This is a genomic window from Pseudomonas sp. 8_5_2 (assembly GCF_059295255.1).
Window position 1 is genome coordinate 5701027 of sequence record NZ_CM181238.1, and the last position, 55961, is coordinate 5756987.

A 55961-nucleotide genomic window follows, 5' to 3' on the forward strand; every position below is an offset into this window, starting at 1 on the left:
ATGAAGGCGGCGACGTTGTCTTCGCCGACTTCGAGGATTTTCTTCTCCAGCTGCTCGGCAGCCCAGACGCCGAACTCATCCGGCGTCATGTCGCCGCCTTCGCCGAACCAGTACGGCTGAGGGATATGCACGATGCCCGGAATCGGCAGGCCGCCCTGCTCGTGCATGCCACTCATGCCGCCCAGGCTGGCGCCGGCCACGGTGGAGCCGTGGTAGCCGTTGACCCGACCGATGATGGTCTGCTTGTGCGGCTTGCCCTTCAGCGCCCAGTAGTGGCGAACCATGCGCAGCACGGTGTCGTTGCCTTCGGAGCCGGAGCCGGTGAAGAACACATGGGTCATGCCCTCGGGCGCCACGTCGGTGATCGCCTTGGCCAGCTCCAGCGCTGGCGGGTGAGCGGTCTGGAAGAACAGGTTGTAGTACGGCAGCTCGCGCATCTGCTTCTCTGCCGCCTGTACCAGCTCCTCGCGGCCGTAGCCCACCGCCACGCACCACAGGCCCGCCATGCCGTCGAGGATCTTGTGCCCCTCGCTGTCCCACAAATGCACACCCTGGGCCTTGGTGATGATGCGCGGCCCCTTCTCCTTCAGCTGCTTGTAGTCACTGAAAGGTGCAAGGTGATGCTCCCCGCTGAGGGTTTGCCATTCACGGGTTTGCGGGTTGTTGACGCTCATGTGCTTCTCCGTTGTTCGACAGCCGCGCTCCTGCGGCACCAGGGTTGATCAGACAGCAAACAGCAGGAACTCACGCTCCCAGGAACTGATGACGCGTTTGAAGTTTTCGTGCTCGGCGCGCTTGGTGGCGACATATCCGGTAATGAATTTTTTGCCCAGGTACTGCACCAGCGCACGGCTGTTTTCCATGCGTTCCAGGGCGTCCTCGATGGTCAGCGGCAGGCGCAGGTTGCGGCGTTCGTAGCCGCGGCCCTGCACCGGGGCGCTGGCCTCGATGCCTTCGACCATGCCGATGTAGCCACACAGCAGGCTGGCGGCGATGGCCAGGTAAGGGTTGGCGTCGGCGCCCGGCAGGCGGTTCTCGACCCGTCGGTTTTGCGGCCCGGCATCCGGCACGCGCAGGCCGACGGTGCGGTTTTCCTCGCCCCACTCCACGTTCACCGGTGCCGAGGTGTCTGGCAGGAAACGGCGGAACGAGTTGACGTTGGGGGCGAACAGCGGAAGCGCTTCGGGGATGAACTTCTGCAGGCCACCAATGTGGTTGAGGAACAGCTCGCTCATGCTGCCGTCGTCGTTGCTGAAGATGTTCTTGCCGGTGGCAACATCGACCACGCTCTGGTGCAGGTGCATGGCACTGCCAGGCTCGCCGGTCATGGGCTTGGCCATGAAGGTGGCGGCCACATTGTGCTTGAGCGCCGCCTCGCGCATGGTGCGCTTGAACACCAGTATCTGGTCGGCCAGGTGCAGGGCATTGCCGTGACGGAAGTTGATTTCCATCTGCGCCGTGCCGTCTTCGTGGATAAGCGTGTCGAGGTCCAGCTGCTGCAGTTCGCACCAGTCGTAGACGTCTTCGAACAGCGGGTCGAATTCGTTGGCGGCTTCGATCGAGAACGACTGACGGCCGGTTTCCGGGCGGCCCGATCGGCCTACCGGTGGCTGCAGCGGGAAGTCCGGGTCTTCGCTGCGCTTGGTCAGGTAGAACTCCATCTCGGGCGCGACGATAGGCTGCCAGCCCTTGTCGGCGTAGAGCTGCAGCACCTTTTTAAGCACGTTGCGCGGCGACAGCTCGACCGGGTTGCCCTTCTTGTCGTAGGTGTCGTGGATGACCTGGGCGGTCGGCTCTATGGCCCATGGCACCAGGAACACAGCGTTCTCGTCGGGGCGGCAGATCATGTCGATGTCTGCCGGATCGAGCAGTTCGTAATAGATGTCGTCGTCGACGTAGTCGCCGGTCACGGTCTGCAGCAGCACGCTCTCGGGCAGGCGCATGCCTTTTTCCGCGATGAATTTGTTGGTGGGCGAAATCTTGCCGCGCGTGATGCCGGTCAGGTCACTGATCATGCATTCGACTTCGGTGATCTTGTGCTCTTTCAACCAATCGGTGAGCTGGTCGAGGTTGTTACTCATAAATACCTCAGGAGGTAAGGTGGTCCGCGCATTGATTCTGGATGGAGTACATTGCTAAAGCAAAACACGCGCGCACGGCCGCAGTGGATACACTGAAAACAGATGTGTCCAAAATGAGTTCGAAGGGCAGAAAGACAAAACGAAGGGCAGCAAACCGCTACGCGGGCGGGCATGGAAGCGCCAAGCGTCAATTATTGCGGCCAGGGCGACCACGCCATTGACGAAGCTTGCAAAAACGACGGAGGTACCCGATGGCACTGCGCAGGCAGTGCTTTCAGGTCGCGGCAAGCGGACCATGTGACCCTCGTATTATTGTGTTTTGGGTTGAGACCGAGCTTAGCCTTGTTCATTTTTTTACACAACACCTCCGTAAAAAATAAAACACGGCACGTCGGAGATACCCCTTTGTGAAAGAAATAGCGGATAATGGCACGCCCCGATTTGCAGCAAATCTGCCGTCGATGTGCCATTTCAGGGCATCATGGGGTTGGCTTGACATCAGTTTGTCTTTTCGATTGACTGGACCTGCAAGCCCCCCTTGATTGATATTTTTAACAACAAAGGTGTTGCATCATGTCGGTACCCCCGCGTGCCGTTCAGCTTAACGAAGCGAACGCGTTCCTTAAGGAACATCCTGAGGTTCTCTACGTTGACCTTCTGATTGCAGATATGAATGGTGTGGTGCGCGGCAAGCGCATAGAGCGCACCAGCCTCCACAAGGTTTACGAAAAAGGCATCAACCTGCCTGCCTCCCTCTTTGCCCTGGATATCAACGGTTCCACCGTCGAAAGCACCGGGCTTGGCCTGGACATCGGCGATGCTGACCGCATCTGCTACCCGATTCCCGACACGCTCTGTAACGAGCCGTGGCAAAAACGCCCCACCGCCCAGCTGCTGATGACCATGCACGAGATCGAAGGCGAGCCGTTCTTCGCCGACCCTCGTGAGGTACTGCGCCAGGTCGTCAGCAAGTTCGACGAAATGGGCCTGACCATCTGCGCCGCCTTCGAGCTCGAGTTCTACCTGATCGACCAGGAGAACGTGAACGGTCGCCCGCAGCCGCCGCGCTCGCCAATCTCGGGCAAGCGCCCGCAGTCGACCCAGGTCTACCTGATCGACGACCTCGACGAATATGCCGACTGCCTGCAGGACATCCTCGAAGGCGCGAAGGAACAAGGCATTCCAGCTGACGCCATCGTCAAGGAAAGCGCCCCGGCGCAGTTCGAAGTCAACCTGCACCACGTGGCCGACCCGCTCAAGGCGTGCGACTACGCGGTACTGCTCAAGCGGCTGATCAAGAACATCGCCTACGACCATGAAATGGACACCACGTTCATGGCCAAGCCCTACCCGGGCCAGGCAGGTAACGGCCTGCATGTACACATTTCCGTGCTGGACAAAGATGGCAACAACATCTTCACCAGCGAGGATCCCGAGCAGAACGCCGCGCTTCGTCACGCAATCGGCGGTGTGCTCGAGACCCTGCCTGCATCGATGGCGTTCCTCTGCCCGAACGTCAACTCGTACCGCCGCTTTGGCGCACAGTTCTACGTGCCGAACGCGCCCAGCTGGGGCCTGGACAACCGCACCGTGGCCTTGCGTGTACCAACAGGCTCGGCGGATGCCGTGCGCATCGAACACCGCGTGGCCGGTGCCGACGCCAACCCGTACCTGATGATGGCGGCTGTGCTGGCTGGCGTGCACCACGGCCTGACCAACAAGATCGAGCCAGGGGCGCCAGTCGAGGGCAACTCGTACGAGCAGCACGAGCAGAGCCTGCCGAACAACCTGCGCGATGCCCTGCGCGAGCTGGACGACAGCGAGATCCTGAACAAGTACATCGATCCGAAGTACATCGACATCTTTGTCGCGTGCAAGGAAAGCGAGCTGGAGGAGTTCGAACACTCGATCTCCGACCTCGAGTACAACTGGTATCTGCATACCGTGTAAATGAAAACGCCGCCCACAAGGGCGGCGTTTTTCATTCTGGGGAATGCACCGGCTGTACCGCCCCTATCGCCGGCAAGCCAGCTCCCACAGGTAGAGGCCAGCTTTGAAGGCTGTGCAGTACCTGTGGGAGCTGGCTTGCCGGCGATAGGGCCAGTAAAGGTTTACAAAGACTTCTCGAAAATCTTTGAATTGCGCTGGTAGTTGTACAGCGAAGCCCGCGCCGCCGGCAGCCGCTCCACACCACTGGGCGCAAACCCGCGTTCGCGGAACCAGTGCGCCGTGCGCGTCGTCAGCACGAACAGGGTATTCAAGCCCATCTGCCGCGCCCGGCTTTCGATACGCTCCAGCAGTTCATCCCCACGCCCACCATGGCGGTATTCCGGGTTCACCGCCAGGCACGCCAGCTCACCGGCCTCGGAATCGGCAATCGGGTACAACGCCGCACAGGCGATGATCATGCCTTCGCGCTCGACCACGCTGAACTGTTCGATCTCGCGCTCCAGCACCTCGCGCGAGCGGCGCACCAGGATGCCCTGCTCTTCCAGCGGGCTGATCAGGTCCAGCAAGCCGCCGACATCCTCGATGGTCGCCTCGCGCACCACTTCGAACTGCTCCTGCGACACCAGTGTGCCGCCACCGCCACGGGTGAACAGCTCGGTCAACAAGGCACCGTCCTCGGCATAGCTGACGATATGGCTGCGCGCCACGCCGCCTTTGCAGGCCTCGGCGGCGGCATCCAGCAATTCGCCCTGGTAGTCGCTGCCCAGACGCTTCAAGTGCGGCGCAACCTGCTGCGGGCGCAGCTCGCGCACCAGCTTGCCGTCGGCGTCCAACAGGCCCGGTTCGGCGCCGAACAGCAGCAGCTTGTCGGCGCCCAGTTCGATGGCGGCACGGGTGGCCACGTCTTCGCAGGCCAGGTTGAAGATTTCTCCGGTGGGCGAATAGCCCAGCGGCGACAGCAGCACGATGGAGCGCTCGTCGAGCAGGCGGCTGATGCCCTTGCGGTCGACCCGGCGCACTTCGCCGGTGTGGTGGTAGTCCACCCCTTCGAGCACGCCGATCGGCCGCGCCGTGACCAGGTTGCCAGACGCCACGCGCAGCCGCGAGCCCTGCATCGGCGAGGCAGCGATGTCCATCGACAGGCGCGCCTCGATGGCCAGGCGCAGGGCGCCGACGGCATCGATCACGCAGTCCAGGGTGGCGGCATCGGTGATGCGCAGGCCATGGTGGTAGTGCGGCGTGAGGCCGCGATCAGCCAGACGGCTTTCGATCTGCGGGCGCGAGCCGTGCACCAGCACCAGCCGCACGCCAAGGCTGTGCAGCAGCACCAGGTCGTGAACGATATTGCCGAAATTAGGGTGTTCCACCCCATCGCCAGGGAGCATGACCACGAAGGTGCAGTCGCGATGGGCATTGATGTACGGGGAGGCATGACGCAGCCAGTTGACGTAGTCGGGCATGACAGGGCCTGTGGATAAGTGGACGGAGAACGGCGATACAGGGGGCGTTCAGGATCATCGTCGGAACAGGCTTGCGGTCACGCGCGGTCTCCTCTAGGCAGGAACGAATCAACTTGATTGACGTTTAGTGCAGGCAATAGTGCCGGATCAGGTCACGCAATAGACGCACGGTAGGCTCGATTCGTGACATTTCCAGGTATTCGCCGGGCTGGTGGGCACAGGCGATGTCGCCAGGGCCCAGCACGATGGTCTGGCAGCCCAGCTGCTGAAGATAAGGCGCTTCGGTGCCGAACGCTACCGCTTCGGCGCGATGGCCGGTCAGGCGTTCTGCCACCTGCACCAGCTCGGCGTCGGCGGCTTGCTCGAACGCGGGCACCTCCGGGAACAGCGGCGCGTAGTCGATACGCACTTCATGGCGCTCGGCTACGGGCCGCAGTTTTTCGCGGATGGCCGCGCGCAATTGCTCCACATCCATGCCTGGCAGCGGGCGCAGGTCGAATTCCAGGGCGCACTGGCCACAGATGCGGTTGGGGTTGTCACCGCCGTGGATGCAGCCGAAGTTCAGGGTAGGGGTTGGCACGCTGAACTGCGGGTTGCTGTAGTTTTCCTGCCATTGCTGGCGCAGGCCCATCAGCTCGGCCATCACCGCGTGCATGGCCTCCATCGCGCTGCGGCCCAGGCTTGGGTCCGACGAATGGCCGCTGCGCCCGAGGATATCGATGCGGTCCATGAGGATGCCCTTGTGCATGCGGATCGGCCGCAACCCGGTAGGCTCGCCAATCACCGCCGCGCGGCCCAGCGGCTGGCCGGCCTCCGCCAGGGCACGGGCGCCGGACATGGAACTTTCTTCATCGCAGGTGGCGAGGATCAGCAGCGGCTGCTTGAAATCGTGCTCCAGCAACGGAATGACCGCTTCGATGACCAGCGCGAAGAAGCCCTTCATGTCGCAGCTGCCCAGGCCGATCCAGCGGCCATCGGCCTCGGTCAGCTTCAGTGGGTCGCTGGCCCACAGCTGGTCGTCATAGGGCACGGTGTCACTGTGCCCGGCCAGCACCAGGCCACCCGGGCCGCTGCCACGGCTGGCCAGCAGGTTGAACTTGCCGGGGCTGACCTGCTGGATATCGCAGGCGAACCCCAGGTCGCCCAGCCAGCCGGCCAGCAGGTCGATGACCTGGCGGTTGGACTGGTCGAGCGCGGGCTGGGTGCAACTGACCGAAGGCGCGGCGATCAAGGCGGCAAACTGGTCTTTCAGCGTCGGCAACGGCATGCGCGTACTCCTCGGAAGCGTTACCCATCATAACAATGCCGTCCATTCGCAGGGCAACCCCGCGAACAATCGACCACGATCCAACAGTCGACAGCCGACTGCTGTAAACTCCTTGGCAACCACGCCCCCTCCTTCGAGTCTGTGATGCACAAAGAAACCGAACTCAAGCTCCGCGCCAGTCGCGAGACCCTTGCCGCCTTGCGCGAGCACCCTCTGCTGAAAAAGCGCAACAAGTCCGGCTGGCAGACCCGCGAACTGACCAACCAGTACTTCGACACCCCCGAGCGCGAGCTTTCTGCAGCCCGCGTCGCCCTGCGCCTGCGCCGCGATGGCGAAGTCATCATCCAGACCTTGAAGTGCCGTGGCCAGAGCGTGGCCGGTCTGTCCGTACGCCAGGAACATGAATGGCAGCTGGACAAGGCCAAGCTCGACCTGAAGAAACTCGACGCCACCTGCTGGCCCGAGCAGCTGGCCGACCTGGACAAGAAAACCATCAAGCCGCTGTTCAGCACCGATTTCACCCGTGAATTCGCCGAAATCGCCTGGGGCCGTGGCAAGAGCAAAGTGGTGATCGAAGCTGCGCTGGACCAAGGCTTCGTCATCGCCGGCAAGCGCAAGGAAGAGATTTGCGAGCTGGAGCTGGAACTGCGCGAAGGTGAGCCGCAAGCCCTGCTGGAGCTGGCCGCCGAGCTGGCCGCCAGCCTGCCGCTGATGCCCTGCGACATCAGCAAGGCCGAGCGTGGCTACCGCCTGCTGCAGCCGGACAGCTACGAGCTGGGCCTGCCCAGCACCGAGCTGGACGCCGAAATGGCCTTGGACGACGCCTACGCTGCGGTGGCCTGGCAACTGTTGGCCAGCAGCCAGCGCCTGGCCGAGCAATACCGCCACAACGGCCACTGGCGTCTGCTGCAAGACTGGGTCGATTGCCTGAGCGAGCTGCGGGCGCTCACCGCCAGCCTGGGCCAGGCCGCGCCACGTGCCACCACCCGCGACCTGCGCAGCAGCCTCGACGCCTTGCTCGAAGACTGGCGCCCGCTGGTGCAGGCCGGTAACGATGACGAAGACATCCGCCGCGCCGCCCCCGAGCAGTTTGCCGAAGAGCTGGAAGATGTGCGCTGGGGCCAGTTCTCGCTGGAAACCTCGCGCTGGCTGCTGGCCCGAGCCTGGACCGTGGACCGCAAGGGCCGCGGCGAACGTCAGGGCAAGGCGCAGCTGGCCAACTGGCTGGCGCACCTGCTGGGCGAAGAAGGCCGTGCATTGAAGCTGCCGTTGTACACCCAGCGCCCGGAAGACCTGGCCGAGCAGCTGCCACGTATCGAGCAGTTGCTGGCCTGGCTGCACCATGCCCGCCAAGTGCTCGAAGCACCACAGATGGACCGCCTGTATGGCGACCTGAAAAAACTCCACGAGCTGGCGGAATCGCCGCTGGGTGAAGAGCCCAACGAGCTGCTTGAGGCGCGCATCGACCAGGCGCGTGCAGTCGATCAGAGCCGCGGCTGGAAGCACCTGCTCAAGGGCTGATCCCTGTAGGAGATTGCCCAGCTCATTGGGCTGCGCTGTCGCCCAGAGAACTGATGCTGGGCGCTCCGCGTAACCTCTGGGAGCCGGCGCGCCCGCGAACACCGGCGCAGCCGGTGCCATGCACCGCGTTGGATTCTTCGCGGGCGCGCCCGCTCCCACAGGGTCCCTGCTAAATCAGTAAGTTATGTGCACTTCTATGAGGACGGGCTTGCCCGCGAAGAGGCCGGCACAGGCACAGCAAGATTTCGAAACTTAACTTTCGCGGTAACCCTCCCCGGTCCGGGCTAGCCTTGCTCAGCACTTCCATCAGGCACGGACGCCAATCATGCATACCCCCGACAACCCGGCACTCGACCTCAAGCGCGTCCTCGAAGCGCTGCTGGCTGATCAGCACCTGCACGCCAACGACACCCTGCACGTGCTCGAACACGCCGCAGCCAAGCCAGCCTGCCACCCCCTCGAGCAAATTGCCGCCTGCCACCTTGAAAACCGCCAGGACCCTGGCCACCCCCTGGACCTGGAGTACCTCTGCCAATGGTTGGCCGGCAAGGTCGGCCAGCCCTACCTGCGCATCGACCCCCTGCAACTCGACCTGCCCCAGGTCGCGGGTCTGATCTCCCCGGCGTTCGCCCAGCGCCATGGCATCCTCATCGTCGCTGCCGACCCATCCAGCGTTACGGTCGCCAGTGCCCAGCCCTACCAGCAGGACTGGCAGGCCGACCTGGCCCGCAGCCTGGGGCGGCCGATCCGTCGTGTCCTGGCCAGCCCACTGCAACTGCGCCAGTCAGCGCAGTCGTTCTCCCGTCTGGCCCAGTCGGTAAAAGGTGCGCAACACCAGCAATCGGCCAGCCTTGGCGAACTCGAACAGCTGCTGGAGCTGGGCAAGCGCCAGGCCGAAGCCAGCGCGGACGACGCGCACATCGTGCATATCGTCGACTGGCTGCTGCAGTACGCCATCGAGCAGCGCGCCAGCGATATCCACCTGGAACCGCGCCGCGAGCAGGGCCAGCTGCGCTACCGCATCGACGGCGTGCTGCATAACGTGTACGCCTTCCCCGCCGGGGTGACCCTGGCATTGGTCAGCCGCCTGAAACACCTTGGCCGGATGGATGTAGCGGAAAAGCGCCGGCCACAAGACGGCCGGCTGCAAAGCCGGCTGCAAGATGGCGGCGAAGTGGAGCTGCGGCTATCGACCCTGCCAACCCCGTTTGGTGAAAAGCTGGTGCTGCGCCTGTTCGACCCGCAACAACTGCAGGTGGGCTTTGACCGGCTCGGCCTGCAAGGGCAACAACTGGCCCGGTGGCACGACCTGCTGCGCCAGCGCCAGGGCATCATCCTGGTGACCGGGCCCACCGGCTCCGGCAAGACCAGCACGCTGTATGCCAGCCTCAAGCTGCTGGCCACGCCGCAGGTCAACCTGTGCACCATAGAGGACCCGATCGAGCGCCTGGAGCCCGCCTTCAACCAGCTGCAGGTCCAGCCCACCCTGGACCTTACGTTTGCCAGCGGTGTGCGGGCGATGCTGCGCCAGGACCCGGATATCATCATGATCGGCGAAATTCGCGACCGCGAAACCGCTCTGGTGGCGGTACAGGCAGCGCTGACCGGTCACCTGGTACTGTCGACCCTGCATACCAACGACGCCTGCGCGGCGATTACCCGCCTGCAAGAGCTGGGTGTTGCCGACTACCTGCTCAAGGCAACGCTGGTCGGGGTCATGGCCCAGCGACTGGTGCGCACGCTGTGTGCCGACTGCCGGGGCGATGCGGCGGCAACCAGCGGCCAGCCATGCCGTACTTGCCGCGGCACCGGGTTTCATGGCCGCACGGGGCTGTTCGAACTATTGGTGCCCAGCGACAGCCTGCGTGCGCAGATAGGCCCGGGCAGCGACCTGGCCACCCTACGACGCCAGGCCGTGGCCGATGGGCTGCTCGATTTGCGCAGCTGTGGGGAGGCCAAAGTGGCCTGCGGGCAGACCCGGCTGGAGGAAGTACTGCGGGCCTGTTCCTGAGCAAAAAACCCTTGTAATCAAGGAACTTGCCCTCTGAAGCAAGATCAAACCGCGCATCTTCAACCCTCACCCTTCGAGGTGTTTCAACATGCGTCTCAAAACCGCCATCGCCGCCGCTGCCTTGCTTTCGCTGCCTCTTGGCTCGGCCATGGCCGATACCTTTTGGCGTAACGTGATTTCTTCCGGTGCCACTACCGCATCCAGCTACCTGACCTCGCGGGATCACAAGCTGGTGATGGCGGCGCAGGATGACGCCGGCAGCTTCGTGGCCAGCGAGGGCGCCATTCGCGGGCCGTTCCTGGAGTCGGCGCTGAACCAGGTGCGCGCGGAGAACCCGGGCATGCAGGCATCCGACATGGAGCTGGCCAATGCCATCCTGGCCAAGAACGCGGTAGCCGAATAACCGCGCTGGATTCTTCGCGGGCAAGCCCGCGAAGAATCCACACCATCCTCAGCGATAAGCCTCCACCGGCACACACGCACAGAACAGATTCCTGTCCCCATACACATTGTCGACCCGGTTCACCGCCGGCCAGTACTTGTGCTGACGCACATGAGCACTGGGCGCCACCGCCTGCTCCAGGCTATACGGCCTTTCCCACGCCCCCAGCACATCGGCCAAGGTATGCGGCGCATGCTTGAGCGGGTTGTTCTCCGCTGGCCAGTTGCCCTCCTGCACCTCAGCAATTTCCGCCCGAATCGCCAGCATCGCCTCGACGAACCGGTCCAGCTCGGCCTTCGATTCACTCTCGGTCGGCTCCACCATCAGCGTGCCCGGTACCGGGAATGACATGGTCGGCGCGTGGAAACCATAGTCCATCAGGCGCTTGGCCACGTCCTCCTCGCTGATGCCGGTCAAGGCCTTCAACGGCCGCAGGTCGAGGATGCACTCATGCGCCACCCGCTGGTTGCGCCCGCGATAGAGCACCGGGAAGGCGCCACCCAGCTGGCTGGCCAGGTAGTTGGCCGAGAGAATCGCCACTTCGCTGGCATCGGCCAGCTGTGGCCCCATCATGGCAATGTACATCCAGCTGATCGGCAGAATGCTGGCGCTGCCCCAGGGTGCGGCGCTGACCGCGCTGTTGTTGGGGTCCAGGCCCGGCACCGGTACCACCGGGTGGCTGGCGACAAATGGCGTTAGGTGCGCACGGATGCCGATTGGCCCCATGCCCGGGCCGCCACCGCCGTGGGGGATGCAGAAGGTCTTGTGCAGGTTCATGTGCGAAACGTCGGCGCCGATGTCTGCCGGCCGCGCCAGGCCCACCTGGGCATTGAGGTTGGCGCCGTCCATGTACACCTGCCCGCCGTGCTGATGCACCACCTCGCAGATTTCGCGAATGCCCTCTTCGTACACGCCGTGGGTCGACGGATAGGTGATCATCAGGCATGACAAGCGCTCGCCAGCCGCATGGGCCTTGGCCTTCAGGTCGGCCAGGTCGACGTTGCCATCGTTGTCGCAATCGACGATCACCACCTCCATACCGGCCATTTGCGCCGAAGCCGGGTTGGTACCGTGGGCCGAGGACGGGATCAGGCACAGGGTTCGTTGCGGCTGGTGGCGGCTGCGGTGGTAGCGGGTGATGGCCATCAGGCCGGCGTACTCACCCTGGGCGCCCGAGTTGGGCTGCATGCAGATGGCGTCGAAACCGGTGATCGTACACAGCCAGCTTTCCAGCTCGTCGATCATCGCCTTGTAACCCGTAGCCTGGGCCGCCGGGGCAAACGGGTGCAGTTGGGCGAAACCCGGCCAGGTAATGGGGATCATCTCGCTGGTGGCGTTGAGTTTCATGGTGCACGACCCCAGCGGGATCATCGACTGGTTCAGGGCCAGGTCCTTGTTTTCCAGCTGCTTGAGGTAGCGCAGCATCTCGGTTTCGCTGTGATGCAGGTTGAACACCGGGTGGGCGAGCAATGGCGTGCGCCGCACCAGGTTGGCCGGGATGCCCTCGGGCAGTGCCAGCTGGTCGAGTGCCGCAATGTCCAGGCCGTGGTCGACACCCAGGAAGATGTCCAGCAGGCGCAGCACCGTCTGCTCGTTGCACGTTTCGTCCAGGCTGACACCCAGGTGCCCGCGACCAAGGATGCGCAGGTTGATGTGCGCCGCTTCGGCGCTTTCGATGATGGCGGCCTGCGCGCCACCCACATCCACGGTAAGGGTGTCGAAGAAGTGCTGGTTGAGGCGCTGGATGCCCTTGGCCTCAAGGCCTGCGGCCAGGATGAAGGTCAGCCGATGCACCCGCTGGGCAATACGCTGCAGGCCTTGCGGCCCGTGGTACACCGCATAGAAACCGGCGATATTGGCCAGCAGCACCTGGGCCGTGCAGATATTGGAGTTGGCCTTCTCGCGGCGGATATGCTGCTCACGCGTTTGCAAAGCCATGCGCAGCGCGGTGTTGCCCCGCGCATCGCGGGACACGCCGATGATGCGCCCGGGCATGGCCCTCTTGTAGTCGTCGCGGCAGGCGAAATAGGCAGCATGGGGGCCGCCGTAGCCCATCGGCACGCCGAAGCGCTGGGTCGACCCCAGTACCACATCCGCGCCCAGCTCCCCAGGCGGCGCCAGTACCACCAGGCTGAGCAGGTCGGCAGCGACGCAGGCCAGGGCCTGCTGGCCGTGCAACCGGTCGATCAGCGGGCGCAGGTCGCGCACTTCGCCGTGGGTATCGGGATACTGCAGCAAAGCGCCGAATACCGCGTGTTTGCCAAGGTTATCCACAGAATCGACGATCAGCTCGAAGCCAAAACCCTCGGCACGGGTCTTCAGTACCGACAAGGTCTGTGGATGGCAGTGCTGGTCGGCGAAGAAGGCATTGCTCTTGTTGCGCGCCACCCGTTTGGCCAGGGCCATGGCTTCGGCGGCGGCGGTGGCTTCGTCGAGCAGAGAGGCATTGGCCAGGGCCAGCCCGGTGAGGTCGATGACCATTTGCTGGAAGTTCAGCAGCGCCTCCAGCCGGCCTTGGGCGATCTCGGGTTGATAGGGGGTGTAGGCGGTGTACCAGCCCGGGTTCTCCAGCACGTTGCGCAGGATCACGGTTGGGGTGATGGTGCCGTGGTAGCCCATGCCGATCAGGCTGGTCCAGACCTGGTTCTGCTCTGCGTAACCGGCGAGTTTGGCCAGGGCGGCTTGCTCGTCCAGCGCCGGCGGCAGGTCGAGAGGGCGATTGAGGCGAATATCGGGCGGTACGGTCTGCTCGATCAGCTCACTGCGACTGGTAATGCCCAGCGCATCGAGCATGGCCTGCTGCTCCGCGGCATCGGGGCCCAGGTGGCGACGCAGGAAAGGGTTGAGTTCTTGCAGTTGACGCAGGGACGGCGACTGGGACATGACGACGCTCTCTTCCTGGACCAGGTCTCATGGAGACTTACAAGTCTAGGAAGGGATTGCCGATTCTGCGGGGAAACTTGTTTACAGGCCCGGCCTCTTCGCGGCTAAAGCCGCTCCTACAGGGGGCTGCACCGGTTTCGGGTGCAGCGCTGTATCTGTGTAGGAGCGGCTTTAGCCGCGAAGCAGGCGACGCGGTCTTACTCGCCGATGGCCGCCTTGTAGCCCGCAGCATCCAGCAGTTTGTCCAGCTCGGCCTTGTCAGTAGGCTTCAGCTTGAAGATCCACGCGCCGTAAGGTTCTTCGTTCAGCTGCTCCGGGCTATCGGCCAGCTCTTCGTTCACCGCAATCACTTCGCCACCGATCGGCGCGTAGATATCCGAAGCGGCCTTCACCGACTCGACCACACCGGCAGCGTCGCCAGCGTCAAACACCTTGCCGACTTCGGCCAGTTCGACAAACACCACATCACCCAGGGCTTGCTGGGCGTGGTCGCTGATGCCCACGGTCACCGTGCCGTCGGCTTCCAGGCGGGCCCATTCATGGCTTTCGGCAAAACGCAGGTCGGCGGGGATATTGCTCATGTCTTGAATTCCTCGATTGGCTCAGCGGTAGGCCCGCCGTTAAAAATTGTTCAGATCAGGATCTTGCCGTGGCGCACGAAGGTTGGTTTCACCACCCGCACCGGGTACCACTTGCCGCGGATTTCCACCTCGGCCCGGTCACCGGTAGCCATGGGTACGCGCGCAAGGGCAATGGACTTGCTCAGCGTAGGTGAGAAACTACCACTGGTGATCTCCCCTTCGCCAATGCCGGCTACTCGTACCACCTGGTGGGCACGTAATACACCACGCTCTTCAAGCACTAGGCCAACCAGTTTTTCCTGCACGCCGTGCTCGATTTCCGCCAACAGGCCGGTGCGGCCGATGAAGTCGCGGTCGGCTGGCTCCCAGGCGATCGACCAGCCCAGGTTGGAGGTGAGCGGGGTGTGGGCTTCGTCGATATCCTGGCCGTACAGGTTCATGCCGGCTTCCAGGCGCAGGGTATCGCGGGCGCCTAGCCCGCTTGGAGCAATGCCGGCACCGACCAGATCGTTGAAGAAAGCCACGGCCTGATCACCCGGGAAGATGATCTCAAGGCCGTCTTCACCGGTGTACCCGGTGCGGGCAATGAACCAGTCACCTTCCGCTACGCCTTCGAACGGGCGCAGCTCACGCACCAGAGCGGCGCGCGAGGCACTGAGCAAAGCTGCGACTTTTTCGCGGGCGTGCGGCCCCTGGATGGCGAGAATGGCCAGGTCGGGGCGTGCCTTGAAGCTCACGGAATGGTCGGCCTGCTGAAGCTCAAGCCAATCGAGCACCTTGGCCCGGGTGGCGGCGTTGGTAACCAGGCGATAGCCGTTTGCCGTGCGGTAGACGATCAGATCATCGATGACGCAGCCCTGCTCGTTAAGCAGCGGGCTGTACATCGCCTTGCCAACCCCTTCGAGCCGGGCGACATCGTTGGCCAGCAGATGCTGCAGCCAGACAGTGGCGTCAGCGCCATCGACATCGATCACCGTCATGTGGGAAACATCGAAAACCCCACAGTCGCTACGCACCTGATGGTGCTCTTCCACCTGCGAGCCATAGTGCAGGGGCATGTCCCAGCCACCGAAATCGACCGTCTTGGCACCTAGCGCCAGGTGCAGGTCATACAAAAGCGTGCGCTGTCCCATGGGTTTCTCCTTCCGGGCGTGGCGAAGCGGCGGCGGTCGATGACGTTTGGTCGTCAGCTCTTCTTGTAGGACCCGCCGCGCGAATGCCGCGCATTGTAGCCGCAAGGTCGCGAACTGGCATCCTCACTGACTGTGACCGGGTCGTCGTGCCGAACGGCGGATCAGGCCGATAACCGGCAGCAAGCCCACAACTATCAGGGTCAGCGCCGGCAACGAGGCCCGCGCCCACTCGCCTTCGCTGGTCATCTCGAACACGCGCACCGCGAGGGTATCCCAGCCGAACGGACGCATCAGCAAGGTGGCCGGCATTTCCTTGAGCACATCGACGAACACCAGCAGGGCCGCGCTCAGCGCACCCGGTACCAGCAACGGCAGATACACCTTGAAAAACAATCTTGCGCCACCTACGCCCAGGCTGCGCGAGGCCTCGGGCAATGACGGGCGAATGCGCTCCAGACTGCTTTCCAGCGGCCCGTAGGCCACCGCGATGAAGCGCACCAGATAAGCCAGCAGCAACGCCGACAGGCTGCCGAGCAGCAGCGGCTTGCCCGCCCCGCCCAGCCAGGTCGACAGCGGGATGACCAGGTGGTTGTCGAGGTAACTGAAGGCCAGCATGATCGCCACCGCCAGCACCGAACCTGGCAAGGCATAGCCCAGGTTGGCCAGCCCGACCCCGGCGCGGATACCGCCTGTCGGCGCCTGGCGCCGGGCAAACGCCAGCAGCAATGCCACGCACACCGTCACCAGCGCCGCCATGCCGCCCAGGTACAGGGTGTGCAGTACCAGGCCGACATAGCGCTCGTCCAGGTCATGCCTGCCGCGCTGCCAGAACCACGCCAGCAGCTGCAGCAGCGGGATGACGAAGGCGCAGGCAAACACCAGCAGGCACCAGCCGCTGGCCAGCAACGCCTTGACCCCACGCAGGTGATACAGCGCCTGCGCCCGCGGGCGTTCGTTGCCGCTGCGGCTGGCGCCCCGTGCCCGGCGCTCGCCGTACAGCACCAGCATCACCGCCAGCAACAGCAGGCTGGCCAGCTGCGCCGCGCTGGAAAGGCTGAAGAAGCCGTACCAGGTCTTGTAGATGGCGGTGGTGAAAGTGTCGAAGTTGAACACCGCCACCGCACCGAAGTCAGCCAGGGTTTCCATCAGGGCCAAGGCAATACCGGCACCGATTGCCGGCCGCGCCATGGGCAGGGCCACGCGCCAGAACGCCTGCAGGGGGGACAAGCCGAGTACGCGGGCCGCTTCCATCAGGCCCTTGCCCTGGGCCAGGAACGCCGTGCGTGCCAGCAGGTAGACATAGGGGTAGAACACCAGCACCAGCACGATGATCACCCCGCCGGTGGAGCGCACGCGTGGCAGGCGCATCGGCCCGAATACCTCGCGCAGGGCGGTTTGCACCGGGCCGGCGAAGTCCAGCAGGCCGACGAAGACGAATGCCAGCACGTAGGCCGGGATGGCGAATGGCAGCATCAGTGCCCAGTCCAGCCAGCGCCTGCCGGGGAACTCGCAGAGGCTGGTGAGCCATGCCAGGCTCACGCCCAGCACGGTGACGCCGATGCCGACCCCCACCACCAGGGTCAGGGTATTGCCGAGCAGGCGGCTCATCTGGGTGTCGAGCAGGTGCGACCAGATCTGCAGGTCGATCGATTGCCAGGACAGCAGCAGGACGCTGAGGGGCAGGAGTACCAGGGCCGCGATCAGTGAGACCGGGAGGTACCAGCGGCGTTGGGGGGTGTGAGGCAAGGCTTGGTTCTCGATTGCGATGGCGACCGCTGCGCGGTCGTTCGCGGCGGTTCGGCGTTCCGATGAACCGCCGCGAAAGGGCCCTTGCAGGCCCCGGAAGGATAAGCCTTGGCGCTTAGTTGTAGCCAGCCCGATCCATCAGGCGGATGGCCTCAGCCTGGCGCTTGCCGGCAATTTCCACAGGAATGCTGTCAGCCTTGAAGCTGCCCCACGCCGCGACTTCCTCCGAAGGCTTGACCTTAGGGTTGGCCGGGAACTCCTGGTTGATGTCGGCAAACAGCTTCTGCGCCTCCTCGCCAGTCATCCATTCCACCAGTTTTTTCGCCGCTTCCGGGTGTGGTGCGTGCTTGGTCAGGCCGATGCCCGACAGGTTCACGTGCACGCCACGGTCACCCTGGTTGGGCCAGAAGATCTTCACCGGCAGCTGCGGGTTCTGCTTGTGCAGGCGGCCGTAGTAATAGGTGTTGACCACGCCCACGTCGCATTGGCCAGCCGCGACCGCCTGGATCACGGCGTTGTCGTCGGAGAACACATCGGTGGACAGGTTGTTGACCCAGCCTTTGACGATCTGCTCGGTCTTGGCCTCGCCATGGGTTTCGATCAGGGTGCCGGTCAGCGACTGGTTGTACACCTTCTTCGCTGTACGCAGGCACAGGCGGCCTTCCCATTGCTTGTCGGCCAGGGCCTCGTAAGTGCTCAGCTCCTGCGGCTTGACCCGCTCGGTGGCGTAGATGATGGTGCGCGCCCGCAGGCTAAGGCCGGTCCATTCATGGGACGAGGCGCGGTACTGGGGCGGGATGTTCTGGTCGATGATGTCGGACTTGATCGGCTGCAGGATGCCCATCTGCTCGGCTTGCCAGAGGTTGCCGGCATCCACGGTCAGCAGCAGGTCGGCCACGCCGTTATCGCCCTCGGCCTTGATGCGCTGCATCAACGGTGCTTCCTTGTCGGTGATGAACTTGATCTTCACCCCGGTCTTGGCGGTATAGGCATCGAAGACCGGCTTGATCAGCTCGTCGATGCGCGAGGAGTACACCACCACTTCGTCTGCTGCCTGGGCAGTGCCGCCGAACAGGGTCAGGGCCAGGGCGGCCAGTAGGGGCTTGCGTGGCAACATGGAAAGCACTCCTCGGATCGTATGAGAGGCGCAAATGGTAGTGAATCCCATTTTCCAGCTCACCCTCCGCGCAGTTACCGGATGTTGCAGAAGCCGCACATTGCCTTTGTAGGAGCCGCCTTGTGCTGCGAAAGGGCCAGCAGCCTGATCCAGATGTTCGGCTAGGCTACCGAGCCTCTTGGCAGCACAAGGCTGCTCCAACAAGGCATTGTCGGCGGCCTTCAGGCCTTTGCCAGATCTGGCAGGTCACCACTGAGCCCCAACGCCTGACGCACAAACAGTGCCTTGGCCTCCGGCATCTGCTCTACCAGTTTCAACCCGCTGTTACGCAACCAGCGCAGCGGCAACGGATTGGCCTGGAACAACCGCTCGAAGCCCTCCATCGCCGCCATCAACGCCAGGTTGTGCGGCATGCGCCGGCGCTCGTAGCGGCTCAGCACCTTCACATCCGCCAACCGCTCGCCACGCTCGCAGGCATTGACCAGTACCTCGGCCAGCACCGCCGCATCCAGAAAGCCCAGGTTCACGCCCTGCCCCGCCAGCGGGTGAATGGTGTGCGCAGCATCACCGATCAAGGCCAGACCTTCTTGCACATAGCGCTTGGCGTGACGCTGTCGCAGCGGCACGCACACCCGTGGGTCGGCCTGCAGTACATCGCCCAGTCGGCCCTCGAAGGCCCGCTCCAGCGCCTGCAGGAACGCCGTTTCATCCAGCGCCATCAGTCGCTCGGCGTGCTCCGGGGTGGTCGACCAGACAATCGAGCACCAGTCCTGCTGGCCATCGCGGGTCAATGGCAGGAAGGCCAGGGGCCCTTCATCGGTGAAGCGCTGCCAGGCGGTAGCCTGGTGCCCGGCGCTGCAACGCACACTGGTGACGATGGCATGGTGCAGGTAATCCCACTCGCGGGTTTCGCAACCGGCCAGGCGCCGTACCGCCGAGTTGGCGCCGTCGGCCGCGATCACCAACGGCGCGCGCAGTTGCCTGCCATCGGCCAGAGTCAGCAGCCACTCGTCACCGGAGCGGCGCAGTTGCTCCAGCCGCGCATTGGCCAGCAAGCCGATGTCGCTGTCATGCAGGCGTTCCAGCAGGCCATCCTGCACCACCCGGTTCTCGACGATATGGCCGAGCACCTGGGCATGCACGCTGGCGGCCGAAAAGTGAATCTGCCCGGTGCCACTGCCATCCCACACGTGCATGTCCGAGTAAGGCGTGGCACGCCGCCGGGCAATGCCCTCCCAGGCGCCAAGGCGCTCGAGGATGCGCTGGCTGGCGGCCGACAACGCACTGACGCGTGGCTCGAACGCGGCCTGGGCATCGAACGGCTTGACCGTCAGCGGGCCACCGTCGAGCAACAGGATTTGCAGGCCACTGTGGCGCAATGCCAGGGCCAGAGCGCTGCCGACCATACCGGCACCGACAATCAACAGATCTGCGCGCATTTCCATGCCTTACGCCAGCCTCGCTTGCGGCTTCAGCCGCACGTATAGGGTTTTATCGACCCGCGCCACCAGCTCACCGGCGCCATCGCGGATATCAACCTGCAAACGCGGCAGGCACTTCTTGCCGGTGGCGGCCTGCTGGCGAATGTCGTCCAGCAGCGCGTCATCGACGTGGAATTCGGCATATACCGGGCCTTTGCCCGGCGAAATGAAGTCGATGCTGGCGGCTTTGTCCCAGACAATGTAGTCGCGCCCCAGTTGCTCGATCAGCAGCAGCATGTAGAACGGGTCGACCATCGAATACAGGCTGCCACCAAACTGGGTACCGACGTAGTTGCGGTTCCAGCGGGTCAGCTTCATGCACACCTTTACGCTGCGCAGGTCCGGGCTGATGTGCTGGATACGGATGCCGGCACCGAGGTACGGCGGGTAAAGGTTCAACAGCCAGCGCAACATGCGCGCCCGGCGCGCCAGCCTGCGGGGGTTGCTCATGCCTGGCCCCGCGGATTGGGGCGGGTGCCCAGGCCCATGGCCTGGCGGGCAAACCAGCTTTTGGCCGGCGGCAGCAGATCCAGGCCAAGCAGGCCGAGGTTGCGCCCGGCGGCCAGCAGTGGCTGGTTGCTGCCGAACAGCCGGGTGACCTGGTCGGAAAAACCGATGGTCAAGGCCTGGTCCGTACGCTGGCGTTGGCGATAGGCCTGCAGCGTGGCCAGGTCGCCGGGTTGCTGCGGGCCAGCCAGCAGCGCGTCGGCCAGCGACTGCACGTCACGCAGCGACAGGTTGAAACCCTGGCCGGCGATGGGGTGCAGGCTGTGCGCGGCGTTGCCCAGCACCACCAGGTGCGGGCGCACCTGCTCTTGGGCCTCGATCAATGACAGTGGATAAAGGTGCCGCGCGCCTACCTGGCGCAAGGCACCCAGGCGGTAGCCGAACACACCCTGCAGCTCGCGCAGGAAGCTGCGTTCGTCGATGTCGGCCAGACGCCGCGCGTCCATGCCCTGCCGGGTCCAGACCAGTGCACAGCGGTTGTCCGGCAGCGGCAGCAAGGCCATCGGGCCTTCTTCGGTAAACCGTTCAAAGGCCTGGCCGCCATGGGCCTCGCCCGGGGTGATGTTGGCGATCAACGCACTTTGCTGGTAAGGCGTATGGCGCACGTGAATCCCCAGTTGCTCGCGCAGGCCAGAGCGGCCACCGTCGGCCAGTACCGCCAGGTCGCACTCCAGCTGGGTTTCATCGTTGAGCACAAGGCGGTAGCCGCCTTCGATGGCCTGCATCGACGTCACTTCCGCCGGGCAGCGCCAGCTCACCACGTCGCTGTCCAACCCTTGCCACAGGCACTGGCCGAGCCAGGCGTTTTCCACCACGTAGCCCAACGCCGGCACGCCTTCTTCCAGTGCATCCAGGCGGGTGGCGCCAAAGCGTCCACGGTCGGAAACATGAATCTGCCGGATCGGCTCGGCGCGGCGGCCGATGGCCTGCCACAGGCCCAGTTGCTGATAGATCTGCTGGGTACCGAACGACAGCGCCGAAGAGCGCGCATCGTAGCTGGGCTGGAAGCTGTCGCCGGGAGCAAACGGCTCGATCAGCATGATTTTCCAGCCACGTGCCTTGGCCCCGGCCTGCAGGGCCAAGGCCAGGCTTGCGCCCACCAGGCCACCGCCGATGATCGCCAGGTTCACTCGATTCATGCGGCGTCCTTGCGGGCAGCCAGCATCAGCGCCTCGATCTCCGCGACCGTGCGCGGCACACCCGAGGTGAGGATTTCACAACCTTGCCTGGTGACTACCACGTCGTCCTCGATCCTTACACCAATGCCACGCCACTTTTTGGCCACGGCCTGATTATCGGCACCTATGTAAATGCCCGGTTCGACGGTCAGCGCCATGCCGGGTTCCAGCACCCGCCACTCGCCGCCCACCTTGTACTCGCCAACGTCATGCACATCCATGCCCAGCCAGTGCCCGGCGCGGTGCATGTAGAAGGCGCGATAGGCCTCGCTGTCGATCAGCGCCTGCACCTCGCCTTCAAGCAGGCCCAGTTCAACCAGGCCCTCGGTGATGACCTGCACGGTCGCCTCGTGGGCGTGGTTCCAGTGCTTGCCAGGGGCAATCTCGGCAAACGCCGCCGCCTGCGCCTTGAGTACCAGCTCGTAGATGGCCTTCTGCTCCGGCGAAAACCGCCCGCTGACCGGGAAGGTGCGGGTGATGTCACTGGCATAACAATCGATTTCGCAGCCAGCGTCGATCAGCACCAGGTCACCGTCCTTGAGCAGGGCGTCGTTCTGCTGGTAATGCAGGATGCAGCCATTGCGCCCGGCCGCGACGATCGAGCCGTAGGCCGGCATCTTCGCCCCGCCCTTGCGGAACTCGTAGTCCAGCTCGGCTTCGAGGCTGTACTCGTGCAGCCCGGCACGGCAGGCCTGCATGGCCCGCACATGGGCACGCGCAGAAATATCTGCAGCTGCGCGCATCACCTTCACTTCCGCCGCCGATTTATACAGGCGCATGTCGTGCAGCAGGTGATTCAGCGCAACGAATTCGTTCGGCGGCTGCGCGCCCAGACGCGCTTTGGAGCGGATCACATTGATCCAGTCCATCAGCCGACGGTCGAACTCGGGGTTGCTGCCCATCGCGCTGTAGACCCGCTCGCGGCCTTCGATCAGGCCCGGCAGGATTTCGTCGATATCGGTGATGGGGAAGGCATCGTCGGCGCCAAAATCGCGCACCGCGCCTTCCTGGCCGGCCCGCAGGCCGTCCCACAGCTCGCGCTCAGGGTTGCGTTCACGGCAGAACAGCACGTATTCGCCGTGTTCGCGCCCGGGGATCAGCGCAATCACCGCCTCCGGCTCCGGGAAGCCGCTGAGGTACTGGAAATCGCTGTCCTGGCGGTACACATGCTCGACGTCGCGGTTGCGGATGGCAACGGCGGCGGCGGGCAGGATGGCAATACTGTTGGGGACCATCTGCGCCATCAGCGCCTTGCGCCGACGGGCATACTCGGCCTTGGGAATGTGGCTCATGGGCAGACTACCCCCGGTTGATCAGTGCAGCGATGGCTTGGGCGCGGGTGCGGCCGGCTTGGCCAGCTCGGAGAACAGCAGCAGGGGCGCCACGCGCAGGTATTCCATGACCTCCATGTAGTCGCTCTCGCCGTCTTCGGATTCTTCGAGGGCTTCCTGCACCTGGGAAATGGCCACCAGGTCCTGCAGCACGTCCTTGGCCTCGTCGGACAAGTCCTTGCCGCCGGCGTTCAGGCCGAAACCGGTAATGAAGCCCTGGCACCACTGGCCCAGCGCGGTGGCGCGGTCGGTCAGTGCGGCGTCATCGGTAGGCAGCAGCAGGACGATCGCCATGTCGTCGCTGGTCAGCTCGCCCTTGACCATTTCCTGCAGGCCGATGAGGGCGTTGCGCACGGCGTCACCGGGTTCGTTTTCCAGCAGCTGGGCAGCATCGGCCAGCCAGGCATCGGCATCGAAGCCGGCACCGGCGCAGCTGCGGCCGATCAGCAGGCCGTGCAGTTCGGCAGGGGTGACAGGGTGGCCATTGCTGGAAAGCAGCATGGCGAAGGCGATGTAGGGCGATTGGGTATTGGGCATGGTCTGCTAGGCGCCAGACGGCGCAATGACTAGAATGGAGACCTTGTATCCTAGCACCGGCAGGCGCGCCAAGACCATCGGCACTGGCCGTCGCCGCCCAGGGAGAGGCATCATCGCCAGGTGACTGAACGACGGAGCGAATCGAGTGCAACCTACGCAAGAGAACGACCTGCAGGCACTGATGAGCCGATTCGAGTTGCTGATCGAGCGCGTCGAGCAACTAAAACGGCAAAATGCACTCCTAGTAGCTCAGGAAAAATCCTGGCGCGAAGAGCGCGCCCACCTCATCGAAAAGAACGAGATCGCCAAGCGCAAAGTCGAGTCGATGATTTTACGCCTCAAGGCTCTGGAGCAAGACTCATGAGTTCAAGCAATAGCGTCACCGTGCAGATCCTCGACAAGGAATACTCGATCATCTGCCCGCCGGAAGAGCGCAACAACCTGGTCAGCGCCGCGCGCTACCTGGACGGCAAGATGCGCGAAATCCGCAGCAGCGGCAAGGTGATTGGCGCTGACCGCATTGCGGTGATGGCCGCCTTGAACATCACCCACGAAATGCTCCACCGCCAGGAAGACCGGGCCGATGCGCCGGTCAGCAACACCAACCGTGAACAGGTGCGCGACCTGCTGGATCGGGTCGACAAGGCTTTGTCCGACGACACGGATACCAAAATCGGCTGAGATTGGTATACTGGCGCCACTCCCTGGTGGATGCGCCAGTCGGTTATGTCCCTGAGCCGATACGCACAACCACGGGGGTTGCACGCTGGGGCCGGTGTGCATGTCCGCCCGACGGAAAGCCTTAACGCCCCCTGCAATCTCCACCTTGAACTTTCGGGTTCAAGGGCTACACCGATAGCGGTCTTATCGGGGAGCCTGAATTCCTTGCCCGCCCCCTCGGCGGGCAATTCGTTTTGGCCGACACTGTCGGCCAGCACATCCGGGATTGATCGTGCCATGACCGACACCGCGCCGCTCACACGTCCCCAGCTCCGTCGCCTGCTCCGCAATGCCCGCCGCGCCCTCAGCCCTGCCCAGCAACGCCAGGCCACCCTTGGTCTGTACCGCCAACTGGCGCAGCACCCGCTGTTCCGCCGCGCCCGGCACATTGCCCTGTACCTGCCCAACGACGGCGAAATCGACCCCTGCCTGCTGATGCGCGAAGCCCAGCGCCGCGGCAAGCGCACCTACCTGCCGGTGCTGCATGCCTGGCCGCGGACGCGCATGGTGTTCCAGCGCTTCGAGCATGGCGAGAAGCTGAAGCCCAACCGCTTTCGTATCCCCGAGCCGGTTACCGACCGCAAGCGCCAGCGCCCGATCTGGGCGCTGGACCTGATCCTGCTACCGCTGGTCGGCTTCGACGAAGTGGGTGGTCGCTTGGGTATGGGCGGTGGTTTCTACGATCGCAGCCTGGCCTACCAGGCACGTCGCCAGACCTGGAAGAAACCTTTGCTGCTGGGGCTGGCGCATGAATGCCAGAAGGTCGAACGGCTGGCGCAGGCCAGCTGGGACGTACCGCTGCGGGGCACGGTGTCGGACCGTGACTGGTACCTGGCACCGCGTTGAGCGGCGCCAGCGGGGGTATCAACGGTGTGGCTGGCTGGCGTCGACCGGCATCTGATAGGCGTCGTCCAGCTTGCGCTCCCAGAACCCTTGCGCATAACCGGTAGTGACCACACCCAGGCCGAAGATGAACACCAGGATCCACAGCAGATCCGGCTTTTTACGTTGATTCATTGAAGATTGCCCCCCAGGCAAACTGTTCTGTACTCGGCGATATTCTGGGTACCGCCGGCGCATCGCGCTTTAAACGGGGCGCATTTTCCGACAACCTGCGCCCACACGCAAACCTTGACGCCAACCGGCTGTCGGTTTCGTGCAACAGGTTATTTCAAACCTTTTCAGGAGCAGCATCCATGGCCTACTGGCTAATGAAATCCGAGCCCGACGAGCTCTCTATCGAAGCCCTTGGCCGGCTGGGTGAAACGCGCTGGGACGGCGTGCGCAACTACCAGGCACGCAATTTTCTGCGGGCGATGAGCGTTGGTGACGAGTTTTTCTTCTATCACTCCAGTTGCCCACAGCCCGGGATCGCCGGTATTGCCAGAATCACTCGCGCTGCTTACCCGGACCCGACAGCCCTGGACCCGCAGAGCCACTATCACGATGCCAAGGCCACCCCCGACAAGAACCCGTGGAGCGCGGTGGATGTGGCCCATGTGCAAACGTTCCCGCGGGTGCTGGAGCTGGGCTGGCTGAAACAGCAGGCTGGCCTGGCGGAATTGCCGCTGGTGCAAAAGGGCAGCCGGCTGTCGGTGATGCCGGTAACGGCCGAACAGTGGGCGGTGGTCGTCGCGTTGCGGTGAAATCGGGGCCAGGGTCGTTGGAGCCGTGCCGGGGCTGATCGCCGACAAGCCGAGCATCACCCGCACTCACCGCCTTGACCGACATCAATACGCCATCCATGCCCGCAGTCCATGATCCCCTGTGGACATGCGCAAGGATGCACAACGATGAGCCGATACGCCCCCCGAATCTTCGCCACCGCGCTGCTCGCCCTGCTCGTGGCAGCCGGAGGGCTGGGGTACTGGAAGTCGCTCCACGACCAGCTGCCCGAAGGCCTGAGCATGGGCAACGGCCGCCTCGAAGCCACCGAGGTGCAGATCGCCAGTAAAATCCCCGGCCGCCTGGCCGAAGTACTGGTCGATGAGGGCGATAGCGTAACCTGCGGCCAGCTACTTGCCCGTATCGACACCCGCACCATGGAGGCCCAACGCACCCAGGCCGAAGCCGAAGTGCTCCGCGCCCGGGAAAACTACGCCGCCGCCCAGGCCAGCGTGCAACTGCGGCAAAGTGAATTGCTGCTGGCCAGCCAAGAGCTCAAGCGCGTGCGCGAAATCTTCCAGCGCAAATACGCCAGCCAGCAACTGCTCGACCAGCAGCAGGCGCGCTTCGATACGGCCAACGCTGGCGTGGTCGCTGCCCGCGCCCAACTGGCCGCGATCAAGGCGGCCATCGGCGCCGCCGAAGCCCAGGTCGCCCAGCTGACCAGCGAAATCGACGACAGCAGCCTGCGCGCGCCAATCAACGGCATCATTCAACTGCGCCTGGCCGAACCCGGCGAGGTACTCGGTGCCGGGGGTCGTGTGCTGATGCTGATCGACCCGAGCGACCAGTACATGAACCTCTATCTGCCCGCCTCCACCAGCGGCCAGCTGACCGTCGGCGACCAGGCGCGGATTGTGCTCGATGCCCTGCCAGAGCGCGCCCTGCCGGCCAAGGTGGCATTTGTCGCGGCCAAGGCACAATTCACCCCGAAGCAGGTGGAAACCCGCGACGAGCGGCAGAAGCTGGTGTTTCGGGTGAAGCTGCGGCTGAGCGACCCCGGTGCCGTACCGCAGGCCAAGCCGGGCATGCCGGGGGCCGGCTATGTACGCACGGCCGAGGTGGACTGGCCGGCTAACCTGCAATGAGCGCCCCGGCACTGCTGGCCGAGGGCATCCGCCACCAGTACGGCGACCAGGTCGCCCTGCATACCCTCGGCTTCGGCCTGCCTGCAGGCACCCGCTGCGCGCTGATCGGCCCGGACGGGGCAGGCAAATCGACCCTGCTGGGGTTGATCGCCGGGGTAAAACGCCTGCAAGCCGGCGAACTGCAAGTGCTGGGTGGCTCGATCCGCCAGCGGCGCCACCGCGCGGCGCTGTACCCGAAAGTCGCGTTCATGCCGCAAGGGCTGGGCAACAACCTGTACCCGGAACTGTCGATCAGCGAGAACATCCGCTTTTTCGCTACCCTGTTCGGCCTGGGCCGCAGCGAGTGCGAGCAGCGCATGGCCAACCTGCTGCAAGCCACCGACCTGCTGCGCTTTGCCGAGCGCCCGGCCGGCAAGCTGTCGGGCGGCATGAAGCAAAAGCTGGGCCTGTGCTGCGCGCTGATCCACGAGCCGGACCTGCTGATCCTCGACGAGCCCACCACCGGCGTCGACCCGCTGTCGCGGCGGCGATTCTGGGAACTGGTGGAACAGGTGCGCGCGCAGCGCCCGCAGCTGACCTTGCTGGTGGCTACCGCCTACATGGAAGAAGCGCAGCAGTTCGAACATTGCCTGATGCTCGATGGCGGCCGCCTGCTGGCCGCAGGCCCCAGCCACGAACTTGCCGCGGTCACCCCCAGCGGCAAGCTCGACGACGCCTTCACCCACTACCAGGGCGCGGGCAAGGCGCTACACCCGCCGCTGGTCATCCCGCCGCGCCCGGCCACCGATGGCCCGATCGCCATCGAGGCCCACGACCTGACCCTGCGCTTTGGCGACTTCACTGCGGTGAACAAGGTCAGCTTCGCCATCGGCCGCGGGGAGATCTTCGGCTTCCTGGGGTCCAACGGCTGCGGCAAGACCACCACCATGAAAGTGCTCACCGGCCTGATGCCGGCCAGCGAGGGTAGCGCCAGCCTGCTGGGCCGCCCGGTGGACGCCAGTGACCTGGCCACGCGCAAGCGGGTCGGTTTCATGTCGCAGAGCTTCTCGCTGTATGGCGAACTCAGCACCCGGCAGAACCTGGCCTTGCATGCCCGCCTGTTCGACCTGCCCAAGGCCGAGAGCGCCCAGCGCATCGATGAGCTGATCGAACGCTTCGACCTCGCCGGCATCGCCGAGCAACCGTCCGCTGCCCTGCCCCTTGGCCTGCGCCAGCGTCTTTCACTGGCGGTCGCGGTGCTGCACCGGCCTGAAGTGCTGATCCTCGATGAGCCAACCTCCGGCGTCGACCCGGCTGCCCGAGATGACTTCTGGCGCCTGCTGGTCGAGCTGTCGCGCGAACAGGGCGTGACCATCTTCCTCTCCACACACTTCATGAACGAGGCCCAGCGCTGTGACCGCATTTCGCTGATGCACGCCGGCCGGGTACTGGCCTGCGACACGCCTGACGCCCTGCAACGCCAGTACCAGGGCAGCACCCTGGAAGACGCGTTCGTGCGCTGCCTGGAACAAGCCCAGGACCTCGCGCCACAAGCCACCGGCAATACCGTGCTGGAGCAGGCTGCCACGGCCGCGCCCCCCCTGCGCCGGGGCTTCAGCTTGCGCCGGCTGCTGGCGGTGGCCAGCCGCGAGGGCAAGGAGTTGCTGCGCGACAAGGTGCGGCTGGCCTTTGCCCTGCTGGGTGCACTGTTCATGATGGTGATTTTCGGCTACGGCATTTCACTGGATGTGGAAAACCTCGCGTTCGCCGTACATGATCAGGACCAGAGCCCGCAAAGCCGGGCCTACCTCGAAGCCTTCCGCGGCTCGCGCTATTTTGCAGAGCAGCCGGCTATCCGCGACAGCCGCGACATGCACCAGAGGCTGCAGCGTTCGGAAATCAAGCTGGCCCTGGAGATCCCGCCCGGCTTTGGCCGCGACCTGTACGCCGGGCGCCAACCGGTGGTGGCAGCCTGGCTCGATGGCGGCATGCCGTTCCGCGCCGAAACCAGCCGCAACTACGTCGAAGCCGTGCACCAGGCCAACCTTGAGCAATTGGCCAACGCCAGCCCACAGCCTCAGCCACGCCAGGCCCCGGTGCGCCTGGAAACACGCTTGCGCTACAACCAGGACGTGGTCATCGTGAACGCCATCGGCCCCGGTGTGATGGCGCTGATCCTGGCCTTCATACCCGCCATGCTCACGGCGCTCGGCATCGTCCGCGAGAAAGAACTCGGCTCCATCACCAATTTCTACGCCACACCCCTCACCCGCCTGGAATTCCTGCTGGGCAAGCAATTGCCCTACCTGGCCGTAAGCCTGGTCAACCTGGCCCTGCTGGTTACAATGAACCGATGGCTGTTCGCCGTACCGCTCAAGGGCAGCATGCTGGCCCTGGCCTGTGGCGGCGTGGCCTACCTGCTGGCAACCACCAGCCTGGGCCTGCTGATCTCGGCCTTCACCCGCACGCAGATCGCGGCCATTCTGGGCACCATGATCATCACCAGCCTGCCGACCATCCAGTTTTCCGGCCTGATCGTGCCGCGCTCGTCGCTGGACGGCGCGGCGGCAGTAATGGGCCAGTTGTTCCCGGCGGGGTATTTCCTCGACATCGCGGTCGGCACCTTCACCAAGGCGCTGGGCCTGCGCGAGCTGTGGCCGCAGTGCCTGATCCTGCTCAGCTTCTTTGCCGTGTTTATCGGCCTGAGCCTGGCCATGCTGAAGAAGCAGGAGGCCTGACATGTCGCGCCTGAACCACACCCTGCGCCTGGGCCTGAAAGAACTGACCAGCCTGCGCCATGACAGCGTACTGCTGCTGTTTCTGCTGTACGCCTTCAGCGTGGCCATCTACATGCCCGCAGCCGGCTCGGTGATCGGCGTGCACAACGCCAGCGTCGCCGTGGTGGACGAAGACCACAGCCAGCTTTCGCGCAAGCTCGCCGAAGCCCTGCAGCCGCCGGAGTTCCAGACCGCCGTGCCACTGCCTGCCGGGCACCTGGACCAGGCCATGGACAGCGGCCAGTACACCTTCGTCATCAACATACCGGTCAACTTCCAGAGCGACCTGCTGGCGGGGCACTCGCCAGAGCTGCAGATCAACGTCGATGCCACCGCCATGAGCCAGGCATTCATGGGCGCGGGCTATATCGGCCGGATCTTCGAACGCGAACTGCTCGACTACAGCCAACGGACCAACACCCAGAGCCCGGTGCTGATCAACGCCAAGGCCCTGTTCAACCCCAACCTGGAGGGCGGCTGGTTCCTGGCAGTGATCCAGATCGTCAACAACATCACCATCCTGGCGATCATCCTCACCGGCACCGCGCTGCTGCGTGAGCGTGAGCACGGCACCCTCGATCACCTGCTGGTGCTGCCGCTGACCGCGCTGGAGATCATGCTGGCGAAGATCGGCAGCAACGCACTGGTGGTGGTGATCTGCACCTGGATTTCGCTGGTGGTGGTGGTGAAGGGGGCGCTGGGCGTACCGCTGTCCGGCTCGATGGGGCTGTTCCTGGCCGTGACTGCGCTGTACCTGTTCGCCGGTACCGCGCTGGGTATCTTCCTCGCCACCCTGGCGCGTTCAACGCCACAGTTCGGCCTGCTGGCGATCCCGGTGATCATCCCGATGCTGTTGCTGTCCGGCGGCAGCACGCCGCTGGACAGCATGCCGCAGTGGCTACAGTGGGTGATGCAGGGGTCGCCGTCGACGCACTTCGTGAGCCTGGGCGCCGCGATCCTGTTCCGCGACGCCGGCTGGGCGGTGGTGTGGCCGGATATTCTGGCACTGGCCTTGATCGGCCTGGTGTTCTTCAGCGTGGCGCTGGCCCGGTTTCGGCGTAGCTTGGCTTCCTGAAGACTCGACGTCGGCTACGTTGAAACGGGCATATCTGGTGGCACAAAGACAAAGGGCGCCTTTCGGCGCCCTACTCACAGACAGGTGGGCTTGTCACCGCCATACACCTGCCCGGCTCTGTGATTGCTGGTTGGACCAGGATCCGCAGAGTCTTGCAAGCCCCTTTCGGGAACGCGCTGATTATCGACCACCATGCGTATCACTGACAACAGACGGCACTGTTGCTGGATATTCACGGTTCACTGCACAATCAGGTTGTTGAACAACAGGTCTTCAACGATCGGCTTGCCCTCTTCTGCTTCCAGCACCTGCTGCACCTGCTTCAGGGCCTCCTGGCGCAGGTGCTCCTTGGCCTCGACGTTGCTCATGCTGTCCACGGTCTGCTGGGTGAACAAGGCTACCAACTGGTTGCGGATCAGGGGTTCGTGAAATTTCACCGCCTTGGCCGCTTCGTCACCGGTCACGCGCAAGGCGACGTCGGCCTTGTACACGCGCAGCCGTGGGCCGCCGTCGAGGGCATAGTTGCCGACAAAGGGCGGGCTCAGGGTGATGTAGGCGACCTTGGGCGCCCCTTCCTTGGCTTCCTCGGCCATGGCCGCAGCCGGCAGCAACAGCGCCAGCACCATCAAGATCCACGCTTTCACGAATTCGCTCCTCAATACAATTGGCGCCAGCTTACCCAGCACTTCGCTCAAACCCAAGCCCGGGCTTATGCCGGCCCATCAGGGCGGGGCATGCTCGTTGACCCGGCAGGTGGCCCTCCTACACTTATCGGCCATTACCCGCAAAGGAATAGCCCCGATGAAAGCTGTGTTGTGCAAAACCCTGGGCCCGGCGCGCGACCTGACGCTGGAGGAGGTGGCCAGCCCGGTGCCGAAGAAAAACGAGATCCTGCTGGACGTGCAGGCGGCCGGGGTCAACTTCCCGGACACCCTGATCATCGAAGGGAAGTATCAGTTCCAACCCCAGTTGCCATTCTCCCCCGGCGGCGAAGCGGCAGGCGTGGTGGCTGCGGTCGGGGAAAAAGCGGGCGCGTTCAAGGTAGGTGACCGGGTGATGGCGCTTACCGGGTGGGGCGCGTTCGCCGAGCAGGTGGCGGTACCGTTCTACAATGTGCTGCCGATCCCGGAGAGCATGGATTTCACCACCGCTGCGGCGTTCGGCATGACCTATGGCACCTCGATGCATGCCTTGCGCCAGCGCGCTCGGTTGCAGGCTGGCGAAACCCTGCTGGTAATGGGCGCATCCGGTGGCGTCGGTTTGGCGGCGGTGGAAATCGGCAAGGCCATGGGCGCGCGGGTGATCGCAGCGGCCAGCAGTGCCGAGAAGCTGGCTGTGGCCGAGGCAGCCGGGGCGGATGAGCTGATCGACTACAGCCAGGCCAGCCTGCGCGAAGAGCTCAAGCGCCTGACTGGAGGCCAGGGCGTCGATGTGATCTACGACCCGGTCGGTGGCGAGCTGTTCGAGCAGGCAGTGCGCGGGCTGGCCTGGAATGGCCGGCTACTGGTGGTGGGCTTTGCCAGCGGCAGCATTCCCCAACTGGCGGCCAACCTGGTGCTGCTCAAGGGCGCGGCGGTGGTGGGGGTGTTCTGGGGGGCGTTTGCCCAGCGCCAGCCGGAGGATAACGCGGCCAACTTCCGGCAACTGTTTGCCTGGCATGCCGAGGGCAAGCTGAAGCCGCTGGTTTCGCAGACTTATCCGCTGGCCGAGGCCGGGGCTGCAATCGAACAGCTGGGGCAGCGGCGGGCTGTGGGCAAGTTGGTAGTACTGGCCAGGTAACGCTTGATACGCTTTTTCCTGTAAGGGCCCTATCGCCGGCAAGCCAGCTCCCACAGGTACTCCACAGCCCTCAAGGCCGGTGTAATACCTGTGGGAGCTGGCTTGCCGGCGATAGGGCCCTTACAGGTTGATCAGACTTCTCGCAGGTTATGGCAGCGCCTGAAGCGTGCCTCCAGGTTGCGATCGGGCATCTGGTGGCTGCGCAGGGCATTCAAGGTCTGCTCTACATAGTCGCGCGTGCTGCCGTAGCGCCCTTTGGCGCTGGCCAGGATCTGGCTGAGCAAGGTATCGGGCAGGTCGCCGGCATAACACGGCAAGTGCCGCTCCAGCACAAAGCCGAGCGCCTGCACCTTGCTGCCATCGCCCAACCGGCAGCTGAGCCAGTGCGGCCGGTACGCCGGGTACGGCATCTCGCGCAGCCACAGTGCCATCAGCGAGTCGTCGAGATTGCTTTCGTCCAGCCGGTAGGCGAAGCCACTGCAGGAGCCCCCTCGATCCAGGCCGAACACCAGGCCGGGGATTTCCGGGGTGCCGCGATGTTCATGTGACCACAGGTACAAGCCACGGTGATAACCATGCACCCGCGCGCGTTGACGCTCGACCGAATTGCACTCCGGGCGCCAGATCAAGGAACCATAAGCGAACAGCCACACCGGCCCGCCTTGATGGTGCGACATGGTCGTCTTCATGGAATTGAACAACTGTTCGTGAGTATGTTGCTGACCGAAGTCGAGTGTCGGAGGATATGAAACTTCCCAAGACATGTTTTCAAGTGCCGACATAAGCTGCCGCCATTATCCCTGTGAACTACAGATGTAGCGAAATGCGCTTGCGTTGCGGCTCTGGGCCGCTGCGCCAAGGGCGCTTGCTGTAACCATAGGCCAGAAATGGCGAAATACTCAAGACCTGGCGCCAGTGTTTCATTGGCGGTTCCGACGACTGGGAAATATTGTTTCGGGGACTGCGAAACTTATTGGCCAAGGCGGTAACAATTACCGCCTTATACCCACTTGTTCAAACTTCGGTTATTAACCGCGCGGTGCGTAGGCAAACACATCCGCACGCATGCGGTGCGCATCCATGCCGGCTTCGACCAGGGCGTCGAGGGTGGCGTAGATCATGTTGGGCGAGCCGCTGGCGTACACATGCACGGTGTTGAGGTCGGCAATATCCTCGCAGACCGCCTCGTGCAGCATGCCGCACCGGCCTTCCCAGCCGCACAGGTCGCTGACCACCTGGTGCAGGAACAGGTTGGGCAGGCGCTGCCACTCATCCCAATGCTCGATCTGGTAGAAATCCTCAGGCCGGCGCACGCCCCAGTACAGGTGTACCGGGTGCTTGAAACCCTGCGAGCGGCAATGCTCCAGCAGGCTGTGCATCTGCCCCATCCCGGTGCCTGCAGCGATCAGCACCAGCGGCCCATCCGGCAACTCGGCCAGGTGGGTGTCGCCAAACGGCATTTCGATACGCGCCAGGCCATCGCGCCTGAGCTGGTCGATCAGTTGCAGCGCACTCGCTTCACGCGCCAGCACGTGCAGCTCCAGCTCGCGCCCGGCGTGGGGCGCGGAAGCCAGCGAGAAAGCCGCGGGCTTGCCACCCTCGCGCTCGATCATCAGGTACTGCCCGGCGTGGTAGCGCAGCGGCTTGCCGGCAGGTGCGCGCAGGCGCACACGCCAGACGTCGCCGCCGACGTCGACGCACTCACTGACGCTGCACGCCAGCTTGCGCACTGGCAGCTCGCCCAGGGCGAGCACACCATCCCAGAGCAACACGCAGTCCTCCAGCGGTTCGGCAATGCAGGTAAACAACTCGCCATGGTCACGAACTACGCCGTCCTGGCGTACCCGGCCTTCGACCAACAATGCGGCGCAGACATGGCAATTGCCATTGCGGCAGCTGTTCGGGCAGTCATAGCCCAGCCGCCGCGCTCCATCCAGGATCCGTTCCCCGGGTTCGAGCGCCAGCACCGCCCCGGACGGCTGCAACGTTACCTGCATCAATCTATTCCCAACTGATCCCACAAGTCATCGATACGGCGGGTAACGGCTTCGTCCTTGACGATGACCCGCCCCCATTCGCGTGTAGTCTCGCCCGGCCACTTGTGCGTGGCGTCCAGGCCCATCTTCGACCCCAGCCCCGATACCGGCGACGCGAAGTCCAGGTAGTCGATCGGAGTGTTGTCGATCATTACCGTATCACGCTTGGGGTCCATGCGCGTGGTAATGGCCCAGATCACATCGTTCCAGTCGCGGGCGTTGATATCGTCATCGGTGACAATAACGAACTTGGTGTACATGAACTGTCGCAGGAACGACCACACACCCAGCATCACGCGCTTGGCGTGCCCTGGGTACTGCTTCTTCATGGTCACCACCGCCATGCGGTACGAGCAGCCTTCCGGCGGCAGGTAGAAGTCGGTGATTTCCGGAAACTGCTTCTGCAGGATCGGCACGAACACTTCGTTCAGCGCCACGCCGAGAATGGCCGGCTCATCCGGCGGCCGGCCGGTGTAGGTGCTGTGGTAGATCGGCTTGTGCCGATGGGTGATGCGCTCCACGGTGAACACCGGGAAGCTGTCCACTTCGTTGTAGTAGCCGGTATGGTCGCCGTACGGGCCCTCCGGGGCCATTTCACCCGGGTGGATCACGCCTTCCAGGATGATTTCCGCGGTGGCCGGTACCTGCAGGTTGCTGCCACGGCACTTGACCAGCTCGGTACGGTTGCCGCGCAGCAGGCCGGCAAAGGCATATTCGGAGAGGGTGTCCGGTACTGGCGTCACGGCACCGAGAATGGTCGCCGGGTCAGCGCCCAGGGCCACGGCGACCGGGAACGGCTGGCCGGGGTTCTTCTCGCACCACTCGCGGTAATCCAGAGCGCCGCCACGGTGGCTGAGCCAGCGCATGATGACCTTGTTGCGGCCGATGACCTGCTGGCGGTAGATGCCCAGGTTCTGCCGGTCCTTGTTCGGCCCGCGGGTAACGGTAAGGCCCCAGGTGATCAGCGGAGCTACGTCGCCCGGCCAGCAGTGCTGGATCGGCAATGCGCCGAGGTCGACGTCATCACCCTCGACCACTACCTCCTGGCACACCGCGTCCTTGACCACTTTCGGCGCCATCGACACGACCTTCTTGAAGATCGGCAGCTTCGACCAGGCATCCTTCAGGCCCTTCGGCGGCTCGGGCTCCTTGAGGAATGCCAGCAGCTTGCCGATTTCGCGCAGCTCTTCGACCGACTCCGCGCCCATGCCCATGGCCACGCGCTCCGGGGTGCCGAACAGGTTGCCAAGCACCGGGATGTCAAAGCCGGTGGGCTTTTCGAACAATAATGCCGGGCCCTTGGCACGCAGGGTGCGGTCGCAGACCTCGGTCATTTCCAGGACGGGGGAAATCGGAACCTGGATGCGCTTGAGCTCGCCGCGCTGTTCCAGGCCACGGATGAAGTCGCGCAAGTCGCGATACTGCATGCAGGAGCCTCGTGTTGGCCGTATCGGTCGGGGGTGCAGAGTGTAGCGCCGTTCGGCGCCTAATGGCCAAAAATGACTTGGGGCCGCTTCGCGCCCCATCGCCGGCAAGCCAGCTCCAACAGGTCCGGCACAAGCTTCAAGAGCTGCGCAGTACCTGTAGGAGCTGGCTTGCCGGCGATGGGCTGCGAAGCAGCCCCAATCAATCCGGACTTGAAACGCTTACTTGCGCTTCATGGACAGGAAGAACTCGTCGTTGGTCTTGGTCTGCTTGAGCTTGTCGACCAGGAACTCGATGGCGGCGATTTCGTCCATCGGGTGCAGCAGCTTGCGCAGGATCCACATGCGCTGCAGTTCGTCGTCGGCGGTCAGCAGCTCTTCGCGGCGGGTGCCCGAGCGGTTGATGTTGATGGCCGGGAACACGCGCTTCTCAGCGATGCGGCGATCCAGCGGCAGCTCCATGTTGCCGGTACCCTTGAACTCTTCGTAGATCACTTCGTCCATTTTCGAGCCGGTTTCGACCAGCGCGGTGGCGATGATGGTCAGCGAACCGCCCTCTTCGATGTTACGCGCAGCACCGAAGAAGCGCTTTGGCTTTTCCAGGGCGTGGGCGTCGACACCACCGGTCAGCACCTTGCCCGAGCTCGGGATCACGGTGTTGTAGGCACGCGCCAGACGGGTGATGGAGTCCAGCAGGATGACCACATCCTTCTTGTGCTCGACCAGGCGCTTGGCCTTCTCGATCACCATCTCGGCAACCTGCACGTGGCGGGTCGGCGGCTCGTCGAAGGTAGAGGCAACCACTTCGCCGCGCACGGTGCGCTGCATTTCGGTCACTTCTTCCGGGCGCTCGTCGATCAGCAGGACGATCAGGTGGCACTCGGGGTTGTTGCGGGTGATGTTGGCCGCGATGTTTTGCAGCATGATCGTCTTGCCCGCCTTCGGCGGGGCCACGATCAGGCCACGCTGGCCTTTGCCGATCGGGGCGCACAGGTCGATGACGCGGCCGGTCAAGTCTTCGGTGGAGCCGTTACCGGCTTCCATCTTCAGGCGCTTGTTCGGGAACAACGGCGTCAGGTTTTCGAACAGGATCTTGTTCTTCGCGTTTTCCGGGCGGTCGAAGTTGATGGTATCGACCTTCAGCAGAGCGAAGTAACGCTCCCCTTCCTTCGGTGGGCGGATCTTGCCGACGATGGTGTCGCCGGTACGCAGGTTGAAGCGACGGATCTGGCTGGGCGAGACGTAGATATCGTCCGGGCCGGCCAGGTAGGACGCATCGGCCGAACGCAGGAAACCGAAACCATCCTGGAGAATCTCCAGCACGCCGTCACCCGAGATCTCTTCGCCGCTTTTCGCGTGCTTTTTAAGCAGGGCGAAAATCACGTCCTGTTTGCGCGAACGGGCCATGTTTTCGATGCCCATCTGTTCGGCCATTTCCAAAAGATCGGTAATCGGCTTTTGCTTGAGTTCAGTCAGGTTCATAAGGGGAGTGACGTAATCATGTAAGAAGGGAGGATTAAGCTCTGGCTTAATGAGGCCGCGCCGCTAGATGGCGACAAGATCGCGTACTGATTCGAATTGGGATGCTTCGGCGACGGCATGTAGAGGGCACTGGAGAAGCAGTGCGAGGCCGAATGTAACACTTGCTTTTTTCTGCGTCTAGTGGTTTTGGCCGGGTAAATTATGCCCTGTGGAAGCGGGTTTACCCGTGAAGGCGGCGCGGGGCTCAACATCGAATTCGCAAGCAAACCCGCTGCCACAACCCCTGCAGGCAAAAAAAACCCCGCATCGGCGGGGTTTTTCACATCACAGGTGGGCGTCGAGGAACGCGGCCAGCTGCGATTTCGACAGTGCGCCAACCTTGGTCGCTTCGACGTTGCCGTTCTTGAACAGCATCAGCGTTGGGATACCACGCACGCCGTGCTTGGCCGGGGTTTCCTGGTTGTCGTCGATGTTCAGCTTGGCTACGGTCAGTTTGCCCTCGTAGGTGGAGGCGATGTCGTCCAGAACCGGCGCGATCATCTTGCATGGGCCGCACCATTCAGCCCAGTAGTCGACCAGCACCGGGCCTTGAGCCTGCAGGACTTCGGCTTCGAAGGTAGCGTCGGTGACGTGTTTGATCAAATCGCTGCTCATGGATATCTCCAGGGTCGTAAGCAAAAAAACGTGGCCCATCATAGCTGCACCCACGCCCTACAGGAAGTCGCGGACGATTGAGTGTAACTATAGTTGCGCAAGACGCCGCGAATCGAAACTGTCACACAAGTGTCATAGCATCGAATGGCACATTGCCTTGCATCAAGCCTTGCCGTGTCACGCGTTGGCGTCAGCCTGCTATCGTGGCACGATTGCCGGGTTAACGACCGAGAACAACCAGATCATGCCGCATACCATCGCGAAGAACCTGTCCCTGATCGCCGCCATCGACCTTGGCTCCAACAGTTTCCACATGGTCGTGGCCAAGGCCCACCATACCGAAATCCGCATTCTCGAGCGGCTCGGCGAGAAGGTTCAGCTGGCCGCCGGCATCGACGAAGAGCGCATGCTCAGCGAAGAAGCCATGGAACGAGGCCTGGACTGCCTCAAGCGCTTCTCCCAGCTGATCAACGGAATGCCGGCAGGCTCCGTGCGCATCGTCGGTACCAACGCCCTGCGCGAAGCGCGCAACCGCAACGAATTCATCCAGCGCGCCGAAGCCATCCTCGGCCACCCGGTGGAGGTCATCTCCGGCCGTGAAGAGGCGCGCCTGATCTACCTGGGTGTCTCGCACACCCTGGCCGACACCGCCGGCAAGCGCCTGGTGGCCGACATCGGTGGCGGCAGCACCGAGTTCATCATCGGCCAGCGCTTCGAGCCGCTGCTGCGCGAAAGCCTGCAGATGGGCTGTGTGAGTTTCACCCAGCGGTACTTCCGCGACGGCAAGATCACCCCGGCCCGCTACGCCCAGGCCTACACCGCCGCGCGCTTGGAACTGATGAGCATCGAGAACGCGCTGCACCGCCTGACCTGGGACGAGGCCATCGGCTCGTCCGGGACCATCCGCGCCATTGGTGCCGCCATCAAGGCCGGCGGGCTGGGCAATGGCGAGGTCAACGCCGAGGGCCTGGCCTGGGTCAAACGCAAGATGTTCAAGCTGGGCGAGGTCGACAAGATCGACTTCGATGGCGTCAAACCCGACCGCCGGACCATCTTCCCGGCCGGGATGGCGATTCTCGAAGCCATCTTCGATGCGCTGGAGCTACAGCGCATGGACCACTGTGACGGTGCCCTGCGCGAAGGCGTGCTGTTCGACCTGCTGGGCCGCCATCACCACGAAGATGTGCGCGAACGCACGCTCAACTCGCTGATGGAGCGCTACCACGTAGATCACGGCCAGGCCGCGCGGGTCGAGCGCAAGGCGCTGCATGCCTTCGACCAAGTGGCCGAAGCATGGGGACTGAAAGGCGGGAACTGGCGCGATCTGCTGGGCTGGGCGGCTAAAGTGCACGAAATAGGCCTGGACATCGCCCACTACCATTACCACAAGCACGGCGCCTACCTGATTGAGCACTCGGACCTGGCGGGCTTTTCCCGCGAGGACCAACAGATGATGGCCCTGCTGGTACGCGGCCATCGGCGCAATATCCCCAAGGACAAGTTCGCCGACCTGGGCGAGGAAGGCGTCAAGCTGTTGCGCCTGTGCGTGCTGCTGCGCTTCGCCATCCTGTTCCACCACATCCGTGGTACTCAGCAAATGCCGAAGGTCGAGCTCAACGCGGCCGATAACAGCCTCGTCGTGGTGTTCCCGGCTGGCTGGCTGGAGCAGAACCAGCTGACCCAGGCCGACTTCGCCAACGAGGCGGAGTGGCTGGCCCGGGTCGGCTTCGTCCTCAGCGTACGTTGAGGACCGGGTTGCTAAGGCGCTCCAGCAGGGTCGCCTGGGCACTGCGCGGGTTCTGGTTGCCGGTCGGGGTGCTGCGCACGTAGCGCCCGTCTGGCTGCAGGGTCCAGGCATGGGTGTTGTCGGTCAGGTAGCTTTCCAGCTCCTTCTTCACCCGCAGCAACAGCTTCTTGCCTTCTACCGGGAAGCAGGTCTCGACACGTTTGTCGAGGTTGCGCTCCATCCAGTCGGCACTGGACAGGTAAATCTGCTCTTCGCCGCCATTGAGGAAGTAGAACACCCGCGTGTGCTCCAGGAAGCGACCGATGATCGAGCGCACCTGGATGTTGTGCGAAACCCCCGGAATACCTGGGCGCAGGCAGCACATGCCACGCACCACCAGGTCGATCTTCACGCCCGACTGGCTAGCCTTGTACAGCGCCTTGATGACCTTGGCATCGGTCAGCGAGTTGAACTTGGCGATGATGTGCGCCGGCTTGCCTTCGAGGGCGAACTGGGTTTCCCGCGCGATCATGTCGAGCATGCCCTTCTTCAGGGTGAACGGCGCGTGCAGCAGCTTTTTCATGCGCAGGGTCTTGCCCATGCCGATCAGCTGGCTGAACAGCTTGCCAACGTCCTCGGTCAGGGCGTCGTCAGAGGTCAGCAGGCTGTAGTCGGTGTACAGGCGGGCGTTACCGGCGTGGTAGTTGCCGGTACCCAGATGCGCATAACGCACGATCTCGCCATGCTCGCGGCGCAAAATCAGCATCATCTTGGCGTGGGTCTTGAAGCCGACCACGCCATAGATCACTACCGCACCGGCCGCTTGCAAGCGGCTGGCCATCTGCAGGTTGGACTCTTCGTCGAAGCGCGCACGCAGCTCGATCACCGCAGTGACTTCCTTGCCGTTACGGGCCGCATCCACCAGCGCGTCGACGATTTCCGAGTTGGCCCCCGAGCGGTACAGCGTCTGGCGCACAGCCAGCACGTGTGGGTCCTTGGCGGCCTGGCGCAGCAGGTCGACCACCGGGGTGAAAGACTCGAACGGGTGCATCAGCAGGATGTCCTGCTTGCTGATCACGCTGAAGATGTTGTCGGCATTCACCAGCAGTTTGGGGATTGCCGGGGTGAACGGGGTGTATTGCAGCTCCGGGTGGCTGTCCAGGCCGGTGATGCTGAACAGACGGGTCAGGTTGACCGGGCCGTTGACCTGGTACAGCTCGCTTTCGCTGAGGCTGAACTGCTTGAGCAGGTAATCTGACAGGTGTTTCGGGCAGGTGTCGGCCACTTCCAGGCGCACGGCGTCGCCATAGCGGCGCGAGAACAGCTCACCGCGCAGGGCGCGGGCCAGGTCGTCGACTTCTTCGGAGTCCAGCGCCAGGTCGGCGTTACGGGTCAGGCGGAACTGGTAGCAGCCCTTCACCTTCATGCCCTGGAACAGGTCGTCGGCGTGCGCGTGGATCATCGACGACAGGAACACGTAGTTGGCACCTGGCCCGCCGACCTCTTCCGGCACACGGATAACCCGCGGCAGCAGGCGCGGCGCCGGGATGATCGCCAGGCCCGAGTCACGCCCGAAGGCGTCCACGCCCTCGAGCTCGACGATGAAGTTGAGGCTCTTGTTCACCAGCAACGGAAACGGGTGAGTCGGGTCGAGGCCGATCGGGGTGATGATCGGCGCGATTTCGTCGCGGAAATAGCGGCGCACCCAAGTCTTGAGCTTGGGTGTCCAGTAGCGGCGGCGGATGAAGCGAATCTGGTGCTTTTCCAGCTCCGGCAGCAGCACGTCGTTGAGGATCGCGTACTGGCGGTCGACTTCGAAGTGCACCAGCTCGCTGATGCGGGCCAATGCCTGGTGCGGCTGCAGGCCGTCGGCACCGGCCTGTTCACGGGCAAAATTGATCTGCTTCTTCAGGCCGGCGACGCGGATCTCGAAGAACTCGTCGAGGTTGCTGGAGAAGATCAGCAGGAACTTGAGGCGCTCGAGCAGCGGGTAATTCTCGTCCAGTGCCTGCTCCAGCACACGGATGTTGAACTGCAACTGCGAAAGCTCGCGATGAATGTACAGGCTGCTGTCGTCCAGGCCAGGCACGGCGATTGCCGGTGCAGGGGCGGGCGTGGGGGCGGCAGGCTCGGCCACCGGCTCTGCCACTGGCTCGGGCTCGGGCGCCGGCGGCAGGTCTGGCGGGGTCTGCAGCATCTCTTCGGGGAGCTCTTGAGCATCCTTGATCGCGACAGGGGTTAGCACTTCATTATTCATCTGGCGTTCCTGAGGACGTTAATGCCCTATCATCAATTGAGCGGCAAGATAAGCGACCATTATGACGCCTGCATTACACAGCAGGGCAAGCGATGACGCGTAGCATCTGGCATTGTCCGTGTAGGAAATGTTCACGTCGAGACACATTTGGACACTTTCACGAATGCGCGCGAAGGGGTAGGCTGCGCGTTCATTTCGCCAGCACCTCAGAAAATGCTTCAACAATTCCTGCAGGATTTCGGCTACTTCGCCCTTTTTCTAGGCACCTTCTTTGAAGGCGAGACCATCCTGGTGCTTGCGGGTTTCCTTGCGTTCCGCGGTTACATGGACATCAAGCTGGTGTGCCTGGTGGCGTTTCTGGGCAGCTACGCCGGTGACCAGTTGTGGTATTTCATGGGCCGTCGCCACGGGCGGCGGATTCTGGCGCGCAAACCGCGCTGGCAGGCAATGGGTGCCCGGGCGCTGGACCATATCCGCCGCCACCCCGACATCTGGGTGCTGAGTTTCCGCTTCGTCTATGGCCTGCGCACGGTCATGCCGGTGGCCATTGGCCTGTCGGGCTATCCGCCACGCCGCTACCTGCTGCTGAACGGGATTGGCGCGGCCATCTGGGCAATCGCCCTGGGCGCGGCTGCCTACCACTTCGGCGCCATCCTCGAAGGCCTGCTGGGCAACGTGAAGCGCTACGAGCTGTGGGTGCTTGGCGGCTTGTTGATGCTGGGCGTTTTGCTGTGGCTGCGCCGGCGCTTCCGCACCCTGCGCGCCGAGCGCAAGGCGGCGAGCGAAGCCCAGGCCCCAGAGGCTGAGCACGCTGTAAAGCACGAGCAGGACCCAGGCCAGCGGCGCGACCACCGCTAAGCCCAGTGCGCCGGTACGTTGCCGAACAGACCGCCTCAAAGAATGAACACCCCAGCGTAATTGCGATCCAAGTAAGCAGGATTTTGCGCAGGACTGTCCGCAGGCCCGGTTATGCCTATGGCGCCATCTGCCAAACTAGAGGACATTTAGCGCCTCGACACTGGAGCAATGAGCATGACAAAAAAAGTAGCGGTGATTCTTTCCGGCTGTGGCGTGTATGACGGCGCCGAAATCCACGAAAGCGTGATCACCCTGCTGCGCCTCGACCAGCGCGGTGCGCAGGTGCAGTGCTTCGCGCCGGACATCGCGCAGATGCATGTCATCAACCACCTGACCGGCGAAGAGATGCCCGATTCGCGCAATGTGCTGGTGGAATCGGCGCGGATTGCCCGCGGCGAGGTGAAGGACATTCGCGAGGCGAAGGCCGAAGACTTCGATGCGCTGATTGTACCGGGCGGTTTCGGGGCGGCGAAAAACCTCTCCAATTTTGCCGTGGAGGGCACCAACTGCAGCGTCAACCCGGACGTGCTGGCCCTGGCCGAAGCCTTCGCCGATGCCTGCAAGCCGGTTGGCCTGATCTGCATCTCGCCAGCGCTGGCGGCGAAGATCTACGGGCCGGGCGTGGTGTGCACCATCGGCAAGGATGCGGGCACTGCCGACGCGGTGGTCAAGATGGGCGGCACCCATGAAGAATGCGATGTGCATGACATTGTCGAAGACGTCCAGCGCAAGCTGGTGAGCACCCCGGCATACATGGAGGCCAAGTCGATCAGCGAGGCGGCGGGCGGGATCTACAAGCTGGTGGACCGGGTGCTGGAGCTGACCCACGAATAAGCCTGGTACGCCCGCTCTCATGGAACTGCACATAACTTACTGAGTTAGCAGGGACCCTGTGGGAGCGGGAGTGCCCGCGAACACCGGCGCAGCCGGTGCCATGCACCGCGTTGGATTCTTCGCGGGCGCGCCCGCTCCCAAAGGGTACGCGGAGCCCCCGGCATCAGTTCTCTGCGCGACAGCGCAGCCCAATGGGCTGGGTAATCTCCTACAGGGATCGCGTCACGGCTCAGATCTGGACAGGCGCGAAATGATCCGGTCCAGCGCATTGGCAAATGCCTGCTTGTCGCGCTCACCATAGGTCGCCTGCCCTCCCCCTACCTGGCCCTGCTCACGCAGGTCGGTGAACAGGTTGCGCGCCGCCAGGCGGTCGCCCATGTTGCGCTCATCGAACTCACGCCCACGCGGGTCCAGCACTGCCACGCCCTTTTTCACCAGGCGGTCAGCCAGCGGCACATCACTGCAAATCACCAGCTCGCCGGGCACGGCGTGCTCGACCAAGTAGTCGTCCGCTGCGTCCATACCGCTGGGTACAACAATCAGCCGCACAATCGCGAAGGCCGGCTTGGCCACGGCTTGGCCCGCCACCATCACCACCTCGAACTTGCGCTTGAGGGCGAACTTGACGATCAGATCCTTGGCCGCCTTGGGGCAAGCGTCGGCATCGATCCATACACGCATCGGAAACCTCTCCATCTGGGCAAGGCACCATCATGCCTCAAGCGCAGCAAAAGCTGGAGCATCGCCGCCAGGGCGTTGGGAAAATGGCGCCAATATTTCAATTGCCGCTTATCCGACCTCATCACTCAGGCTAAACTCGCCACTGCTCCACAAGCCTGCCCGAGTGCGCAATGAACCACCCTCACGAGATCCGCCCCGACCTGGACCAAGGCATCGACCGCAAGGTCCTGGCGACATTGCGCTCGCGCTTCCTGCAACTCAACCAGGGGCGGTTGCAGCGGGCAATGGAAGGCTTGTCTACCCGCCAGCAACAAGTGCTGACGCTGTTACCTCTGCTGTTTCATGTAAACCACCCGCTCTTGCCTGGCTACGTGTCCGGCAGCACCCCTGCGGGTGTATCGGGTTACCAGCCAAGCGCCGATCTGGTTGCAGAGGCCCAGCGCCTGGCGCGTTCGTTTACCTACAAGGCCCGCCATGGCAGCCCGCCATCCCCGATCCACGGGCTGTTTCTGATGGGCAGCCTGGGCTCGCTGGCCCAGGCCGAACAAAGCGACATGGACCTGTGGGTGTGCCATGCGCCCGGCATTCCAGGGCAACTGCTGGAAGAGCTGCGCCGCAAATGCCAGTTACTGGAGGCATGGGCGGCGAGCCTTGGCGCCGAGGCGCATTTCTTCCTGATCGATACGCAGGGGTTTGCCCAAGGTCAGCGTGATGGCCAGCTTGGCTCCGACGACTGCGGCACCACCCAGCACTACCTGCTGCTGGACGAGTTCTATCGCACCACCCTGTGGCTGGCCGGGCGCACACCGTTGTGGTGGCTGGTGCCGGTGTACCAGGAACACAACTATCACGCATACACCCAGACCCTGCTGTCCAAGCGCTTCATCCGCAGCCAGGACGCTCTGGACCTGGGCAACCTGGCGCACATTCCGCCCGGCGAATTCGTCGGTGCCGGGCTGTGGCAACTGTTCAAAGGGATCGACTCACCCTACAAGTCACTGCTCAAGTTGCTGCTGACCGAAGCCTACGCCAGTGAACACCCTGCGGTGCGTTGCCTGAGCCTGGACTACAAGCAGGCGGTATTTGCCAATCGGCTCGACCTCGATGAGCTGGACCCCTACGTGATGGTGTACCGACGCATCGAGCGCTACCTGCTGGCACGTGGCGAGCCCGCACGGCTGGAACTGGTGCGGCGCAGCCTGTACCTGAAGGTGAACAAGAAGCTCAGCGACCAAGGCCGCAGCAATGGTTGGCAACGCCGGCTGCTGCAGCGCCTGGCCGATGAGTGGGGCTGGGACGAGCGCCAGCTGGCCCTGCTGGACAGCCGCAGCCAATGGAAAGTGCAGCAGGTCGCCGTCGAACGCCGCGAACTGGTGGCCGAGTTGAACCACAGCTACCGCTTCCTCAGCCAGTTCGCCCGCAACCAGAACGCCAGCAGCCGCGCCGACCAGCGTGACCTCAATGTGCTGGGCCGGCGCCTGTACGCCGCGTTCGAACGCCGTGCCGGCAAGGTCGAAGTAATCAACCCCGGGATTGCCCCGGACCTCGCCGAAGGCACCCTGACCCTGGTCCAGCAGCCCAACCGCAAGGAGCCGGGCAGCCATCACTGGGAACTGTACAGCGGCAACCTGAGCACCCACGAGGTGCAACACTTCAGCCCGATAAAGCGCTGCCGCGAGCTGCTGGAGCTGCTGGCCTGGGCCCATCGCAACGGCGTGATCGACAGCAGCACGCGCCTGGCATTGCACCCCGGCGTCAGCGACCTCAGCGAGTTCGAGCTGTTCAGCCTGGTCGGCTGCCTGCAGCAGAGCATCCCCCTACCCCTGCCGACGGTGAGCGAAGTGCGCCTGCTGCAGCCCAGCGTCGCCGACGAGGTGTTGCTACTGGTCAACGTCGCCCTCGATCCGCTGCGCCACCACCGCGACCTGAACATCCTGATGACCACCGAGCGCACCGACTCGCTGAGCTACGCAGGCACGCGCGAAAACCTGGTATTGACCCTGGACCAGGTCACCCTGAACAGCTGGAACGAGGTGCTGGTGCAGCGTTATGAGGGCGCGCATGCGCTGGTACGCTGCCTGCGCGACTTCCTCAACAGCCCGATGCCGCACGGGCACCGGCCACGGGTGCGGGTCCGCTGCTTCTGCCCCAGCCGCGCCCACGCCATCGGCCAGCGCGTGGAGGAAATATTCGACACCGTGCAACTACTGCTGGCCCAAGGCCTCGACCACCGCTACCTGCTACAGGTGGCCCAGCACACCCATGTACTGGAACTGCTGCCCGGGCATGTCAGCCTGACGACTCTGGCCGAGCATGAGGCGCTGTTGACTCACCTGGGTGAGGAGCGCAGCGCTTATAGCCCTCTGTACCTGGATGCCCACGCCCTGCAGGACAACGATTTGCGCCAGGTGCTGGAGCAAGGCCGGCCATCCTGCATACAGGTGTTCTACCGCCTGCAGGATGGCTGGGCCGACGTGTATGTGCTGGATGAACACAATGCGCTGTGGCAGCAACGCCTGCCCCTGCACGACGAAGCCCACCTGCTGCTGCCGCTGCAGCGGTTTCTGCGCTCGGTGGTCATGCGCCGCGATGCCCGGCTGCCGCTGGACAACCTGCACTCGGCCGCGCTGGATATCCACTATGCGCAACTGCTGCCCTCCGGCCCTGGCAAGGCCCGCAGCATCGAACCGCGGCCGGCACCAGTCGAAGGCAGCGACCAGCCTTACTACGAGGTCCAGGCCATCATCCAGGCCGGCGTGGCGGGCGCTGCGCATGTCACGCTGTATTGCGACCAGCAGGAGTTTTCCGGGCTGGAGCATGGCGAGCAGTTGTATGCAGTGGTGGCCCGGCAGATCATCGGGCAGCGGCGTGGCGGGGCGCTGTACCGGTGCTATATCACCGACCTGGACTTGTCCGAGTTGCTGGACGACCGGTTGGGGGCGACGCAGGTTTACCTGAGCTACAAGCGGGTGCTGGAGCAGGCGTTGAATGAGGGGTTGGAGCAGGTTTTGGCGCAGGGATCCTGAAGCGCCGGGGGTGCTTTGCACCCCTTTCGCGACACAAGGCCGCTCCTACAGGGGTACGCGATCCCGTGCAGGAGCAGCCTTGTGCTGCGAATGGGCCGCAAAGCGGCCCCTCTGGCCCTTACAGGTCGAAATCGCCCGCCGCTTCCGGCTGGTATTCCACTTCCAGCAGCTTCAGCTTGAGGGTCTTGCCCCCCGGCGCCGGCCAGTCGATCTGCTCGCCCACCGAAAGCCCCAGCAAGGCGCAGCCGATCGGTGCCAGTACCGAGACATTGCCTTCCGGCCCGGCGTCCTTCGGATACACCAACGTCAGGTGGTAGTCCTTGCCGCTGGCTTCCTCACGGCAGTGCACACGGGAGTTCATGGTGACCACGCCCGCCGGTACTTCCTCGTGACCGACCACCTGTTCGGCGCGGTCCAGCTCGTCCTGCAGGGCGAGCACACCCGGCGTACTTTCGTCGAGGCTGTCGATCAGACGCTCCAGACGTTGTACGTCCAATCGGGTGAGGATTAGGGAAGGCTTGGTGCTCATGATCCAGTCAGACTCCTTTGAACAGGCAATTTTCAATGTGCAGATAAAGCAAAACCCCGCCCAAGGGCGGGGTTTGAAAAGGCTTTGGCGTCACCGACGCAGAACTCGACACTACCACAGCCGGGCAAATACTCAAGCCCTTGCGTTCAGTGTGCCTTGGCCTGGTCGCGCAGGGCCTGGGCCTCGCGACAGATCTGCCGGCGCCGCTGGTCGTCGGCCGAGCGCCATTCGCGGATATGCTCGACATGCCGGTGGCAGCCGGTGCACACCCGCTGCTCGTCCAGCCGGCAAACGCTGATGCACGGCGATGGCACGGCGGGGCTGACGTTGCTGTAAAGCGGCTTGGGTGGCCGGGTCTGGGTGCTGCTCATGTCAGATCTCGTCGAAGTCCAGCTTCTCGCCGGCCCGCTCCCAGACAATACGTTCGAGCATTTCGCCCAGCAGCTCGTCGGTCTTTTCGCAGGTCCATTTCTTGCTCTCTTCGTCGTAGTCGAAATGGAACCCACCCGACTTGTCCGCCAGCCACAGCTGACGCAGCGGCTCCTGACGGCTGAAGATCAGCGTGCTGCCATTGTCGAACTTGATGGTCAGGACGCCCGCGGAGTTCTCCATGTCCAGGTCCATGCCGCTCTCGTCGAACAGGTCTTCCAGGGCCTGTTGGGTCGCGTCGACCAGGTCGTGGAAACGCGCTTCACTCAAACTCATTGCAGAAACCTCGAAATTGGCTGCGTTACAGGCAAGCCGGGCAAGATACGGGCGCTTGCCGCCGAATGCAAAGATTAGCCATTGGAGGCGGCAAGAATAGCCCGCCCGGCGGACCGGCCCTTGCATAGGCAAGCCGCCGGTCGCTCGGTATACTCGGGCGCAATACTGCATTTTTCTAAGGATTTCACCCATGAAGCGCCTGATTTCCTCCCTCGCGGCGCTGGTCGCTGTTGCCTGCCTCGTTTCCGCCTGCGGCCAGAAGGGCCCGCTGTACCTGCCTGAAGACGGCAAGGACGGCAAGGACACCCGCAAGTCGCACCAGCACCAGCCAAAAGCCAAGCCGGCCCAGACCCAGGAGCAGCAGCCAGAGCTGCAGTCCGAGCCCGAGCAGTCGCCTGCGCAGTAAGGAAACCAGATGAACGCTTTCAACTACCGCGACGGTGAGCTGTTCGCGGAGGGCGTGGCCCTGTCGGCCATCGCCGAACGCCATGGCACCCCCACCTACGTGTATTCGCGCGCCCATATCGAGGCCCAGTACCGCAGCTATACCGACGCCTTGCAAGGCGCCGAGCACCTGGTGTGCTTCGCGGTCAAGGCCAACTCCAACCTCGGTGTGCTGAACGTGCTGGCCCGCCTGGGCGCAGGCTTTGACATCGTTTCCGGCGGTGAACTGGAGCGCGTCCTGGCGGCTGGCGGCCGCGCCGACCGAGTGGTGTTCTCAGGTGTCGGCAAAACCCGTGAAGACATGCGCCGCGCCCTGGAAGTAGGCGTGCACTGCTTCAACGTCGAGTCCACCGACGAGCTGGAGCGCCTGCAAGTGGTAGCCGCCGAAATGGGCAAGGTTGCCCCGGTGTCGCTGCGGGTCAACCCGGATGTCGACGCCGGCACCCACCCGTACATCTCCACCGGCCTTAAAGAAAACAAGTTCGGCATTGCCATCGCCGACGCCGAAGCCATCTACGTGCGCGCCGCGCAGCTGCCGAACCTGGAAGTGGTCGGTGTCGACTGCCATATCGGTTCGCAGCTGACCACCGTCGAGCCGTTCCTCGATGCCCTCGACCGCCTGCTGGACCTGGTCGACCGCCTCGCCGATTGCGGCATCCACCTGCGCCACCTGGACCTGGGCGGCGGTGTGGGTGTGCGTTATCGCGACGAACAACCGCCTCTGGTGGCCGACTACATCAAGGCCATCCGCGAGCGCGTCGGCGACCGCGAGCTGGCCCTGGTGTTCGAGCCGGGCCGCTACATCGTGGCCAACGCTGGCGTGCTGATCACCCGCGTGGAGTACCTCAAGCACACCGAACACAAGGACTTCGCCATTATCGATGCGGCGATGAACGACCTGATCCGTCCGGCCCTGTACCAGGCCTGGATGGGCGTCAGTGCGGTCAAGCCACGTACCGGCGAAGGCCGTGCCTACGACCTGGTCGGCCCGATCTGCGAAACGGGCGACTTCCTGGCCAAGGACCGTGTGCTGGACCTGGCCGAAGGTGACCTGCTGGCTGTACAGTCCGCAGGCGCCTATGGTTTTGTCATGAGCTCCAACTACAACACCCGCGGCCGTTGCGCTGAAATCCTCGTCGACGGTGACCAGGCTTTCGAAGTACGCCGCCGCGAGACCATCGCCGAACTGTACGCTGGCGAAAGCCTGCTGCCGGAGTAACCCCATGCTGCTGCGTTTTACCAAGATGCATGGGTTGGGCAACGACTTCATGGTCCTCGACCTGGTCAGCCAGCACGCGCACATCCAGCCCAAGCACGCCAAGCAATGGGGTGACCGCCACACCGGTATCGGTTTCGACCAGTTGCTGATCGTCGAGGCGCCGAACAATCCCGAAGTGGACTTCCGCTACCGCATCTTCAACGCCGACGGTTCCGAGGTCGAGCAATGCGGCAACGGTGCACGCTGCTTTGCCCGCTTCGTGCTGGACAAGCGGCTGACCGCGAAAAAGCGCATCCGCGTGGAAACCAAAAGCGGCGTCATCACCCTGGACGTGCAGAACGACGGCCAGGTGAGCGTCGACATGGGCCCGCCGCGCTTCATCCCTGCCGAAATCCCCTTCGTCGCCGATGAGCAGGCGCTGAACTACCCACTGGAAGTCGACGGGCAAGTGCATTCGATCGCCGCTGTGTCCATGGGTAACCCGCATGCCGTGCTGCGTGTCGACGACGTGCATACCGCCCCCGTGCACCAGTTGGGCCCAAAGATCGAAAACCACCCACGCTTCCCGCAGCGGGTGAATGCCGGCTTCCTCCAGGTTGTCGACCGCCACCGCGCCAACCTGCGCGTCTGGGAACGCGGTGCGGGTGAAACCCAGGCCTGCGGCACCGGCGCCTGCGCTGCCGCCGTGGCGGCAATCAGCCAGGGCTGGATGGACTCCCCGGTGTCCCTCGACCTGCCCGGTGGCCGCCTGCACATCGAATGGGCCGGCCCCGGCCAGCCCGTGCTGATGACCGGCCCGGCCGTACGCGTCTACGAAGGACAGGTTCGTCTCTAAGCGAGTAACCGCCATGACCGATCAGCCACAGGTTGTACCCCAGCAGTCCGCCGAGCTCGATGCCGAAGCGGTGATCGCCTACCTGCGCGCCCACCCCACTTTCTTCGCCGAGCATGACGAGCTGCTGCTTGAACAGCGTATTCCGCACCAGCGTGGCGACAGCGTGTCGCTGGTGGAACGCCAGCTGAAGCTGCTGCGCGACCGCAACATCGAAATGCGCCATCGCCTGTCGCAACTGATGGACGTGGCGCGCGACAACGACCGGCTGTTCGACAAGACCCGCCGGTTGATTCTCGACCTGCTCGATGCCGCCAGCCTTGAAGAAGTGGTGATGGCAGTCGAAGACAGCCTGCGCCAGGAGTTCCAGGTGCCCTTCGTCAGCCTGATCCTGTTCGGCGACAACGTCGCACCGGTCGGGCGCTGGGTCAGCAACGCCGAGGCGCAGCAGGCCATTGGTGCCCTGCTGGGCGGCGGCAAGACGGTAAGCGGCAACCTGCGCGAACACGAACTGACCTTCCTGTTTGGCGAAGAACAGCGCCGTGAAGTGGGCTCCAGCGCCGTGGCGACCCTTGAGTACCAAGGGCTGCACGGGGTACTGGCGATCGGCAGCCGCGACCCGCAACACTACAAGAGCAGCGTCGGCACGCTGTTCCTCGGCTATATCGCCGAAGTGCTCGGCCGCGTTGTACCACGTGTCACCCAGACCCTGCGCTCGGTACGCTGATGGAACGCCAGCTGGAGGCTTATTGCGCACACCTGCGCAACGAGCGCCAGGTGTCGGCGCACACCTTGCTGGGCTACCGGCGCGACCTGGACAAGGTCATCGCCTACTGCAACGAACACGGTATTGCCGGCTGGCAGGCGCTGCAGATCCAGCAGCTGCGCCAGCTGATCGCGCGCCTGCACCACCACGGCCAGTCGTCGCGCAGCCTGGCGCGGCTGCTGTCGGCAGTGCGCGGGCTGTACCGTTACCTCAACCGCGAAGGCCTGTGCCAGCACGACCCGGCCAGCGGCCTGAGCGCGCCCAAGGGTGAACGGCGGCTGCCCAAGGTGCTGGACACCGACCGGGCCTTGCAACTGCTCGATGGCGGCGTCGACGACGACTTCATCGCCCGCCGTGACCAGGCCATCCTCGAACTGTTCTACTCGTCGGGGCTGCGCCTGTCCGAGCTGACCAACCTCGACCTTGAACACCTCGACCTCGCCGGCGGCCTGGTGCAGGTATTGGGCAAGGGTGGCAAGGCACGCGTACTGCCGGTTGGCCGCAAGGCCCGCGAGGCGCTGCAGGCGTGGTATCGCCTGCGCGGTATCGGCAACCCTCGTGACGGTGCGGTGTTCATCACCCGTCAGGGCAACCGGCTGGGCCCCAGGGCCATCCAGCTGAGGGTAAAGGCGGCCGGCGAGCGTGAGCTGGGCCAGCACCTGCACCCGCACATGCTTCGCCATTCCTTCGCCAGCCATGTGCTGGAATCGTCCCAGGACCTGCGTGCGGTACAGGAGATGCTCGGCCACGCCGACATCAGCACCACGCAAATCTATACCCACCTGGACTTCCAGCACCTGGCGGCGGTGTACGACAGTGCCCACCCCCGGGCTAAACGCAGCAAAGGCACAGACTCATGAGCATCAAGCTGATCACCTTCGACCTCGACGATACGCTGTGGGACACCGCGCCGGTGATTGCCAGCGCAGAAGTCGTGCTGCGCGACTGGCTGGAAGCCAACGCCCCGATCCTTGGCGGCGTACCGGTGGAGCACCTGTTTGCCATTCGCGAGCGCCTGGTGCAGGCCGAGCCCGGCCTCAAGCACCGCATCAGCGCCCTGCGCCGGCGCGTGCTGTTGCACGCCCTGGAAGAAGTCGGCTACAGCAGCAAGCAGGCGCTGGAGCTGGCCAATGAAGGCTTCGAAGTGTTCCTGCATGCCCGCCACCAGGTGGAGATTTTCCCTGAAGTGCAGCCGGTGCTGGAGATTCTGCGCCATCACTACACCCTGGGCGTGGTCACCAACGGCAATGCCGATGTGAGCCGCCTGGGGCTGGCGGACTATTTCAGCTTTGCCCTGTGTGCCGAGGACCTTGGCATCGGCAAGCCAGACCCGGCGCCTTTCCTGGAAGCCCTGCGCCGCGGGGACGCGGACGCCAGCGCCGCCGTTCACATCGGCGACCACCCCGGCGATGACATTGCCGGCGCACAGCGCGCCGGGTTGCGGGCAGTGTGGTACAACCCACAAGGCAAGGCCTGGGCTGGTGAACAGGCACCGGATGCCGAGATCCAGCGTCTGTCGCAGCTGCCCGACGTCCTTTCGCGCTGGCGCTGACAGGGGCCGCTGCGCGGCCCATTCGCGGCTGAAGCCGCTCCCACAGGGATCGCGCAGAACCTTCAGCCAGTGCTGAGCCTGTGAGATCGGGTTCACCCGCGAAGAGGCTCGCACAGAAAACACAAAATCGAAAAGAACAAGACACTCGCAGCGACTGCGGTTTTTTGTCAGCTACGAGCAACCACGTGACGCCTTCGTTGGCGGCGTAGCAGCCACAATAGCGTCCCACCCTTGATCAGCTCTGAGAGGACAATTGCGCAGAACATCAGCCACCTGTTGTATTCAGGTACCAGACCGGCCCAGATCAACAGTACCGAAAGCGACGGCACAGCGAACAGCAGACGCCACGGTATTTGCGCGAGGCCCACGTAGACTCCCACCTTTCGACTGCCAAGAAAAAACACGGCACTGAAAATGATCGAGACCTGTAAAAACACATTCATCACCATCAACACCATGGTGAGCAAGCCTTGTTCGGCCAAAAACCCCAGCATCCTCTGCAGATCGGTAACTACAGGCAGATGCCCACGCCGAATACTGCCTGCGACATAGAGCAATACATAAAGGGCGTCCAGCCCGCCCCATAGCCTCAACACCCAGCGCTCTTTGTTTTGTGCTACGAACATCATTTCTTTTCTCGGTGCTCGTAGGTTTCAAAAGGAAGAACAGGTTGCCAGTGCCAAGATTTTCCACTGATCTGCCACTTATCCTCTCCCTCCAGATACCGTTGCGTGATGCCCCGTAGTTTGCCATAGCGATGAATGGCTGAGCGTGATGCTAAATGATCATCATGACTATCAAGAGGAACCCATTGCTGGGTCACGACCCGAAAGGTGTTGTCATAATCCTTGCTTTCCGAGCCGAAAAGGCGGCCCTCATCACCCAGCGAACCAAGACGGTTTTGCAAGATGGCGAACGTGTTCTTCAACCCGTCATAATCGATATCGATAGTACGCCACTTACCGGAGCCTTTTTCGTAATCAGGTTGCCTTTTCAGCTTATCTGAAACAGGAAAGCACTGTGTCGTGCCTAAGTGACCATCTAGTCTCATGGGTCTGAATGGATTGTTGGTCAAAAATAGCCAGCTGCCGTTTCTGATTTCTTCCAGTGCCACCTTGAGATCGTGCTCTGATAGCTCTCGCCCAGAAGTGATGCCACAGCTTCTCAGAAATTCCGCTTCACCGCACAGGTGCCTCCGCCCCATGAGGGCACGCTCCACTTCCCCCCTGGCAAAAAAAGGATCCTCCACTTTAGAAATGTCTTCCTTACGCAACTCACGACGGCGAACGAGTTTGTCCATAAATCCTCCAGGCTCGATCCGCGATGCTTGCCTAGGTCGGACAAAATGATCTAGCAGACGAATCTGCTTTTATCGTAGGAAATTTCGGCAGGTTTTCGACAGGCACAAAAAAGCCCGCAGCGACGGCGGGCTTTTTTGCGAGCAGCCACTCAGATAGGGCGGCTGCCGTATTTGTTGTCCGGCTTCTTGGGCGGGTCGGCGACCACGTTGGCCTCGACTTCCTGCACCTTGCCACCGCGGGAAAGGAATTCTTCCATCGCCTTGGCCAGTGCATCACGCTCTTTCTGCTTGGCTTCCATGCTCGGCATCTCGTCTACCGAGACGGCCGCCTTGGATTTGCCCTTGGCAGCGGGTGCCGGGCTGCTGTCGTCGTCGCCAGCATCTTCGGCGCCATCGTCAGCCGCCGCTTCGAGGCCTTCATCAGCCTCGTCGTCGTCGCCTACTTCGAGGTCATCATTTTCCAGATCGTCGTCGCTCATGTTCTACCTCATGACTTGCGAAAAGCAGGTTAGTTATAGACCAGTGCAGCCGTAGACCGGCAGCCACCAGTGAAAATTCAACTGGCCGTGGGTTAGGCCACTGCCCTTGGGTCGGCACCCGGGATGGGAGGCGGCACCCAGCAGGCCCTGCTCCTGGCAGGACCTGACAAATCCATTAGCCCCTGCTGGCCACTCGCTACTGGCAAGCCTAGCAAAGGCTGGCGAAGTGTGCGGACTACTCGCAAGCACCCTTCGGCGCGCATTCTAGCGCGCCCGTGGAAAAAGCAAAGCTCCATAATTGCACTGCAAGTTGTAAGTTTTTTACCTACGTCGCGAACGTGCCGAATAAACCGTTTGCCGTGCAGGAAATGCCGAAAATCTGACAAAAAAATGCCCGGCAAGCCGGGCAAGTTTTTACCGCGTCGCAGTTACAGGTTGTAGCCGCGTTCGTTGTGCTGAGCCAGGTCGAGGCCGACCGACTCTTCTTCTTCGTTGACCCGCAGTCCCATCACCACATCCAGCACCTTGAGGATCACATAGGTGACGATGGCGGTGTAGACCACGGTGAACAGCACGCCCTTGGCCTGGATCCAGACCTGCATGCCGATGTCGGTCACGGCGCCAAAGCCGCCCAGGGCCGGGGCTGCGAACACACCGGTGAGGATGGCGCCGACGATGCCGCCGATACCGTGCACGCCGAAGGCGTCCAGCGAGTCGTCATAACCCAGCTTGCGCTTGAGGCTGGTAGCGCAGAAGTAGCAGATCACGCCCGAAGACAAGCCGATCACCAGAGCGCCCATCGGGCCCACGGTGCCGGCAGCCGGGGTGATGGCGACCAGCCCGGCAAC

Annotated in this window: 52 protein-coding genes and 1 other RNA gene (2 of these 53 only partly in view); 23 read left to right on the forward strand and 30 right to left on the reverse strand. The window is 63.5% G+C overall.

The window, feature by feature from the left end; genetic code table 11:
• Positions 1 to 674, reverse strand: partial view of an aspartate aminotransferase family protein gene (locus AC5O5R_RS26050; protein ID WP_172285302.1) — the 5' portion only. Its footprint begins 688 nt before the window's first position; the window shows 674 of its 1362 coding nt (coding positions 1-674); its start codon is at positions 672 to 674; its stop codon lies off the left edge, out of view.
• Positions 675 to 722: 48 nt separating this feature from the next.
• Positions 723 to 2081, reverse strand: a complete 1359-nt coding sequence (locus AC5O5R_RS26055) for a glutamine synthetase family protein (RefSeq protein WP_172219459.1) — start codon at positions 2079 to 2081, stop codon at positions 723 to 725.
• Positions 2082 to 2654: 573 nt separating this feature from the next.
• Between AC5O5R_RS26055 and AC5O5R_RS26060 the strand changes: the two genes are divergently transcribed.
• A complete protein-coding gene (locus tag AC5O5R_RS26060; protein WP_172219461.1) occupies positions 2655 to 4031 on the forward strand; it encodes a glutamine synthetase family protein in 1377 nt (458 codons plus the stop codon).
• A gap of 161 nt (positions 4032 to 4192) precedes the next feature.
• Here AC5O5R_RS26060 and argA read toward each other — a convergent pair whose 3' ends face one another.
• Positions 4193 to 5491: an amino-acid N-acetyltransferase gene (gene argA / locus AC5O5R_RS26065; protein ID WP_172219463.1), complete on the reverse strand. Its 1299-nt coding sequence runs from the start codon at positions 5489 to 5491 to the stop codon at positions 4193 to 4195.
• 124 nt (positions 5492 to 5615) lie between these two features.
• Complete coding sequence (gene argE / locus AC5O5R_RS26070) at positions 5616 to 6758, reverse strand: acetylornithine deacetylase (protein ID WP_172219465.1); 1143 nt, start codon at positions 6756 to 6758, stop codon at positions 5616 to 5618.
• Between the two features lie 144 nt (positions 6759 to 6902).
• Here argE and AC5O5R_RS26075 point away from each other — a divergent pair, with 144 nt between their 5' ends.
• From AC5O5R_RS26075 to AC5O5R_RS26085, 3 genes are all read left to right on the forward strand, one after another.
• A complete protein-coding gene (locus AC5O5R_RS26075; RefSeq protein WP_172219467.1) occupies positions 6903 to 8279 on the forward strand; it encodes a CYTH domain-containing protein in 1377 nt (458 codons plus the stop codon).
• 325 nt (positions 8280 to 8604) lie between these two features.
• The gene (locus AC5O5R_RS26080; RefSeq protein WP_172219469.1) at positions 8605 to 10290 is read left to right on the forward strand and encodes a GspE/PulE family protein; all 1686 of its coding nucleotides are present in this window, start codon (positions 8605 to 8607) and stop codon (positions 10288 to 10290) included.
• Between the two features lie 88 nt (positions 10291 to 10378).
• Positions 10379 to 10693, forward strand: a complete 315-nt coding sequence (locus tag AC5O5R_RS26085; RefSeq protein WP_172219471.1) for a DUF2388 domain-containing protein — start codon at positions 10379 to 10381, stop codon at positions 10691 to 10693.
• A 48-nt stretch (positions 10694 to 10741) separates the two neighbouring features.
• On the opposite strand, the gene gcvP is transcribed toward AC5O5R_RS26085, so the two are convergent.
• The 10 genes from gcvP to AC5O5R_RS26135 form a co-directional block, all read right to left on the reverse strand.
• A complete protein-coding gene (gcvP, locus tag AC5O5R_RS26090) occupies positions 10742 to 13615 on the reverse strand; it encodes an aminomethyl-transferring glycine dehydrogenase (RefSeq protein ID WP_172219473.1) in 2874 nt (957 codons plus the stop codon).
• Positions 13616 to 13812: 197 nt separating this feature from the next.
• The gene (gene gcvH, locus AC5O5R_RS26095; protein ID WP_494511825.1) at positions 13813 to 14196 is read right to left on the reverse strand and encodes a glycine cleavage system protein GcvH; all 384 of its coding nucleotides are present in this window, start codon (positions 14194 to 14196) and stop codon (positions 13813 to 13815) included.
• Between the two features lie 50 nt (positions 14197 to 14246).
• Positions 14247 to 15329 (reverse strand): glycine cleavage system aminomethyltransferase GcvT, encoded by a 1083-nt coding sequence (gene gcvT / locus AC5O5R_RS26100; RefSeq protein WP_494511826.1) that lies wholly within the window; start codon positions 15327 to 15329, stop codon positions 14247 to 14249.
• A gap of 123 nt (positions 15330 to 15452) precedes the next feature.
• Positions 15453 to 17075, reverse strand: coding sequence for an ABC transporter permease (locus tag AC5O5R_RS26105; RefSeq protein WP_172285299.1), 1623 nt, complete (start codon positions 17073 to 17075; stop codon positions 15453 to 15455).
• A 115-nt stretch (positions 17076 to 17190) separates the two neighbouring features.
• Positions 17191 to 18192, reverse strand: coding sequence for an extracellular solute-binding protein (locus tag AC5O5R_RS26110; RefSeq protein ID WP_172219481.1), 1002 nt, complete (start codon positions 18190 to 18192; stop codon positions 17191 to 17193).
• Between the two features lie 221 nt (positions 18193 to 18413).
• On the reverse strand, positions 18414 to 19631 hold the full coding sequence (locus AC5O5R_RS26115; protein ID WP_172285298.1) for a 2-octaprenyl-3-methyl-6-methoxy-1,4-benzoquinol hydroxylase: 1218 nt from the start codon (positions 19629 to 19631) through the stop codon (positions 18414 to 18416).
• A gap of 9 nt (positions 19632 to 19640) precedes the next feature.
• A complete protein-coding gene (locus AC5O5R_RS26120) occupies positions 19641 to 20123 on the reverse strand; it encodes a DUF4442 domain-containing protein (RefSeq protein ID WP_494511827.1) in 483 nt (160 codons plus the stop codon).
• Entirely contained in the window at positions 20120 to 21319 is a 1200-nt protein-coding gene (gene ubiH, locus AC5O5R_RS26125) for a 2-octaprenyl-6-methoxyphenyl hydroxylase (RefSeq protein WP_494514847.1), read from the reverse strand. The genes AC5O5R_RS26120 and ubiH overlap by 4 nt, the downstream gene beginning before the upstream one ends.
• The gene (gene pepP, locus AC5O5R_RS26130; RefSeq protein WP_172219489.1) at positions 21316 to 22650 is read right to left on the reverse strand and encodes a Xaa-Pro aminopeptidase; all 1335 of its coding nucleotides are present in this window, start codon (positions 22648 to 22650) and stop codon (positions 21316 to 21318) included. Before pepP ends, ubiH begins: the two co-directional genes overlap by 4 nt.
• A 21-nt stretch (positions 22651 to 22671) precedes the next feature.
• On the reverse strand, positions 22672 to 23226 hold the full coding sequence (locus AC5O5R_RS26135; protein ID WP_172287062.1) for a YecA/YgfB family protein: 555 nt from the start codon (positions 23224 to 23226) through the stop codon (positions 22672 to 22674).
• 181 nt (positions 23227 to 23407) lie between these two features.
• On the opposite strand from AC5O5R_RS26135, the gene AC5O5R_RS26140 reads away from it, so the two are divergent.
• The 4 genes from AC5O5R_RS26140 (at position 23408) to AC5O5R_RS26155 (ending at position 24792) form a co-directional block, all read left to right on the forward strand.
• Positions 23408 to 23590 carry a TIGR02449 family protein gene (locus tag AC5O5R_RS26140; RefSeq protein ID WP_029886233.1) on the forward strand — a complete coding sequence of 61 codons (183 nt, stop codon included), beginning with the start codon at positions 23408 to 23410 and terminating at the stop codon, positions 23588 to 23590.
• The gene (locus AC5O5R_RS26145; protein WP_172219495.1) at positions 23587 to 23907 is read left to right on the forward strand and encodes a cell division protein ZapA; all 321 of its coding nucleotides are present in this window, start codon (positions 23587 to 23589) and stop codon (positions 23905 to 23907) included. Before AC5O5R_RS26140 ends, AC5O5R_RS26145 begins: the two co-directional genes overlap by 4 nt.
• Before the next feature lie 17 nt (positions 23908 to 23924).
• Positions 23925 to 24104: non-coding RNA, 6S RNA (gene ssrS / locus AC5O5R_RS26150), on the forward strand.
• A gap of 79 nt (positions 24105 to 24183) precedes the next feature.
• The gene (locus AC5O5R_RS26155) at positions 24184 to 24792 is read left to right on the forward strand and encodes a 5-formyltetrahydrofolate cyclo-ligase (RefSeq protein ID WP_494514848.1); all 609 of its coding nucleotides are present in this window, start codon (positions 24184 to 24186) and stop codon (positions 24790 to 24792) included.
• A gap of 18 nt (positions 24793 to 24810) precedes the next feature.
• Here the strand turns inward: AC5O5R_RS26155 and AC5O5R_RS26160 are convergent, their stop codons facing one another.
• The gene (locus AC5O5R_RS26160; protein WP_172219499.1) at positions 24811 to 24963 is read right to left on the reverse strand and encodes a hypothetical protein; all 153 of its coding nucleotides are present in this window, start codon (positions 24961 to 24963) and stop codon (positions 24811 to 24813) included.
• Between the two features lie 179 nt (positions 24964 to 25142).
• Here AC5O5R_RS26160 and AC5O5R_RS26165 point away from each other — a divergent pair, with 179 nt between their 5' ends.
• From AC5O5R_RS26165 to AC5O5R_RS26180, 4 genes are all read left to right on the forward strand, one after another.
• Positions 25143 to 25592 carry an EVE domain-containing protein gene (locus AC5O5R_RS26165; RefSeq protein ID WP_172219511.1) on the forward strand — a complete coding sequence of 150 codons (450 nt, stop codon included), beginning with the start codon at positions 25143 to 25145 and terminating at the stop codon, positions 25590 to 25592.
• Between the two features lie 147 nt (positions 25593 to 25739).
• Positions 25740 to 26699, forward strand: a complete 960-nt coding sequence (locus AC5O5R_RS26170; RefSeq protein WP_172219513.1) for an HlyD family secretion protein — start codon at positions 25740 to 25742, stop codon at positions 26697 to 26699.
• A complete protein-coding gene (gene rbbA / locus AC5O5R_RS26175; protein ID WP_494514849.1) occupies positions 26696 to 29416 on the forward strand; it encodes a ribosome-associated ATPase/putative transporter RbbA in 2721 nt (906 codons plus the stop codon). The genes AC5O5R_RS26170 and rbbA overlap by 4 nt, the downstream gene beginning before the upstream one ends.
• 1 nt (position 29417) lies before the next feature.
• Positions 29418 to 30530, forward strand: coding sequence for an ABC transporter permease (locus AC5O5R_RS26180; RefSeq protein ID WP_172287059.1), 1113 nt, complete (start codon positions 29418 to 29420; stop codon positions 30528 to 30530).
• Positions 30531 to 30769: 239 nt separating this feature from the next.
• Here AC5O5R_RS26180 and AC5O5R_RS26185 read toward each other — a convergent pair whose 3' ends face one another.
• Positions 30770 to 31174: a flagellar basal body-associated protein FliL gene (locus tag AC5O5R_RS26185; RefSeq protein ID WP_172232280.1), complete on the reverse strand. Its 405-nt coding sequence runs from the start codon at positions 31172 to 31174 to the stop codon at positions 30770 to 30772.
• Positions 31175 to 31331: 157 nt separating this feature from the next.
• On the opposite strand from AC5O5R_RS26185, the gene AC5O5R_RS26190 reads away from it, so the two are divergent.
• The gene (locus AC5O5R_RS26190; protein WP_494514850.1) at positions 31332 to 32309 is read left to right on the forward strand and encodes an NADPH:quinone oxidoreductase family protein; all 978 of its coding nucleotides are present in this window, start codon (positions 31332 to 31334) and stop codon (positions 32307 to 32309) included.
• Positions 32310 to 32440: 131 nt separating this feature from the next.
• Here the strand turns inward: AC5O5R_RS26190 and AC5O5R_RS26195 are convergent, their stop codons facing one another.
• From AC5O5R_RS26195 to trxA, 5 genes are all read right to left on the reverse strand, one after another.
• On the reverse strand, positions 32441 to 33091 hold the full coding sequence (locus AC5O5R_RS26195; protein ID WP_172287058.1) for a gamma-glutamylcyclotransferase: 651 nt from the start codon (positions 33089 to 33091) through the stop codon (positions 32441 to 32443).
• Between the two features lie 246 nt (positions 33092 to 33337).
• The gene (locus tag AC5O5R_RS26200; RefSeq protein WP_172287057.1) at positions 33338 to 34306 is read right to left on the reverse strand and encodes a CDP-6-deoxy-delta-3,4-glucoseen reductase; all 969 of its coding nucleotides are present in this window, start codon (positions 34304 to 34306) and stop codon (positions 33338 to 33340) included.
• Positions 34306 to 35772 carry a 4-hydroxy-3-polyprenylbenzoate decarboxylase gene (gene ubiD / locus AC5O5R_RS26205; protein ID WP_172219266.1) on the reverse strand — a complete coding sequence of 489 codons (1467 nt, stop codon included), beginning with the start codon at positions 35770 to 35772 and terminating at the stop codon, positions 34306 to 34308. Before ubiD ends, AC5O5R_RS26200 begins: the two co-directional genes overlap by 1 nt.
• Positions 35773 to 35991: 219 nt before the next feature.
• Positions 35992 to 37251, reverse strand: a complete 1260-nt coding sequence (gene rho, locus AC5O5R_RS26210) for a transcription termination factor Rho (protein WP_003253661.1) — start codon at positions 37249 to 37251, stop codon at positions 35992 to 35994.
• A gap of 324 nt (positions 37252 to 37575) precedes the next feature.
• The gene (gene trxA / locus AC5O5R_RS26215; protein ID WP_009684153.1) at positions 37576 to 37905 is read right to left on the reverse strand and encodes a thioredoxin TrxA; all 330 of its coding nucleotides are present in this window, start codon (positions 37903 to 37905) and stop codon (positions 37576 to 37578) included.
• A 244-nt stretch (positions 37906 to 38149) separates the two neighbouring features.
• Here trxA and ppx point away from each other — a divergent pair, with 244 nt between their 5' ends.
• The gene (gene ppx / locus AC5O5R_RS26220) at positions 38150 to 39652 is read left to right on the forward strand and encodes an exopolyphosphatase (RefSeq protein WP_172219268.1); all 1503 of its coding nucleotides are present in this window, start codon (positions 38150 to 38152) and stop codon (positions 39650 to 39652) included.
• On the opposite strand, the gene ppk1 is transcribed toward ppx, so the two are convergent.
• Positions 39639 to 41888 carry a polyphosphate kinase 1 gene (gene ppk1, locus AC5O5R_RS26225; protein ID WP_172219270.1) on the reverse strand — a complete coding sequence of 750 codons (2250 nt, stop codon included), beginning with the start codon at positions 41886 to 41888 and terminating at the stop codon, positions 39639 to 39641. The two genes, ppx and ppk1, sit on opposite strands and share 14 nt — an antisense overlap.
• A gap of 213 nt (positions 41889 to 42101) precedes the next feature.
• On the opposite strand from ppk1, the gene AC5O5R_RS26230 reads away from it, so the two are divergent.
• Both AC5O5R_RS26230 and elbB read left to right on the forward strand, forming a co-directional pair.
• Complete coding sequence (locus tag AC5O5R_RS26230; RefSeq protein ID WP_172219272.1) at positions 42102 to 42746, forward strand: DedA family protein; 645 nt, start codon at positions 42102 to 42104, stop codon at positions 42744 to 42746.
• 174 nt (positions 42747 to 42920) lie between these two features.
• A complete protein-coding gene (gene elbB, locus AC5O5R_RS26235; RefSeq protein ID WP_494514851.1) occupies positions 42921 to 43580 on the forward strand; it encodes an isoprenoid biosynthesis glyoxalase ElbB in 660 nt (219 codons plus the stop codon).
• Positions 43581 to 43802: 222 nt separating this feature from the next.
• Here elbB and AC5O5R_RS26240 read toward each other — a convergent pair whose 3' ends face one another.
• Positions 43803 to 44261, reverse strand: a complete 459-nt coding sequence (locus AC5O5R_RS26240) for a YaiI/YqxD family protein (RefSeq protein ID WP_172219276.1) — start codon at positions 44259 to 44261, stop codon at positions 43803 to 43805.
• A 170-nt stretch (positions 44262 to 44431) separates the two neighbouring features.
• Between AC5O5R_RS26240 and AC5O5R_RS26245 the strand changes: the two genes are divergently transcribed.
• The gene (locus AC5O5R_RS26245; protein ID WP_172219278.1) at positions 44432 to 47287 is read left to right on the forward strand and encodes a class I adenylate cyclase; all 2856 of its coding nucleotides are present in this window, start codon (positions 44432 to 44434) and stop codon (positions 47285 to 47287) included.
• Between the two features lie 118 nt (positions 47288 to 47405).
• Here AC5O5R_RS26245 and rnk read toward each other — a convergent pair whose 3' ends face one another.
• From rnk to cyaY, 3 genes are all read right to left on the reverse strand, one after another.
• Positions 47406 to 47816, reverse strand: coding sequence for a nucleoside diphosphate kinase regulator (gene rnk, locus AC5O5R_RS26250; protein ID WP_114171205.1), 411 nt, complete (start codon positions 47814 to 47816; stop codon positions 47406 to 47408).
• A 146-nt stretch (positions 47817 to 47962) separates the two neighbouring features.
• Positions 47963 to 48187 carry a DUF1289 domain-containing protein gene (locus AC5O5R_RS26255; protein WP_172286950.1) on the reverse strand — a complete coding sequence of 75 codons (225 nt, stop codon included), beginning with the start codon at positions 48185 to 48187 and terminating at the stop codon, positions 47963 to 47965.
• 1 nt (position 48188) lies between these two features.
• Complete coding sequence (gene cyaY / locus AC5O5R_RS26260) at positions 48189 to 48521, reverse strand: iron donor protein CyaY (RefSeq protein WP_172219280.1); 333 nt, start codon at positions 48519 to 48521, stop codon at positions 48189 to 48191.
• Between the two features lie 190 nt (positions 48522 to 48711).
• On the opposite strand from cyaY, the gene lptM reads away from it, so the two are divergent.
• The 6 genes from lptM to AC5O5R_RS26290 are packed head-to-tail and all read left to right on the forward strand — an operon-like array spanning position 48712 to position 53334.
• A complete protein-coding gene (gene lptM, locus AC5O5R_RS26265) occupies positions 48712 to 48927 on the forward strand; it encodes an LPS translocon maturation chaperone LptM (RefSeq protein ID WP_033702214.1) in 216 nt (71 codons plus the stop codon).
• Positions 48928 to 48936: 9 nt separating this feature from the next.
• Entirely contained in the window at positions 48937 to 50184 is a 1248-nt protein-coding gene (gene lysA, locus AC5O5R_RS26270) for a diaminopimelate decarboxylase (protein WP_494514852.1), read from the forward strand.
• A gap of 4 nt (positions 50185 to 50188) precedes the next feature.
• The gene (dapF, locus tag AC5O5R_RS26275) at positions 50189 to 51019 is read left to right on the forward strand and encodes a diaminopimelate epimerase (RefSeq protein WP_172219286.1); all 831 of its coding nucleotides are present in this window, start codon (positions 50189 to 50191) and stop codon (positions 51017 to 51019) included.
• 13 nt (positions 51020 to 51032) lie between these two features.
• Positions 51033 to 51743: a DUF484 family protein gene (locus tag AC5O5R_RS26280; RefSeq protein WP_172219288.1), complete on the forward strand. Its 711-nt coding sequence runs from the start codon at positions 51033 to 51035 to the stop codon at positions 51741 to 51743.
• On the forward strand, positions 51743 to 52642 hold the full coding sequence (gene xerC / locus AC5O5R_RS26285; protein WP_172219290.1) for a tyrosine recombinase XerC: 900 nt from the start codon (positions 51743 to 51745) through the stop codon (positions 52640 to 52642). Before AC5O5R_RS26280 ends, xerC begins: the two co-directional genes overlap by 1 nt.
• Entirely contained in the window at positions 52639 to 53334 is a 696-nt protein-coding gene (locus AC5O5R_RS26290) for an HAD family hydrolase (protein WP_172286948.1), read from the forward strand. Before xerC ends, AC5O5R_RS26290 begins: the two co-directional genes overlap by 4 nt.
• A 167-nt stretch (positions 53335 to 53501) precedes the next feature.
• On the opposite strand, the gene AC5O5R_RS26295 is transcribed toward AC5O5R_RS26290, so the two are convergent.
• From AC5O5R_RS26295 to AC5O5R_RS26310, 4 genes are all read right to left on the reverse strand, one after another.
• Entirely contained in the window at positions 53502 to 53963 is a 462-nt protein-coding gene (locus AC5O5R_RS26295) for a hypothetical protein (protein ID WP_172286947.1), read from the reverse strand.
• Positions 53960 to 54634: a hypothetical protein gene (locus tag AC5O5R_RS26300; protein WP_172286946.1), complete on the reverse strand. Its 675-nt coding sequence runs from the start codon at positions 54632 to 54634 to the stop codon at positions 53960 to 53962. The genes AC5O5R_RS26295 and AC5O5R_RS26300 overlap by 4 nt, the downstream gene beginning before the upstream one ends.
• Before the next feature lie 149 nt (positions 54635 to 54783).
• The gene (gene sutA, locus AC5O5R_RS26305; protein WP_172286945.1) at positions 54784 to 55113 is read right to left on the reverse strand and encodes a dormancy-specific transcriptional regulator SutA; all 330 of its coding nucleotides are present in this window, start codon (positions 55111 to 55113) and stop codon (positions 54784 to 54786) included.
• Positions 55114 to 55541: 428 nt separating this feature from the next.
• Positions 55542 to 55961, reverse strand: partial view of an ammonium transporter gene (locus AC5O5R_RS26310; RefSeq protein ID WP_172219292.1) — the final stretch only. The gene runs 912 nt beyond the window's last position; only the last 420 of its 1332 coding nucleotides appear in the window; its start codon lies beyond the right edge, outside the window; the stop codon is at positions 55542 to 55544.

What these genes read in the sequence shown, in the direction of transcription:
- rbbA (WP_494514849.1), top strand. Translation starts at nt 26,696, where the DNA reads ATGAGCGCCCCGGCACTGCTGGCCGAGGGCATCCGCCACCAGTACGGC.
- gcvH (WP_494511825.1), bottom strand. Translation starts at nt 14,196, where the DNA reads ATGAGCAATATCCCCGCCGACCTGCGTTTTGCCGAAAGCCATGAATGG.
- AC5O5R_RS26255 (WP_172286950.1), bottom strand. Translation starts at nt 48,187, where the DNA reads ATGAGCAGCACCCAGACCCGGCCACCCAAGCCGCTTTACAGCAACGTC.
- AC5O5R_RS26190 (WP_494514850.1), top strand. Translation starts at nt 31,332, where the DNA reads ATGAAAGCTGTGTTGTGCAAAACCCTGGGCCCGGCGCGCGACCTGACG.
- lysA (WP_494514852.1), top strand. Translation starts at nt 48,937, where the DNA reads ATGAACGCTTTCAACTACCGCGACGGTGAGCTGTTCGCGGAGGGCGTG.
- lptM (WP_033702214.1), top strand. Translation starts at nt 48,712, where the DNA reads ATGAAGCGCCTGATTTCCTCCCTCGCGGCGCTGGTCGCTGTTGCCTGC.
- rnk (WP_114171205.1), bottom strand. Translation starts at nt 47,816, where the DNA reads ATGAGCACCAAGCCTTCCCTAATCCTCACCCGATTGGACGTACAACGT.
- AC5O5R_RS26180 (WP_172287059.1), top strand. Translation starts at nt 29,418, where the DNA reads ATGTCGCGCCTGAACCACACCCTGCGCCTGGGCCTGAAAGAACTGACC.
- AC5O5R_RS26110 (WP_172219481.1), bottom strand. Translation starts at nt 18,192, where the DNA reads ATGTTGCCACGCAAGCCCCTACTGGCCGCCCTGGCCCTGACCCTGTTC.
- AC5O5R_RS26170 (WP_172219513.1), top strand. Translation starts at nt 25,740, where the DNA reads ATGAGCCGATACGCCCCCCGAATCTTCGCCACCGCGCTGCTCGCCCTG.
- AC5O5R_RS26120 (WP_494511827.1), bottom strand. Translation starts at nt 20,123, where the DNA reads ATGAGCAACCCCCGCAGGCTGGCGCGCCGGGCGCGCATGTTGCGCTGG.
- xerC (WP_172219290.1), top strand. Translation starts at nt 51,743, where the DNA reads ATGGAACGCCAGCTGGAGGCTTATTGCGCACACCTGCGCAACGAGCGC.
- cyaY (WP_172219280.1), bottom strand. Translation starts at nt 48,521, where the DNA reads ATGAGTTTGAGTGAAGCGCGTTTCCACGACCTGGTCGACGCGACCCAA.
- gcvP (WP_172219473.1), bottom strand. Translation starts at nt 13,615, where the DNA reads ATGTCCCAGTCGCCGTCCCTGCGTCAACTGCAAGAACTCAACCCTTTC.
- AC5O5R_RS26115 (WP_172285298.1), bottom strand. Translation starts at nt 19,631, where the DNA reads ATGCGCGCAGATCTGTTGATTGTCGGTGCCGGTATGGTCGGCAGCGCT.
- ubiH (WP_494514847.1), bottom strand. Translation starts at nt 21,319, where the DNA reads ATGAATCGAGTGAACCTGGCGATCATCGGCGGTGGCCTGGTGGGCGCA.
- AC5O5R_RS26290 (WP_172286948.1), top strand. Translation starts at nt 52,639, where the DNA reads ATGAGCATCAAGCTGATCACCTTCGACCTCGACGATACGCTGTGGGAC.
- AC5O5R_RS26075 (WP_172219467.1), top strand. Translation starts at nt 6,903, where the DNA reads ATGCACAAAGAAACCGAACTCAAGCTCCGCGCCAGTCGCGAGACCCTT.
- pepP (WP_172219489.1), bottom strand. Translation starts at nt 22,650, where the DNA reads ATGAGCCACATTCCCAAGGCCGAGTATGCCCGTCGGCGCAAGGCGCTG.
- AC5O5R_RS26230 (WP_172219272.1), top strand. Translation starts at nt 42,102, where the DNA reads ATGCTTCAACAATTCCTGCAGGATTTCGGCTACTTCGCCCTTTTTCTA.
- elbB (WP_494514851.1), top strand. Translation starts at nt 42,921, where the DNA reads ATGACAAAAAAAGTAGCGGTGATTCTTTCCGGCTGTGGCGTGTATGAC.
- AC5O5R_RS26245 (WP_172219278.1), top strand. Translation starts at nt 44,432, where the DNA reads ATGAACCACCCTCACGAGATCCGCCCCGACCTGGACCAAGGCATCGAC.
- AC5O5R_RS26055 (WP_172219459.1), bottom strand. Translation starts at nt 2,081, where the DNA reads ATGAGTAACAACCTCGACCAGCTCACCGATTGGTTGAAAGAGCACAAG.
- AC5O5R_RS26280 (WP_172219288.1), top strand. Translation starts at nt 51,033, where the DNA reads ATGACCGATCAGCCACAGGTTGTACCCCAGCAGTCCGCCGAGCTCGAT.
- ubiD (WP_172219266.1), bottom strand. Translation starts at nt 35,772, where the DNA reads ATGCAGTATCGCGACTTGCGCGACTTCATCCGTGGCCTGGAACAGCGC.
- ppx (WP_172219268.1), top strand. Translation starts at nt 38,150, where the DNA reads ATGCCGCATACCATCGCGAAGAACCTGTCCCTGATCGCCGCCATCGAC.
- AC5O5R_RS26300 (WP_172286946.1), bottom strand. Translation starts at nt 54,634, where the DNA reads ATGGACAAACTCGTTCGCCGTCGTGAGTTGCGTAAGGAAGACATTTCT.
- argE (WP_172219465.1), bottom strand. Translation starts at nt 6,758, where the DNA reads ATGCCGTTGCCGACGCTGAAAGACCAGTTTGCCGCCTTGATCGCCGCG.
- gcvT (WP_494511826.1), bottom strand. Translation starts at nt 15,329, where the DNA reads ATGGGACAGCGCACGCTTTTGTATGACCTGCACCTGGCGCTAGGTGCC.
- AC5O5R_RS26060 (WP_172219461.1), top strand. Translation starts at nt 2,655, where the DNA reads ATGTCGGTACCCCCGCGTGCCGTTCAGCTTAACGAAGCGAACGCGTTC.
- AC5O5R_RS26240 (WP_172219276.1), bottom strand. Translation starts at nt 44,261, where the DNA reads ATGCGTGTATGGATCGATGCCGACGCTTGCCCCAAGGCGGCCAAGGAT.
- AC5O5R_RS26155 (WP_494514848.1), top strand. Translation starts at nt 24,184, where the DNA reads ATGACCGACACCGCGCCGCTCACACGTCCCCAGCTCCGTCGCCTGCTC.
- argA (WP_172219463.1), bottom strand. Translation starts at nt 5,491, where the DNA reads ATGCCCGACTACGTCAACTGGCTGCGTCATGCCTCCCCGTACATCAAT.
- AC5O5R_RS26085 (WP_172219471.1), top strand. Translation starts at nt 10,379, where the DNA reads ATGCGTCTCAAAACCGCCATCGCCGCCGCTGCCTTGCTTTCGCTGCCT.
- AC5O5R_RS26135 (WP_172287062.1), bottom strand. Translation starts at nt 23,226, where the DNA reads ATGCCCAATACCCAATCGCCCTACATCGCCTTCGCCATGCTGCTTTCC.
- AC5O5R_RS26165 (WP_172219511.1), top strand. Translation starts at nt 25,143, where the DNA reads ATGGCCTACTGGCTAATGAAATCCGAGCCCGACGAGCTCTCTATCGAA.
- trxA (WP_009684153.1), bottom strand. Translation starts at nt 37,905, where the DNA reads ATGAGCAGCGATTTGATCAAACACGTCACCGACGCTACCTTCGAAGCC.
- sutA (WP_172286945.1), bottom strand. Translation starts at nt 55,113, where the DNA reads ATGAGCGACGACGATCTGGAAAATGATGACCTCGAAGTAGGCGACGAC.
- dapF (WP_172219286.1), top strand. Translation starts at nt 50,189, where the DNA reads ATGCTGCTGCGTTTTACCAAGATGCATGGGTTGGGCAACGACTTCATG.
- AC5O5R_RS26200 (WP_172287057.1), bottom strand. Translation starts at nt 34,306, where the DNA reads ATGCAGGTAACGTTGCAGCCGTCCGGGGCGGTGCTGGCGCTCGAACCC.
- AC5O5R_RS26140 (WP_029886233.1), top strand. Translation starts at nt 23,408, where the DNA reads ATGAGCCGATTCGAGTTGCTGATCGAGCGCGTCGAGCAACTAAAACGG.
- AC5O5R_RS26080 (WP_172219469.1), top strand. Translation starts at nt 8,605, where the DNA reads ATGCATACCCCCGACAACCCGGCACTCGACCTCAAGCGCGTCCTCGAA.
- AC5O5R_RS26145 (WP_172219495.1), top strand. Translation starts at nt 23,587, where the DNA reads ATGAGTTCAAGCAATAGCGTCACCGTGCAGATCCTCGACAAGGAATAC.
- AC5O5R_RS26160 (WP_172219499.1), bottom strand. Translation starts at nt 24,963, where the DNA reads ATGAATCAACGTAAAAAGCCGGATCTGCTGTGGATCCTGGTGTTCATC.
- rho (WP_003253661.1), bottom strand. Translation starts at nt 37,251, where the DNA reads ATGAACCTGACTGAACTCAAGCAAAAGCCGATTACCGATCTTTTGGAA.
- AC5O5R_RS26295 (WP_172286947.1), bottom strand. Translation starts at nt 53,963, where the DNA reads ATGATGTTCGTAGCACAAAACAAAGAGCGCTGGGTGTTGAGGCTATGG.
- AC5O5R_RS26195 (WP_172287058.1), bottom strand. Translation starts at nt 33,091, where the DNA reads ATGTCGGCACTTGAAAACATGTCTTGGGAAGTTTCATATCCTCCGACA.
- ppk1 (WP_172219270.1), bottom strand. Translation starts at nt 41,888, where the DNA reads ATGAATAATGAAGTGCTAACCCCTGTCGCGATCAAGGATGCTCAAGAG.